Below are 56,844 nucleotides of genomic sequence, written 5' to 3'. Positions count from 1 at the left end.
GAAGGAATATCAATAGACACATCCTCAATGGCCAGTCGTTCAAAAGGAGTATTGACTTGATAACGATAATCTACATGTTTGAGCGAGATGTCCATAACTCTTTCACCAACTCTTCTTCCGATAAATAGTGCCTAGATAGATCGATTCCATGATTCCTTAAAGCTTTCGTCATTTTCACTGAAAAAGGAATATCTAACCCTAACTGAACCAATTGTTCATCCATAGAGAAAATCTCTTCAGGTGTACCCTCCCGGAAGACCTCCCCTTTGTTCATGACGATGATTCGATCCGCCTTAGCCGCCTCTTCTAAATCATGTGTAATCGAGATAACGGTCAATGATTTCTCTTCTTTTAATAATCGGACGGTCTCTAATACCTCTTCGCGTCCTCTTGGATCAAGCATGGAAGTTGCCTCATCAAGTATGATGATCGATGGCCGTAATGCTAGCACACCGGCTATTGCCACACGTTGCTTTTGTCCGCCTGATAGATGGTGGGGCTCTTGATATAGAAACTTATCCATCTTAACTCTCTTTAACGAATCCTCGACCCTTGTGACCATTTCGTCTCTAGGTATGCCGTTATTTTCTAGACCAAAAGCCACATCATCCTGTACTGTCGTTCCAACAAATTGATTGTCAGGGTTTTGAAAGACCATCCCTAATTTTTTACGGATATCCCAAATTGACTCTTCATCCAACTTTATTCCGCAAACTGTAATCTCACCTGTTTGTGGAAATTGCAGCCCATTTAAGAGTTTTGCCATCGTGGATTTACCTGACCCATTATGACCGACAATAGCAAGCCATTCTCCCTCATTTATATCAAATGAGACATTGTTCAAAGCATAACGTTCTTGTGCGTCATATTGAAAAGATACTCCATTAAGAGATACAATCGAGTTTTTCACAGATAATTCCTCCTCTCAGCTATACTATTCTCCGCTCATTATTTCTTTTACATATAAAAAAAAGCCTGCACCTCGTCCCTATGCAGTTTCGCTGTAAACTGCAGTTTAAGGAATTTCTATAAAAGAAATGAGAGGAGGTGCATGAGCTAGACGAGACGTATTTAATTCAATCTGCACAACAATAGCGCGAGATGATAAAAGATACAAGAAATCAAGTCACATAAAAAGTTACAAGAAATCAAGTAGGACTTTTAGATTGTCTCCAATGAATTGGAGTTACGCTCATCGTAACACTCTTTTTGGCTTGGGTCATCTTGATATAAGATTCACTTACAGAAAAAGGGCAAAGAACAAGTTTGTTTGTAAACTGTCCAGCGCCCTTGTTGTCTGTTAAAGCTATATTAAACTAACTCGATAATAACCATTGGTGCACCGTCACCGCGGCGTGGTCCAAGTTTCATAATACGAGTGTATCCACCTTGACGCTCTTGATAACGCGGAGCGATATCAGCGAAAAGTTTTTGTACTGCACTTGTATTATTTTCAGCATCAGCAACTTCGTTACGAACATATGAAGCAGCTTGACGACGAGCGTGTAAATCACCACGTTTACCTAAAGTGATCATTTTTTCAACAGTCACACGAATTTCCTTCGCACGAGTTTCTGTTGTTTCAATGCGCTCATTGATAATTAAATCTGTAGTTAAATCACGTAGCATAGCTTTACGCTGTGCACTTGTGCGTCCTAACTTTCTGTATGCCATGAAGGGTTCCCTCCTTTGTTGAAGTCATTAAACGGATTAACGCATGTGTATTACGATTAACAAATCAGTCGTCTTTACGCAAGCCTAATCCAAGCTCTTCTAGTTTTGCCTTCACTTCTTCAAGTGATTTACGGCCTAAGTTACGAACTTTCATCATATCTTCTTCAGTCTTATTAGCTAATTCCTGAACAGTGTTGATTCCAGCACGTTTTAAGCAATTGTAAGAACGAACAGAAAGATCTAGTTCTTCAATAGTCATTTCAAGAACTTTTTCTTTTTGGTCTTCTTCTTTTTCAATCATGATTTCAGCATTTTGAGCTTCATCAGTTAAACCAACGAAAATATTCAAATGCTCGGTCAAAATTTTGGATCCAAGAGCGATCGCTTCTTTTGGCCCAGTGCTTCCATCTGTCCAAACATCAAGTGTGAGCTTGTCGAAATTAGACATTTGACCAACACGTGTGTTTTCTACTTGAAATTGTACACGAGAAACTGGTGTGAAAATGGAATCAATGGGAATAACACCTATTGGTTGATCTTCTCTTTTGTTTTGAACAGCCGGTGTATATCCACGTCCACGTCTAGCAGTCAAACGCATGCGAAGATGACCATTTGCAGCTAATGTTGCAATATGAAGCTCAGGATTTAAAACCTCAACATCACTATCATGAGTAATATTGCCAGCTAAAACTGGACCCTCACCTTGTACATCAAACTCAAGCGTCTTCTCTTCATCAGAGTAGATTTTTAAAGCTAATTTTTTAATGTTTAAAATGATGGATGTTACATCCTCTACGACGCCTTCAATTGTTGAGAACTCATGAAGTACCCCATCGATTTGAATCGATGTAACCGCGGCACCTGGGAGTGAAGATAATAGGATACGACGTAAGGAGTTACCCAAAGTGGTACCATATCCACGCTCAAGTGGCTCTACGATGAATTTGCCATACTTAGCATCATCGTTGATCTCAATCGTTTCGATTTTTGGTTTTTCTATTTCGATCATCAAATAACCCTCCTTCAAAACGTCGAAACTCTAAATCAGCATATTTGCTAATTAAAAGTCCCCATGTATACGTTCCCGTTTTGTGCACAACAACTGGAATAAATCTTCTGTAAGAGTGCAAAAAATTAGTATCATATCCCATTATAGACGCATGATACAAAATCTATACAGAAAAATTAAACACGACGACGTTTTGGTGGACGGCATCCATTATGAGGAACAGGTGTAACGTCTTTAATTGCAGTTACTTCTAGACCAGCAGCTTGAAGAGCACGGATTGCAGCTTCACGTCCTGCACCAGGTCCTTTAACAGTAACTTCTAAAGTTTTCATACCATGTTCAATGGAAGTCTTAGCTGCTGTTTCAGCCGCCATTTGTGCAGCAAATGGTGTAGATTTACGAGAACCTCTAAATCCAAGCGCACCTGCACTTGACCATGAAATTGCATTACCATGTACATCAGTAATTGTTACAATCGTATTGTTAAATGTTGAACGGATATGAGCGATACCAGCTTCAATATTCTTTTTAACACGACGTTTACGTGTATTCGTTTTACGTGCCATTTAAATTAACCTCCTTTACCGATTACTTCTTCTTGTTCGCTACAGTCTTACGAGGACCTTTGCGTGTACGAGCGTTGTTTTTCGTATTTTGTCCACGAACTGGTAAACCACGACGATGACGTAATCCGCGGTAGCAGCCGATTTCCATTAAACGCTTAATGTTAAGAGAAATTTCACGGCGAAGGTCACCTTCAACTTTTAATTTGTCGATGATGTCACGGATTTTGTTTAATTCGTCTTCTGTTAAATCACGTACACGTGTATCTTCAGAAACACCAGCTTCTGCTAGTACTTTTTGTGCAGTATTTTTACCAATTCCATAAATGTAAGTTAAAGAGATAACTACACGTTTTTCACGTGGAATATCTACACCAGCAATACGTGCCATAGAAAATGCGCACCTCCTTCAAAATTAACCTTGTTTTTGTTTATGTTTAGGGTTTTCACAGATAACCATAACTTTTCCGCGTCTACGGATAACTTTACATTTTTCGCAGATGGGTTTAACAGATGGTCTTACTTTCATTATTATCCTAACCTCCTTAGTAGTACGGAGTGCAAGCATTATTTAAAGCGGTAAGTAATTCTTCCGCGTGTTAAGTCATATGGAGAAAGCTCAACAGTCACTTTGTCACCCGGAAGGATCCGAATGAAATGCATTCGTATTTTACCAGAAACATGCGCTAGCACGGTATGACCGTTTTCTAATTCTACCTTAAACATTGCATTTGGCAATGTTTCAATGACTTTACCTTCAATTTCAATTACATCATCTTTGGCCATCGATCTCGTCTCCCTTCTCTTTTCAGGATTGCGTTTATTCAAACTAGGTAGAGCAAGCAAAGCTATTCGCTCGTATGTCGTCCTGCAACCTTTCAATTCTAACATATTGAGCAGCATTCTGTCCTCAGTAAATATTACAAATTACCTAAAAACGGACCAGAATTGATAACAACTATTGAAATCCATACAAAATTTATAATTTGGTTAGGATTTCAAATCCTGCATCAGTGATCGCAACCGTATGCTCGAAATGCGCACAACGCCTGCCGTCAACAGTTACAACTGTCCAATTGTCAGTCAATGTTCTCACATATCGGCTTCCGGCATTTACCATCGGTTCAATAGCAAGTACCATTCCAGGCATAAGACGTGGACCATTGTTTGGTGGACCAAAATGTGGAATTTGAGGTTCCTCATGTAAGTCTTGCCCTACTCCGTGTCCTACATACTCGCGTACAATAGAAAAGCCATTTGCTTCCACATACGTTTGAATCGCATGGGAGATGTTCGAGAGTCGCTCGCCCGGTTTTGCTTCGTTTATGCCTAGATAAAGAGATTCCTCTGTTACCTTCAGCAAATGCTGGGAATTATCATCAATCTTTCCTACAGCATAGGTCCAAGCTGAATCACCGTGATAACCATCATACTTAGCACCGATATCGATGCTAATAATGTCTCCTTCATTGAGAACATGATTACCAGGAATTCCATGAACAAGTTCTTCGTTCACACTTGTACAAATGCTGCCGCGAAAACCATTATACCCTTTAAACGAAGGAAATGCATCTTGTGAGAGAATAAATTCTTCAGCAATCATGTCTAATTCCTTTGTGGTAATCCCAGGAGCTACGTGTTTTTGTAACTCTTGGTGGGTAAGGGCCACAATCCGCCCGGCCGCGCGCATGATTTCAATTTCCCTAGGGGTTTTGCAAATGATCATTATAAGCCCCCAAGTAATTGCTCGATATCAGCGAATACCTTGTGAATATCCTGCTGACCATCAATCGTGCGAAGATAACCTTTTGTTTCATAAAAAGTTAATAATGGTTCTTGTTGTTTGATATTTACGTCTAATCGATTTTGAACAGTTTCTTCATTATCATCCGCTCTTTGGTATAACTCACCGCCGCAACGATCGCATACGCCATCTTGTTTTGGAGGATTAAAAACTAAATGATACGTAGAACCACATTCTTTACAAATACGACGCCCTGTCAAACGTTCCATTAATAAATCCTTAACCACGTTAATATTAATTACATAGTCAATTTTTTTATTTAAATCAACTAAAAGATTTTCCAACGCTTCTGCTTGAGGTACAGTTCTAGGAAAGCCATCTAAAAGGAATCCCTTTTGACAATCTTCCTTGCTTAATCGTTCACGAACAATTCCGATTGTTACTTCATCAGGAACAAGTTCGCCCTTATCCATGAATGATTTCGCTTGTAAACCTAGTTCTGTTCCTTCTTTCATCGCTGCACGGAACATATCTCCAGTAGAGATATGAGGGATGCCGTAATTTTCGACGATTCTTTCAGCTTGAGTACCTTTTCCGGCACCCGGAAGCCCCATTAATACTAAATTCACACGTGTTCCCCCCTCGTGCTATAAATTGGTTTTAGGGAGCAGTGGCCCCCAAAACCTTTAATTTATAAAGCCTTTATAGTGACGTTTAACTAATTGTGCTTCAAGTTGTTTCATCGTATCTAATGCTACACCGACAACGATTAGCAAACTTGTTCCACCGATTTGAGCCGATTGCGGCAGATTGGCTAAATTAATAAATAACATAGGCAATACAGCAATCACTGCTAGGAAGAGCGCACCAACAAAAGTTAAACGATATAAGACGCGTGTTAAGTATTCTTGCGTGCTCTTTCCTGGGCGGATCCCTGGAATATAGCCGCTTTGCTTTTGCAAGTTTTCCGCTGCTTGTTCAGGGTTAACTTGGATAAATGCATAGAAATAAGTAAACGCGATAATTAACGCAGCATATAACGTCATCCCAATTGGATGAGAATAATCAAATACTTTTGTAATCCAAAGTGTTACATCATTAGTTGGAAAAAATGATGCGACCGTTCTTGGTGTTACAATGAATGAAACCGCAAAGATTACAGGAATTACACCCGCAGCATTAACTTTTAATGGCATGTGAGTGGATTGTCCTCCGACAGGATTACGTCCAGCAACCACACGTTTAGCATATTGAATAGGTATCTTACGATTTGCTTGTTGGATAAAAATAACTCCAACTACGATAGCCACAACAGCAAGTGCTATTAACACTACAGTAACAATACGTAAGAATAATGCCTCTCCTGCATTCTCAAATTGCTGTACATAAATTTGATTAATAGTTGATGGCATTCCAGCAACGATACCGGCAAAGATGATAATGGAAATTCCATTACCAACACCTTTTTCAGTAATCTGCTCCCCTAACCACATTAAAAATGCTGTACCTGCAGTTAAGACAACTGCAATAAGCAGATACGTAGCTATTCCAGGATTTTCAATCAGTTGACCGCTGGCTAAATTATTAAAGCCATAGGACATACCTAATGCTTGGATAAAACCAAGCACAATTGTGAAATATCGAGTGATTTGAGCAATCTTACGACGACCTGATTCACCCTGCTTAGACCATTCCGTAAATTTCGGCACAACGTCCATTTGCAGGAGTTGTATAATGATCGAAGCAGTGATATATGGCATGATACCCATTGCAAAGATGGAGAATTGTTTTAATGCTCCACCGCCAAAAGTATTTAAAATTCCGAAAACACTAAGCTTATCTTGATTAGCAAGTACATCTGCATTTACATTGGGTACTGGGATAAATGTACCTAATCGAAATACGACTAACATTAAAAGGGTGAATATGATCTTCCGTCGTATCTCACCCACGCGCATAAAATTGGAGATTGTCTGGAACATTAGATCACCTCAGTGTTTCCACCAGCAGCTTCGATCGCTTCCTTAGCAGCAGAGGAGAATTTGTGAGCTTTGACAGTCAACTTTTTCTCTACGTTCCCTTTTGCAAGAATTTTGATTCCTGCTTTTTCGTTGCTTACTACACCTGATTCGATAAGAAGTTCTGGAGTAACTTCTGTACCTTCAGCAAAGCGGTTTAAAGCATCAAGATTTACAACTGCATATTCCTTACGGCTGAAGTTTGTAAATCCGCGTTTTGGTAAACGACGATATAAAGGTGTTTGACCACCTTCAAAACCTAGACGCACACCGCCACCCGAACGAGCGTTTTGACCTTTATGACCTTTACCGGCAGTTTTTCCTTGACCAGAACCGATACCGCGTCCTAGACGCTTACGTTCTTTACGAGAACCCTCAGCAGGTTTTAGTTCATGAAGTTTCATATTGGCACCTCCTTATGAAAGAAAACAATCAATTATTGTTCTTTAACTGTTACAAGGTGAGCAACTTTGGTAATCATACCGCGAATAGCAGCGTTATCTTGATGCTCAACTGTTTGATTCAATTTACGTAATCCTAAAGCTTTAACTGTTTCACGTTGGTCGCCAGGACGGCCAATTACGCTGCGAGTGAGGGTAACTAATAGTTTATTCGCCATTTTATTTCCCCCCGTATCCTAACAGTTCTTCTACTGATTTTCCACGTAGTTTAGCTACGTCTTCAGCACGTTTTAATTGTTTTAAACCATCAATTGTTGCACGAACCATGTTAATAGGAGTATTTGTTCCTAATGACTTAGAAAGGATGTCAGCTACTCCGCCTAACTCAAGAACAGCACGAACTGGACCGCCAGCGATAACTCCTGTACCTTCTGAAGCAGGTTTTAGAAGAATTTCACCAGCACCAAAACGTCCGATTACTTGGTGAGGAATGGTAGTTCCAACCATAGCAACTTCTATTAAGTTTTTCTTTGCATCTTCGATGGCTTTACGAATAGCATCAGGTACTTCTTGAGCTTTACCAGTACCGAAACCAACGTGACCGTTTTTATCGCCTACAACAACAAGGGCTGTGAAGCGGAAACGACGTCCACCTTTAACAACTTTCGCAACACGGTTAACCGTGACTACGCGTTCTTCTAGTTCAAGTTTGTTTGGATCAATACGACGCATCTTTTTGTGTCCCTCCTTTGTCTTTTAGAATTGTAAACCGTTTTCACGGGCAGCATCAGCTAATACTTGAATACGTCCATGGTATAGGTATCCGCCACGATCAAAGACAATAGAAGTGATACCTTTTTCTACCGCACGTTTAGCAACTAACTCACCGATCATCTTAGCAGCTTCAACATTATTAGTTGATTCTAAAGTAAAGTCTTTATCTAAAGTAGAAGCACTCGCTAAAGTTACTCCATTAATGTCATCAATTATTTGAGCATAAATATGTTTGTTAGAACGAAACACATTTAGACGTGGACGAGCTGAAGTACCGCTAAGTTTCGCACGAACACGAGCATGTCTTTTCTTGCGAGTAGCGTTTTTATCAAGCTTCGTAATCATTTACGTCACTCCTTTCGTTTACCTATGAGGCATTACTTACCAGTTTTACCTTCTTTACGACGAACAAATTCACCTTCGTAACGAATTCCTTTACCTTTATAAGGCTCAGGAGGACGAACTCCGCGAATATTCGCTGCTAATGCACCAACACGTTCTTTGTCAGTACCTTTGATAACGATTTTTGTATTAGCAGGCACCTCGATTTCAAGGCCCTCTTCAGGTTCGATCTCAACTGGATGAGAGTATCCAACGTTTAATACAAGCTTGGTACCTTGCTTTTGAGCACGATAACCAACCCCGATTAACTCTAAGCCTCTAGTGAAGCCAGTGGATACACCTTCAATCATGTTCGCAAGCACGGCACGAGTAGTTCCGTGTAATGCGCGGTGTTCTTTTACATCAGAAGGACGAGTGATTGTTACAAGATTTTCTTCCACGTTGATAGTAATATCAGGATGGAAAGTACGAGTAAGTTCACCTTTAGGTCCTTTAACTGTAGCAGTACTATTATTTAATGTAACTGTAACTCCTGCTGGAATAACAATTGGTTTTTTTCCTACGCGAGACATTTAGTGCACCTCCATTCATTCAAAAGCTCAATTACCAAACGTAAGCTAATACTTCTCCGCCGACTTGTTTTGCACGAGCTTCTTTATCTGTAATAACACCATTTGATGTTGATACTAATGCGATACCAAGACCGTTAAGAACGCGTGGTACCTCAGTTGATTTTGCGTAAACTCTAAGTCCAGGCTTGCTTATGCGCTTAAGACCAGTAATAACACGTTCATTACTAGCACCGTATTTTAAGAAGATACGGATGATACCTTGTTTGTTGTCTTCGATGAATTCGACGTCACGTACGAAACCTTCGCGCTTTAAAATTTCAGCAATTTCTTTTTTCATATTAGAAGCAGGCACTTCTAACTTTTCGTGACGCACCATATTCGCATTACGAATGCGAGTAAGCATATCAGCAATTGGATCTGTCATGACCATTATTTTTACCTCCTTCCCAGACTTGGGTTTTACCAGCTAGCTTTTTTAACACCAGGAATTTGTCCTTTGTACGCTAATTCGCGGAAACAAATACGACAAAGCTTAAATTTACGATATACAGAGTGTGGACGGCCACAACGTTCGCAGCGTGTATACTCTTGTACTGCATATTTAGGCGTGCGCTTTTGTTTCGCAATCATTGACTTTTTAGCCACGTTTTCGCCTCCATTATTTAACGATTACTTTTGGAATGGCATTCCAAATTGAGTTAAAAGTTCACGAGATTCTTCATCAGTTTTAGCAGTCGTTACGATAACGATATCCATACCACGAACCTTGCTTACTTTATCGTAATCAATTTCAGGGAAGATTAATTGTTCTTTAATCCCTAATGTATAGTTACCGCGACCGTCGAATGCTTTTTTAGAAATACCACGGAAGTCACGTACACGAGGTAAAGAAACAGAAACTAATTTATCCAAGAATTCGTACATGCGCTCACCGCGAAGTGTAACTTTTGCACCGATTGGCATACCTTCACGAAGGCGGAAGCCAGCGATAGATTTTTTTGCACGTGTCACGACTGGTTTTTGACCTGTGATCGTTGAAAGTTCTTCAACTGCATTATCAAGCGCCTTTGCATTTGCAACTGCGTCACCAACGCCCATATTCACGACGATTTTATCAAGTTTAGGAACTTCCATAACTGATTTATAGTTGAACTTGCTCATAAGAGCAGGAGTAACTTCTTTAACAAATTTTTCTTTTAGGCGGTTCACTTATTGTACCTCCCTTCTTAATTTTAAACTATTTATCTAAAATTTCACCGGATTTTGCTACGCGTACTTTTTTGCCATCTACCGTAGTGGAACCTACACGAGTCGGAATATCTGTTTTAGGATCGATAGGCATTACGTTCGATACATGAATTGGAGCCTCAAAGCTGATGATACCGCCTTGTGGATTCACTTGAGAAGGTTTAGAGTGTTTTTTTGCAATGTTCACTCCTTCTACTAGTACACGGCTTTCTTTAGGATAAGCAGCAAGGATTACTCCTGTTTTGCCTTTATCCTTTCCAGAGATGACTCTTACTTTGTCACCTTTTTTCACATGCATCATTAAGCACCTCCTTAAAGGCATTTGAATTTAAATTATAGTACTTCTGGAGCTAGAGAAACGATCTTCATAAAGTTGTTTTCGCGAAGTTCACGGGCAACTGGTCCGAAGATACGAGTTCCACGTGGGCTCTTATCATCTTTGATAATTACACATGCGTTTTCATCAAAACGAATGTATGAACCGTCAGGTCGACGAGCACCGCTCTTTGTACGAACAATAACTGCTTTAACAACGTCACCTTTTTTAACAACGCCACCTGGTGTTGCTTGTTTTACTGTACAGACGATAACATCACCAATACCAGCAAACTTGCGACCTGAACCACCAAGAACTTTAATCGTAAGTACCTCACGAGCACCAGAGTTGTCAGCAACTTTTAAACGTGATTCTTGTTGAATCATGTGTGTAACCTCCCTTCGGAATGAAGCTTAATCCGAACAATTAAATAATAACTGCTTTTTCTACAACTTCAACTAAACGGAAACGCTTAGTAGCTGAAAGCGGACGAGTTTCCATGATACGTACTACATCGCCGATTTTTGCTTCATTTTGCTCATCATGAGCTTTATACTTTTTAGAGTACTTAACGCGTTTACCATATAAAGGATGCTTTTTTTGTGTTTCAACAAGAACCGTTACAGTTTTATCCATCTTGTCAGAAACAACGCGTCCTGTGTAAACTTTACGTTGGTTACGTTCACTCATTGTGTGAACCTCCCTTCAATAATCACTTGTTAACGCTGATTTCTCTTTCACGAACAACTGTTTTCATACGAGCGATCGCTTTGCGTACTTCACGAATGCGAGCTGTGTTTTCAAGTTGTCCTGTCGCCAATTGAAAGCGAAGGTTGAAAAGTTCTTCTTTTAAAGATTTTACTTTTTGTTCAATTTCAGCAGTGGTTAGGTCACGAAGTTCATTAGCTTTCATTTGATTCACCACCAATTTCTTCTCGTTTTACAAACTTACATTTAATAGGAAGTTTGTGCATTGCAAGTCGAAGTGCTTCACGAGCGATTTCTTCAGAAACGCCAGCAATCTCGAACATGATTTTTCCAGGCTTAACAACAGCTACCCAGCCTTCAGGTGCTCCTTTACCGGAACCCATCCGTACTTCAAGCGGTTTAGCAGTGTAAGGCTTGTGAGGAAAGATTTTAATCCAAACTTTACCGCCACGTTTCATGTAACGTGTCATCGCAATACGTGCTGCTTCAATTTGGCGATTCGTAATCCAAGAAGCTTCTAGAGCTTGTAGGCCGAATTCACCGAATGTCACTTCTGTACCACCTTTTGCGTTACCACGCATGTTACCACGGTGTTGACGGCGATATTTTACGCGTTTTGGCAATAACATATTATTTGCCTCCTTCCGCAGGTTTCTTCTTAGTAGGAAGGACTTCTCCCTTATAGATCCATACTTTTACGCCTAGCTTACCATAAGTAGTATCGGCTTCAGCAGTAGCATAGTCGATATCAGCGCGAAGTGTATGAAGTGGAACAGTTCCTTCGCTGTAATGTTCAGCGCGAGCGATATCTGCACCGCCAAGACGACCAGACACTTGTGTTTTGATACCTTTTGAACCAGCGCGCATAGCACGTTGAATTGCTTGCTTTTGAGCACGACGGAAAGATACACGATTTTCTAATTGACGAGCAATATTTTCAGCAACAAGTTTCGCATCAAGATCAGCTCTCTTAATTTCAAGAATATTGATGTGAACGCGTTTGCCAGTTAATTGATTTAATGCTTTACGAAGTGCTTCAACTTCCGTACCGCCTTTACCAATAACCATACCAGGCTTAGCTGTATGCACTGTTACGTTTACACGGTTTGCAGCACGTTCGATTTCTACTTTCGAAACAGAAGCATCTTTTAAACGCTTCGTGATGTATTCACGAATTTTAAGGTCTTCGTGTAAAAGAGTAGCGAAGTCTTTGCCTGCGTACCATTTAGATTCCCAATCACGTATGATTCCAATACGCAAACCGACAGGATTTACTTTTTGACCCACAGCTTATCCCTCCTTCTTTTCTGATAATACGATTGTGATGTGGCTTGTGCGCTTTAAGATCTGGCTTGCACGGCCCATTGCGCGAGGACGGAAACGTTTCAACGTTGGTCCTTCGTCAACAAATGCTTGAGCAACAACTAGGTTGTTAACGTCCATTTCATAGTTATGTTCAGCATTTGCCATAGCGGATTTTAATACTTTTTCCACGATTGGAGAAGCAGCCTTAGGAGTGAGATTTAAAATCGCCACAGCTTCACCAATTTGCTTACCTCGAATTAAATCTACGACTAAACGTGCTTTACGAGGAGCAATACGAACTGTTCTTGCAACAGCTTTAGCTTGCATTTGGATGCCCTCCTCTCTTAACGTCTTGTTTTCTTGTCATCATTACCATGGCCCTTGTAAGCACGAGTTGGAGCGAACTCTCCAAGCTTGTGTCCTACCATGTCTTCAGTAACATATACAGGCACGTGTTTGCGACCATCATATACAGCGATAGTGTGGCCAATAAATTGTGGGAAGATTGTAGAACGGCGTGACCAAGTTTTAATAACTTGTTTGCTTTCAGTCTCGTTCAACTTTTCAACCTTAACCATTAAATGATCATCAACAAATGGTCCTTTTTTTAAGCTGCGACCCATGAAGGAACCTCCCTTCGTGACTGTTCTACGGTTCTTTCTTTGAACCGTAGGAGAATCACGTTATTTTTTACGACGACGTACGATAAACTTATCTGATTTGTTTTTCTTTTTACGAGTTTTGTATCCAAGAGTTGGTTTACCCCATGGAGACATTGGTGATTTACGTCCGATTGGTGAACGTCCTTCACCACCACCGTGTGGGTGATCGTTAGGGTTCATAACAGATCCACGTACAGTTGGGCGCTTGCCTAACCAACGATTACGTCCTGCTTTACCAATGTTAATAAGTTCATGTTGTTCGTTACCTACTTGACCGATTGTTGCACGGCATTCAGCAAGAATCATACGAACTTCACCAGAATTCAAACGTACTAATACGTATTTTCCTTCTTTACCAAGTACTTGAGCGCTTGTTCCAGCAGAACGAACTAACTGGCCGCCTTTACCTGGTTTTAACTCGATGTTGTGTACTACTGTACCAACAGGAATGTTTGTTAGTGGAAGTGCGTTACCCACTTTAATATCAGCCTCAGGGCCAGACATTACTTCCAATCCAACTACTAGGTTTTTAGGAGCTAAGATATAACGCTTTTCTCCATCCACGTAGTTGATTAACGCGATATTTGCAGAACGGTTTGGATCGTATTCGATCGTAGCAACGCGTCCAGGAATGCCATCTTTGTTACGTTTAAAGTCAATTAAACGATATTGACGTTTGTGACCGCCACCTTGATGACGAACAGTTAACTTACCTTGGTTATTACGGCCGCCTTTTCTCTTTACTGGTGCTAAAAGAGATTTTTCTGGAGTGCTAGTTGTGATTTCTGCGAAATCAGAAGTAGTCATTCCGCGACGACCATTGGAGGTAGGTTTGTACTTTTTAATCGCCATTTTATTTCCCTCCTCTTCTTGATAGGTTCTTATGCTTCAAAGAATTCGATTTCTTTGCTATCAGTAGTTAATTTTACAATTGCTTTACGACGTTTATTTGTGTAACCACCGAATTTTCCCATACGCTTAAATTTACCTTTGTAGTTCATGATGTTTACTTTCTCAACATCAACGCTAAAGATTTCTTCAATCGCATCTTTAACTTGAGTTTTGTTAGCTCTAACATCAACTTCAAAAGTATATTTTTTCTCAGCCATTAGGTCAGTAGTACGTTCAGTGATAACGGGGCGCTTAATGATATCGCGTGCATCCATTATGCAAGCACCTCCTCTACTTTTTCAACCGCTGCTTTAGTCATGATCAATTTCTCATGATTAACAACATCTAATACGTTAATTCCATCTGCTGTTACTACTGTGATACCAGGAATGTTACGAGCAGAAAGTGCTACATTTTCATCAAGGTCAGCTGTAACGATTAATGCTTTTTTCTCAACAGAAAGACCGCTTAATACTGTTTTGAAATCTTTCGTTTTCGGAGTATCGATAGCTAGGATATCTAACACTAAAATGTTTTCTTCTAATACTTTAGAGGAAAGCGCAGATTTGATTGCTAAACGACGCACTTTTTTCGGTAATTTATAGCTGTAGCTGCGTGGTGTTGGACCGAATACAGTACCACCTCCGCGCCATTGTGGAGAACGGATTGACCCTTGACGAGCGCGTCCAGTTCCTTTTTGACGCCATGGCTTACGACCACCGCCGCGTACTTCAGAACGAATTTTAGTTTTATGAGTTCCTTGACGTAATGAAGCTCTTTGCATAACAATCGCTTCGAATAATACGTGCTGGTTAGGCTCAATACCAAATACAGAATCATTAAGTTCGATATCACCAACTTGTGATCCAGTTTGGTTTAATAATGCTACTTTAGGCATTCCTTTGTTCCTCCTTTCTTAAAAAGTGACTATGCTTTAATCGCACCTTTAATTTTTAATAAAGCTTTTTTAGCGCCAGGTACATTACCTTTGATTAAAAGTAGGTTACGCTCTGTATCAACCTTAACGATTTCAAGGTTTTGTACAGTGATTTGTTCTCCACCCATACGACCTGGTAATAATTTACCTTTGAATACGCGGTTTGGAGCAACTGGTCCCATTGAACCTGGACGACGATGGTAACGTGAACCGTGGGCCATTGGGCCGCGTGATTGTCCGTGGCGTTTAATTACACCTTGGAAACCTTTACCCTTTGAGATTCCTGTTACATCTACGATATCGCCAGCAGCGAAAATATCAACCTTGACTTCTTGACCAACTTCATAGCTTGCTAAGTCATCTCCGCGGAATTCGCGAACGAAGCGCTTAGGAGCAGTGTTTGCTTTAGCAACATGGCCTTTTTCTGGTTTGTTAGCTAACTTTTCACGTTTGTCTTCAAAACCAACTTGAACTGAAACATATCCGTCGCTGTCAACTGATTTCTTTTGAAGAACTACGTTTGGAGCTACCTCAACTACAGTTACAGGAATTAAGTTACCGTTACTAGCAAATACTTGAGTCATACCAATCTTTCTTCCTAAGATTCCTTTGGTCATTTAAGTCACACCTCCTAGATTATTTATCATTTATTTTGATTAAAGTTTAATTTCGATATCAACACCAGATGGTAAATCTAAACGCATTAACGCATCAACTGTTTGTGGAGTTGGGTTAACTATGTCGATTAGACGCTTATGTGTCCGTTGTTCGAATTGCTCACGTGAATCTTTGTACTTATGAACCGCACGCAGAATCGTGTAAATAGTTTTTTCAGTCGGTAGCGGAATTGGACCAGACACAGCCGCACCAGAACGTTTTGCTGTTTCAACGATTTTTTCTGCAGATTGATCAAGGATTCTGTGATCATACGCTTTTAAACGGATACGAATTTTTTGTTTTGCCATTATTTTCCCTCCTTTATTCGCCTATTTTCTAAATAGACATTCTCAGTGAAAATTTCCCTCACACACTCGCCATGGCAAAGCGGCCGGGTGTGTCAGCAACCTTCCACATCATCGCAGTCAAAGACCAACATTGTCTATTATACATAAAACATAAAACAAACGCAACACTTATTACGATTTTTTTTTATGCTTCTGTTTCGAACACTTTTCCTATTATAGCGGCTGAAATACACTTTATCAACTATTATTATCAATCTCCAGAAATATCCTAATACAAAAGTTGCGGTGCGAATATTATGAATATATTTCTATAGAAGAAACTCGGAATAGTAGTGGTTTTTAATATAGTAAGTTCTGATGTTGACTTCAATTTGCATACTGACTCGAAATAGGTTTTTATCGACCGTTTCACTGGTTTATTGTCTCAGATGCGCTTATAAACCGTTCATATACACCATTCAGAGTGAATAATAGGCAAAATAGGCTTTATAAACCCTTCTTATCGACCGTTTCACTGGATTATTGGCCAGACAGGATTTATAAAACGTTCATATCGACCACATCAGTGGTTTTTAGCTAGAATAGGCTTTATAAACTCTTTTTATTGACCACATCGGTAGTTTTTTTCCAAGAAAGGCTTTATATATACTTATTATCAATACCACACTTTTTTTAATCGAAAAAGTAATTTTCTCAAGAATAGCCCACAATAATCTCTTACATATACAAACACAAAAAAAGCAGATGGATCGTCATCCATCTGCTTTTTTTATGTTTGTATATTGTCCAGCTCAGCAATCAAGTTGCTGCACTTTTCAATTACTCAGTGATTGTAGTGATTGAACCTGAACCTACTGTACGTCCACCTTCACGAATAGAGAACTTAGTTCCTTCTTCGATAGCGATTGGAGCGATAAGTTCAACAGTCATTTCGATGTGGTCGCCAGGCATAACCATTTCAGTACCTTCTGGAAGCATACAAATACCAGTGATATCAGAAGTACGGAAATAGAATTGTGGACGGTAGTTTGAGAAGAATGGAGTGTGACGTCCACCTTCTTCTTTTGATAATACATAAACTTGTGCTTTGAACTTTGTGTGTGGAGTGATTGACTTTGGTTTAGCCAATACTTGACCACGTTCGATATCTTCACGTGCTACACCACGAAGAAGTGCACCGATGTTGTCACCAGCTTCAGCGAAATCAAGAAGCTTACGGAACATTTCTACACCTGTTACAGTAGTAGATTTTGGCTCTTCAGTGAAACCTACGATTTCAACTACGTCCCCAACTTTAACTACTCCACGCTCAACACGTCCAGTAGCAACAGTTCCACGACCAGTGATTGAGAATACATCCTCAACAGGCATCATGAATGGCTTGTCAGTGTCACGAGTTGGTGTTGGAATCCACTCATCAACAGCAGTCATAAGTTCATTGATTTTTTCTTCCCACGCAGCTTCGCCTTCTAATGCTTTAAGAGCAGAACCTTTGATAACTGGAGTGTCATCACCAGGGAAGTCGTATTCTGATAATAGATCACGAATTTCCATTTCTACTAATTCAAGAAGCTCTTCATCGTCAACCATGTCACACTTGTTCATGAATACAACAAGGTATGGTACACCTACTTGACGTGAAAGAAGGATGTGTTCACGAGTTTGTGGCATTGGGCCGTCAGTTGCAGATACAACTAGGATACCGCCGTCCATTTGCGCAGCACCAGTGATCATGTTTTTAACATAGTCAGCGTGTCCTGGGCAGTCTACGTGTGCATAGTGACGAGCATCTGTTTCATATTCTACGTGTGCAGTAGAGATTGTGATACCACGTTCTTTTTCTTCTGGTGCACCATCGATTTGATCGTATGCACGTGCTTCTGCTTTACCTGATTTTGCAAGTACAGAAGTGATTGCAGCTGTTAAAGTTGTTTTACCATGGTCAACGTGTCCGATTGTACCAATGTTAACGTGTGGCTTTGAACGGTCGAATTTAGCTTTACCCATTAGGAAATCCTCCTCTAAATTATAAATATTTTAGTTTAGTTTTTTTTATGTAAGCCGTGAATATGGTTGTCCCTAACTCACGGCTTCCACTGCTTACAATTGTAGTTATACTTTATCAAAAGATGAAAATCAATTAATCACCTTTATTTTTTTTGATGATTTCTTCCGAAATTGACTTTGGTACTTCTTCATAGTGATCAAAGTGCATAGAGAATACTCCACGACCTTGTGTGCTTGAACGAAGTGCTGTTGCATAACCAAACATTTCTGAAAGTGGAACCATTGAACGAACTACTTGTGCGTTACCGCGAGCATCCATACCTTCAACGCGACCGCGACGGGCAGTAAGTTGTCCCATGATATCGCCTAAATATTCTTCCGGAATAATAACTTCAACCCTCATAACAGGCTCTAGAATTACCGGATTACATTTAGAAGCTGCGTTTTTAAGAGCCATGGAAGCAGCAATCTTAAATGCCATTTCTGATGAGTCAACATCATGGTAAGATCCATCAAAAAGTCTTGCTTTAATATCAACTAATGGATACCCAGCAAGTACACCTCGATCAAGTGAATCTTCAAGACCAGCTTGAACTGCAGGGATGTATTCACGAGGAACAACACCACCAACAATACCGTTTACAAATTCGAAACCTTTACCCTCATCATTTGGTGAGAATTCGATCCAAACGTGACCGTATTGTCCGCGACCACCAGATTGACGTGCGAACTTACCTTCAACTGATGCAGATGAACGGAAAGTTTCACGGTATGCAACCTGTGGAGCACCTACGTTAGCTTCAACCTTAAATTCACGACGCATACGATCAACGATGATATCTAGGTGTAACTCACCCATACCAGCGATGATAGTTTGACCAGTTTCCTGATCTGTATGAGCACGGAATGATGGGTCTTCTTCTTGAAGTTTTTGCAGAGCATTGGACATTTTATCCTGGTCTGCTTTTGATTTTGGTTCAACTGAAAGTTGAATTACTGGCTCAGGGAATACCATCGACTCAAGGATAACAAGGTTTTTATCATCACATAGAGTATCACCAGTAGTTGTATCTTTCAAGCCGACAGCTGCAGCAATATCGCCCGCATAAACCTTTGAGATTTCTTTACGGCTGTTTGCGTGCATTTGCAGGATACGTGCAACACGCTCGCGTTTACCTTTTGTAGAGTTTTGGACATACGAACCTGCATCTAAAGTTCCGGAGTAAACGCGGAAGAACGTAAGTTTTCCAACATAAGGATCCGTCATTACTTTAAATGCAAGCGCTGAGAATGGCTCTTCGTCACTTGAATGACGCTCGATTTCTTCATCCGAATCAGGAAGAGTACCTTTAATAGCTGCTACATCCAATGGAGATGGAAGATAATCGATAACTGCATCTAACATAAGCTGAACGCCTTTGTTTTTGAATGCTGAACCACAGATTACAGGATAGAATTCAACATTAACGGTACCTTTACGAATACCAGCTTTAAGCTCTTCCTTAGTGATTTCCTCACCATTTAGATACTTATCCATTAAGTTTTCATCAAGTTCTGCAACTGCTTCTACTAACTTTTCGCGATGTTCTTCAGCTAATGCACGAAATTCTTCAGGAATTTCACGTACCTCAATGTTTTCACCTAAGTCGTCTGCGTAGAATACTGCATTCATTTCCACAAGGTCAATGATTGCTTTAAACTCTTCTTCAGCTCCGATAGGTAATTGTATCGGATGTGCATTTGCACCAAGACGTTCATGTAATGTCTTTACAGAATACAAGAAATCTGCGCCGATTTTGTCCATCTTGTTAACAAAAACTACACGTGGTACACCATAAGTGGTTGCTTGACGCCAAACTGTTTCAGTTTGCGGTTCAACACCTGACTGTGCATCTAGTACAGCTACCGCACCATCGAGTACCCGAAGTGAACGTTCAACTTCGATTGTGAAGTCTACGTGTCCTGGTGTGTCGATAATGTTAACGCGGTGACCATGCCATTGTGCAGTTGTAGCCGCGGAAGTAATTGTAATTCCGCGCTCTTGTTCTTGTTCCATCCAGTCCATCTGAGATGCACCTTCATGAGTTTCACCAATCTTATGAATACGACCAGTGTAATAAAGGACACGCTCAGTGGTAGTCGTCTTACCAGCATCGATGTGAGCCATGATACCGATATTACGAGTGTTCGCTAAGGAGAACTCTCTTGCCATTGGGTCTTTCTCCTTCCTAATTTGAAAGTTTTTATATTGAAGGTTAGATTACCAACGATAGTGAGCAAACGCTTTGTTTGCTTCTGCCATTTTGTGTGTATCTTCACGCTTTTTAACAGCTGCACCAGTGTTATTGGCTGCATCCATGATTTCATTAGCTAAACGCTCTTCCATCGTTTTTTCTCCACGGTTACGTGAATAGTTCACCAACCAACGAAGACCTAAAGTTGCACGGCGGTCAGGACGCACCTCAATTGGAACTTGGTAGTTAGCACCACCAACACGGCGAGCTTTAACTTCAAGTACAGGCATGATGTTTTTAAGTGCTGCTTCAAAAACTTCCATCGGCTCTTTACCAGAGCGTTCACGAATCGTATCGAATGCAGAGTAAAGAATTTCTTGCGACTTACCTCTTTTACCGTCAACCATCATTTTGTTGATTAAACGAGTAACTAATTTAGAGTTATAAAGTGGATCTGGTAACACGTCTCTTTTTGCTACAGGACCTTTACGTGGCATTATATTTCCTCCTTTCAAAGAAGCTTCTATTTATGTTGTTTTATTTCTTAGGTGCTTTTGGTCTCTTAGTACCGTATTTAGAACGTCCTTGCATACGGTTGTTAACACCAGCTGTATCAAGTGCTCCACGTACGATGTGATAACGTACTCCCGGTAAGTCTTTTACACGTCCTCCACGAATAAGAACAACGCTGTGCTCTTGAAGATTGTGTCCAATACCAGGAATGTATGCAGTCACCTCAATACCGTTCGTCAAACGTACACGAGCATATTTACGTAACGCTGAGTTTGGTTTCTTTGGTGTCATTGTACCAACACGAGTACATACACCGCGTTTTTGTGGTGAAGATACATTCGTTTGTGATTTCTTGAAGCTGTTATAACCTTTGTTTAGCGCAGGTGATTTTGACTTTTCCTCTTTAGATTGGCGAGGTTTGCGCACTAATTGGTTAATAGTTGGCATTTGTGTTTCCTCCCTTCATTATTTGTAAGCCCACATGTCCAGGTGGTTCATTTTTTTGCAAAAACAAAGTTTTTGCAGACTCTCTATCTACAAAAACAGCTTTTAGCGGATAATTGCAACAGTTGAAGCACCAACTTCAATCCCGCATGCTTTCCCGAGTTTTAACATCGAGTCAACATATAGGATAGGAACATTTATATCAAGAGCTTCATTAACAACTTTCACTGTCACTTTCGGGTCAGCGTCATTTGCTACGATCAACTCTCGCACATTACCTTCTTTAAGTGCCTTTACTGTTTGTTTTGTTCCTATAACGAACTTTTGTGCCTGTAATACTTTTTCATAAGACATAGTTCATATCCTCCAAAGTATCAGGTGAATAGGAGCACCTTTGATATAGTACCATCTTTACAAATAGATGTCAACACGACTTTAAATAATTTCTTAAAATAAGGAATCTGCTAGTTAGCAGATCCCTTATTATTATTAATCAATAGTAACTGTTTCTTCAGAAGTGGTATCACGGAGTACAGGCTCAGCTTTGCGATAACGCGGCATCCCTGTTCCAGCCGGAATCAGCTTTCCGATAATAACATTTTCTTTTAGACCTAGTAATTCATCACGTTTCCCTTTGATGGCTGCATCGGTAAGAACTCTTGTTGTTTCTTGGAACGATGCTGCAGATAGGAATGAATCAGTTTCAAGCGACGCTTTGGTAATACCAAGTAACACTGGACGACCTGTAGCCGGTAATTTGCCAGCTAACAATGCCTTTTCATTCGCATCAGTAAACTGATGGATATCAAGAAGCGTTCCTGGAAGAACATCTGTTTCACCAGCATCCCCCACACGAACCTTGCGCAGCATTTGACGGACCATTACTTCAACGTGCTTATCACCAATTTCTACCCCTTGCATACGGTAAACCTTTTGTACTTCTTTTAATAGGTACTCTTGAACAGATGTAACATCTTTTACTCGGATTAACTCTTTCGGATCAATCGAACCTTCAGTTAGTTCTTCACCACGAGCGACATGATCATTTACTGCCACTTTTAAGCGTGCTGTATATGGAGCATTGTAGGTGCGTGATTCAACTTCACCTTGAACAACAATTTCATGTTGGCGATCACGGCCTTCATTAATTCCAACAACAACACCTTCAATTTCAGTGATAACTGCTTGACCTTTAGGGTTACGAGCTTCAAAAATCTCTTGGATACGCGGTAAACCTTGAGTAATATCGTCTCCCGCAACACCACCTGTATGGAAAGTACGCATTGTTAACTGTGTACCCGGCTCACCGATGGATTGCGCTGCAATAATACCTACAGATTCACCAACCTCAACCTCTTGACCAGTTGCCAAGTTGCGGCCATAACACTTCTTACATACACCATGACGGGTATTACATGTAAACGCAGACCGGATTTTTACTTGTTCAATACCTGCTTCGACAATAATTTCTGCTAAATCCTCAGTAATCAAGCCATTTTCAGGAACAAGTACTTTCTTGGTTTCTGGATGTCTAATCGCAGTTCGTGCATGACGGCCAATTAGACGTTCATCCAATCCTTCGATAATTTCAGTTCCGTCTTTTAATGCACTGATTATAAAGCCACGGTCTGTTCCACAATCATCTTCACGGACTATAACATCCTGTGCAACGTCAACAAGACGACGTGTTAAGTAACCAGAGTCAGCCGTTTTAAGGGCAGTATCAGCAAGACCTTTACGCGCACCATGAGTAGAGATAAAGTACTCTAATACCGTTAATCCTTCACGGAAACTTGATTTAATCGGTAATTCAATAATTCGTCCAGCCGGGTTGGCCATTAGACCTCGCATACCAGCTAACTGGGTAAAGTTAGATGCGTTACCACGGGCACCGGAATCACTCATCATAAAGATTGGATTCGATTTATTCAGGGATTTCATTAGTTTACCTTGAATGGTGTCTTTTGCGGCACTCCAGATCGCAATAACACGATCGTAACGCTCATCTTCAGTAATTAGACCACGTCTGAACTGCTTCAAAACGTTATCTACTTTACCTTGTGCTTCTTTAAGAATTTCCTGCTTTTCAGGAAGTACGACAATGTCAGCTACACCAACCGTAAGTCCTGCTTTCGTTGAATGCTTAAAGCCCAAGTCCTTCATGCGGTCAAGCATTTTTGACGTTTCGGTAATTTTGAAACGCTTGAATACTTCAGCAATGATATTTCCAAGGATTTTCTTTTTGAACGGATCAATTAATGGCATTTCTTGAATTTTCGCCCTAATGTCTTCGCCTTTTTCAACAAAATATTTTACAGGTGTTTCTACTTCCAAATTCTGTCTAGTTGGTTCATTAATATACGGGAATGATTTTGGCAGAATTTCATTGAAAATAAGTTTACCAACCGTTGTGATTAATAACTTATTATTTTGTTCTTCTGTGAATGTTTCATTTCCTAATGAGCCCGCATGGACAGCTACACGTGTATGCATGTGAACATAGCCGTTTTGATAAGCAATGACTGCTTCGTTCGTGTCTTTAAAAATCATTCCCTCACCGACAGCGTCATCTCTTTCCAAGGTCAAGTAATAGTTACCTAAAACCATGTCCTGAGAAGGTGTAACAACTGGCTTACCATCTTTAGGGTTTAAGATATTTTGTGCTGCAAGCATTAATAAACGTGCTTCTGCTTGTGCCTCTGATGAAAGCGGCACGTGAACAGCCATTTGGTCACCATCAAAATCCGCATTGTATGCTGTACATACAAGTGGATGAAGACGAATCGCACGGCCTTCAACAAGTGTCGGTTCAAATGCTTGAATCCCCAATCTATGCAATGTAGGGGCACGGTTTAATAACACTGGATGCTCTCTAATCACATCTTCAAGAACATCCCACACATCTGGAGATACTCTTTCTATTTTACGTTTGGCTGATTTAATGTTATGTGCTAACCCTTTTTCAACGAGTTCCTTCATAACAAATGGCTTAAATAGTTCTAACGCCATTTCTTTAGGAAGTCCGCACTGATACATTTTTAAGTTCGGTCCTACAACGATAACGGAACGTCCAGAATAATCCACACGTTTTCCAAGTAAGTTTTGACGGAAACGGCCTTGCTTTCCTTTTAACATATGGGAAAGTGACTTCAATGGACGGTTACCTGGTCCTGTAACTGGACGCCCGCGGCGACCGTTATCAATCAAGGCATCAACAGCTTCTTGAAGCATCCGTTTTTCGTTCTGAACAATAATGCTTGGAGCACCTAAATCTAACAAACGTTTTAAGCGGTTATTACGGTTTATTACACGACGATAAAGATCGTTTAAGTCAGATGTCGCAAATCTCCCCCCATCCAATTGAACCATTGGACGAAGTTCAGGAGGTATAACTGGAAGAACGTCAAGAATCATCCATGAAGGCTCATTTCCAGAACCACGGAATGCTTCCAGCACTTCAAGGCGTTTAATCGCACGCGTACGACGCTGACCTTGTGCACTTTTTAATTCCTCTTTTAAGGCGTCTACTTCCTTGTTTAAATCGATATCAAAAAGAAGTTTTTTAATTGCTTCTGCACCCATGGCAGCTTGGAATTTGTTTCCGTACTTTTCACGGTATGCCCGATATTCTTTTTCAGATAATAGCTGCTTTTTATCAAGAGCTGTATCACCGGATTCCGTCACTACATAAGAAGCAAAGTAGATGATTTCCTCCAAAGCCCTTGGTGACATGTCTAAAACAAGTCCCATTCGGCTTGGAATTCCTTTAAAGTACCATATATGTGAAACTGGTGCAGCAAGCTCGATGTGCCCCATTCGTTCACGACGAACTTTAGCACGAGTTACTTCCACACCACAGCGGTCACATACAACGCCTTTATAACGGACACGTTTGTACTTCCCGCAATGACATTCCCAGTCCTTCGTTGGACCGAAAATTCGTTCACAGAATAAACCATCCTTTTCAGGCTTTAATGTACGATAGTTAATCGTTTCTGGTTTTTTGACTTCTCCGAAAGACCATGAACGGATTTTGTCCGGTGAAGCAAGACCAATCTTCATATACTCAAAATTATTAACATCCAGCAAGGGGCCTACCTCCCTTTTGATATCTCCAGGTTTTACCCTTATTGCGTTATAAAGCGGAAGCGCGCGTCTTAGCCCCGACAAGCATAAGACGAAATCCGCAAGAAGGCGTCTTTTGCCTTCTGGAGGATTTTGGCTTATGACCTCGAGGGGTTGCGCGCTGCAGCTAGGAATCAATTTAAGTTGGAGTGCAGATTGCACTCCAACTAGCATATATTATTACTCTTTTGAACCGACTTTTTCAGATTCAAATGCTTGCTCAGGAACGATGTTTAACGTATCGACTTGTTGTAAGTCATCGTCATCTTCCGTATCGCGCATTTCGATTTCTTCTTCATCACCAGAAAGAATTTTTACATCCATTCCAAGACTCTGAAGTTCTTTAATTAATACTTTGAATGATTCAGGAACACCAGGTTCTGGAACATTTTCGCCTTTAACAATCGCTTCATATGTTTTCACACGACCAACAACGTCATCTGATTTAACAGTAAGAATTTCTTGAAGTGTGTATGCTGCTCCGTATGCTTCAAGTGCCCAAACTTCCATCTCACCAAAGCGCTGTCCGCCAAATTGAGCTTTACCGCCCAATGGCTGCTGCGTAACAAGTGAGTAAGGACCAGTTGAACGGGCATGGAGTTTATCATCGACCATGTGTGCGAGCTTAATCATATACATGACACCCACAGAGACACGGTTATCAAATGGTTCCCCAGAACGGCCATCATAAAGGACCGTTTTCGCATCACGAGCCATTCCTGCTTCTTCAATCGTTCCCCAAACATCTTCTTCACGCGCTCCATCAAATACAGGAGAAGCGACATGAATACCTAAGTAGCGAGCTGCCATCCCAAGGTGAAGTTCAAGCACCTGTCCAATGTTCATCCGTGAAGGTACGCCCAGTGGATTTAACATGATATCAACAGGTGTACCATCTGGTAAAAATGGCATATCTTCTTCCGGTAAAATACGAGAGATTACCCCTTTGTTACCATGACGTCCCGCCATTTTATCTCCCTCAGAAATCTTACGCTTCTGAACGATATAAACACGGACCAGTTGATTTACACCTGGTGGCAGTTCATCGCCATCTTCACGATTAAAGACTTTTACATCAAGAACAATTCCGCCGCCGCCATGTGGAACTCGTAGTGACGTATCACGAACTTCACGTGCCTTTTCACCAAAAATTGCGTGTAAAAGACGTTCTTCTGCCGTTAATTCTGTAACTCCTTTTGGCGTAACTTTACCAACTAGGAGATCTCCGTCTTTAACTTCAGCACCGGTACGGATAATCCCACGCTCATCCAAGTTGCGAAGGGCATCTTCACCCACGTTTGGAATATCACGTGTAATTTCTTCAGGTCCAAGCTTTGTATCACGAGATTCTGACTCGTATTCTTCGATATGGATAGATGTGTATACATCATCTTTAACAAGACGTTGACTCATAATAATCGCATCTTCATAGTTATAGCCATCCCATGTCATAAAGGCAACAAGGACGTTGCGTCCAAGGGCTAATTCGCCAAGTTCCATTGATGGACCATCAGCAAGAATTTCGCCTTTTGTTACGCGGTTGCCCACAGCAACAATTGGACGTTGGTTATAACATGTTCCTTGATTGGAACGGATGAATTTTAACATACGGTACTTATCAAGATTACCTTTAACCTCTTGACCATCAACAACATTAATGCGACGTACCCATACTTCACGGGCCTCTACATGCTCAACAATACCTTCGTGCTTACAGATAACCGCAGCACCTGAGTCTTTACCGGATACGTATTCCATACCCGTTCCAACTCTTGGAGCTTCTGGCTGCATAAGCGGTACTGCTTGACGCTGCATGTTCGCACCCATAAGGGCACGGTTGGAGTCATCGTTTTCAAGGAACGGGATACACGCTGTTGCCGCAGACACAACCTGCTTTGGCGATACATCCATATAATCAATTCGTTCACGTTTAACTACCGTGTTTTCACCACGGAAACGAGCAACAACATCTTCATCGACGAATGAACCATCATCACTTAGACGAGAATTCGCTTGGGCTGTAACATAGTTATCTTCTTCATCAGCAGTTAAGTAATCAATCCGGCTTGTAACTTTCCCTGTATCAGGGTCGACACGACGGTAAGGTGTTTCAATAAACCCAAAACGGTTTACTTTTGCATAAGATGATAACGAGTTAATTAGACCAATGTTCGGACCCTCTGGTGTCTCGATCGGACACATACGGCCATAGTGAGAGTAGTGAACGTCACGAACTTCGAATCCGGCACGCTCACGCGTTAAACCACCAGGTCCTAAGGCAGATAGACGACGCTTGTGTGTTAATTCAGCAAGCGGGTTGGTTTGATCCATGAACTGCGATAATTGCGAGCTTCCGAAGAACTCTTTTATCGAAGCAATAACCGGACGAATATTAATTAATTGCTGTGGTGTGATTGTTGCTGTATCTTGGATTGACATTCTTTCGCGTACAACACGTTCCATACGGGATAATCCGATTCGGAACTGATTTTGTAGGAGTTCTCCTACAGAGCGAAGACGTCTGTTTCCTAGATGGTCAATATCATCTGTATCGCCTACTCCATGCAATAAATTGAAGAAGTAGCTAATCGATGCAATGATATCTGCAGGTGTAATATTTTTAATTGGTTCGGCCACATAGGCGTTACCTAAGACATTAATTACTTTTTCATTTTCATCGCCAGGAGCATAAATCTTAATGTCCTGAAGAGTAATTTCCTCAGCGACTACGCCGCCATAAGGATTGAAGCCTTTGAAATTAATATTCTTTTCTAAGGCCGGCAACACTCTATCCAGATTTCTCCTGTCTAGAACTGTTCCCTTTTCAGCGATAATTTCGCCCGTTTCAGGATCCGCAAGGGATTCTGCTAAGCGCTGGTTGAATAAGCGGTTTTTAATATGAAGCTTTTTATTAATTTTATAACGACCTACATTCGCAAGATCATATCGCTTTGGATCGAAGAAACGCGAAATTAATAGACTCTTTGCGTTTTCAACAGTAGGGGGTTCACCCGGACGAAGTCGCTCATAAATTTCTAGAAGCGCTTTGTCAACACCTTCTGTATTGTCCTTCTCTAATGTGTTACGGATGTACTCGTTATCACCGATCAATTCGATGATTTCTTGATCGGAACCGAAGCCAAGTGCACGCAAAAGAACCGTAACGGGCAGTTTCCGAGTACGATCTATTCTCACATATACGACATCTTTGGCGTCTGTTTCATATTCCAGCCAAGCGCCGCGGTTCGGAATGACAGTAGCCGAGTAGCCACGTTTTCCATTTTTATCGAGTTTCCCACTAAAGTAAACGCTCGGAGAACGCACTAATTGTGAAACGATAACACGTTCTGCCCCGTTAATGACAAACGTACCCGTTTCAGTCATAAGTGGAAAATCACCCATAAAAACATCTTGATCTTTTACTTCGCCTGTTTCTTTGTTTACAAGACGTACTTTTACACGTAATGGAGCAGAATATGTAACGTCCCGTTCTTTTGATTCTTCAACAGAATACTTTGGATCGCCAAGGCTGTAATCAATAAATTCTAGTGATAGGTTACCAGTAAAGTCTTCTATTGGTGAAATATCCTGGAACATTTCACGCAAACCCTCATCAAGAAACCATTGATAGGAAGAGGTTTGGATTTCAATAAGATTTGGTAATTCTAAAACTTCACTGATTCGTGCGTAACTTCTTCGTTGGCGGTGTCGTCCATACTGAACTAGTTGACCTGTCAACTGATTCACCCCTCAAATCAAGCGTTATTATTAAATCTATAAGCGTTTATGGATCAGAATTTTACTTCCTTTCCAATAAACAAAAAGAAAAAGGGTTTTTTACTAAAAACCACATTTTCACATTTTAACTATTATTTTGTCATCATTTCCTTAATATCCCTTTTTTATACACAGAAATTAAGTATTTAAAGGAATAATTCGGAAATTATTATGATGGCATTTTATAATGCTATCATAGTGACATTTTCAAGTCAACTTTTTTGTGCCTTTATGACAAAATAACCTTTGGATTTGTCAATAGTTTCGACGTGATTAAATAAATTATTTAATTTTTCAATTGCAGATGGTGCTCCTTGTTTCTTTTGAATGACAACCCAGAGCTCACCCTGTGATGTAAGATGCTCGAAGCTTTGTTCAAAAATATCGTGAACCGTTTTTTTCCCCGCTCTAATCGGAGGATTTGTTAAAATAGCAGCAAACGTCTTTTCTTTTACATTCAACAAACGATCACTTTCATATATCTTAACGTTCTGGATCCGATTAAGTTCTGCATTTTCCTTCGCCAATGCAATTGCCCGTTCATTAACATCAACCATATGTATCATACGATCATGGTAAGTTTTTGCAATCGAAAGACCAATGGGCCCATAGCCACAGCCTACATCCAGGAGTAATCCATCTGCATTCGGCATTTCAAAAGACTCAATTAATAAACGTGAGCCGAAATCTACTTCTCTTTTTGAAAAAACACCGTTATCCGTTTTAAAACGGAATTGGTTATTTTTTAAAGTGTAGTCCCAAAATTTCGGGTCACTTTCAACCTTCTGCATTCGAGAATAGTAGTGTTCAGACAACTGACTCACCTCCGAGGAATATTAATAATTGAAGATAAACGAGGAAAAATAACTCAAAATCAAAATTTAATTAAGCCAAAAAAAGCCCGCTTATACAGCGAGCTTTTTTATTTGATTATTACTTAACTTCAACGTTTGCTCCAACTTCAGCAAGTTTAGCTTTAACTTCTTCAGCTTCTTCTTTAGAAATGCCTTCTTTAACAGCTTTTGGAGTGTTGTCAACAAGATCTTTTGCTTCTTTAAGTCCAAGACCAGTGATTTCACGAACAGCTTTGATAACCTTGATTTTTTGGTCTCCAGCGCTAGCAAGGATAACATCAAATTCAGTTTGCTCTTCAACAGCCGCTACAGCTGCGCCACCCATTGCAACAGGAGCTGCAGCAGTTACGCCGAATTCTTCTTCGATTGCTTTTACTAGATCGTTAAGTTCTAAAACAGTCATAGTTTTAACTGCTTCAATGATTTGTTCTTTAGTCATGATAAATTTCCTCCTTAGTTTTCGTTCAAATTTATTTGATGTGCGTATTCAGGCTAACTTACGCGCCTTGTTCTTCTTTTTGTTCTGCAACTGCTTTTGTAACAAGAGCAAGGTTGCGGATTGGAGCTTGTAGTACGCTGAGTAACATAGATAGTAAACCTTCGCGTGATGGTAGGTCTGCAAGAGCTTTAATTTCTTCGGCTGTTGCAACGTTTCCTTCAATTACACCCGCTTTAAGTTCAAGTGCTTCATGTTTTTTCGCAAAGTCATTCAAGATCTTAGCTGGTGCTACTACATCTTCAGTACTGAACGCAATTGCGTTAGGGCCTGTTAATGCAGCGTTTAATCCAGCAAGTTCAGCAGCTTCAGCCGCACGGCGAACCATTGAGTTTTTGTAAACTTTAAATTCAACGCCTGCTTCGCGAAGTTGTTTACGAAGTTCAGTAACTTCTGCAACTGAAAGACCACGATAATCAACAACAACTGTTGATACACTGTTCTTTAACTTATCAGTAATTTCGTTAACGATTAGTTGCTTTTGTTCGATTACACTGCTCATCTTTACACCTCCTGTAGATTGTCTACATTCATACTAGGCAAATAAAAACCTCCATATCAATCGGTGACATGGAGGCAGCATACAACAGCTGAATAATTCAGCCAATTCTATCGCATTACCTCGGCAGGAAATTAAGCGCGCCTAGCGCACCTGCTGTCTTCAGTACAAATGTTATTATTTTAAACAACAAAATAGATTATATAAAATCTATTCTAGATTGTCAATTGGTAAAATTTATTTAACTGCTACAGATGAAGGATCAACTTTAACGCCAGGTCCCATTGTTGAAGCAACAGTTACGTTCTTCATGTAAGTACCTTTTGCTGCAGATGGTTTCACTTTTACCATAGTTTCAAAGATAGTGTTGAAGTTTTCAACAAGCTTCTCGTTTTCGAAAGATGCTTTACCGATTGGCACGTGAATGTTACCAGACTTGTCAACACGGTATTCAACTTTACCAGCTTTAATTTCATTAATCGCACGAGTCACATCAAATGTAACTGTACCTGTTTTAGGGTTTGGCATTAAACCTTTAGGTCCTAATACACGACCAAGCTTACCAACTTCACCCATCATGTCAGGAGTTGCTACGATTACATCAAATTCAAACCAACCTTGTTGGATTTTGTTGATGTACTCTGCATCACCTACATAATCAGCACCAGCTGCTTCTGCTTCTTTTACTTTTTCACCCTTAGCGAAAACTAGAACGCGTTGCGTTTTACCAGTCCCGTTTGGAAGTACAACTGCACCACGGATTTGTTGGTCAGCTTTCTTAGGGTCAACACCTAAACGGAATGCTACTTCTAGAGTTGCATCGAATTTAGTGAAGTTTGTTTTTTTAGCAAGATCAATTGCTTCTGCAATCGGATATGCCTTTAGGCGATCTACAAGCTTTGAAGCTTCTAAATACTTCTTACCTTTTTTAGCCATTTTTATTTCCTCCTAGATTGTGGTTTTAGCGAATTATTCTCCCACGAATAAAGGTTGCGCAGAAACGCAACCCCACTCATTCAACACGAACAGTTACATGAATTAGTCTTCGATGACGATACCCATGCTGCGTGCAGTACCTTCGACCATGCGCATTGCTGCTTCAACGCTAGCTGCGTTTAGGTCAGGCATTTTTTGTTCCGCAATCTCGCGTACTGTATCACGCTTTACTGTTGCTACTTTATTACGGTTAGGTTCACCAGAACCTGACTGAATTCCAGCTGCTACTTTCAAAAGAACGGCAGCAGGAGGAGTTTTCGTAATAAATGTAAATGAACGGTCTTCAAATACCGTGATTTCAACAGGAATGATCAAACCAGCTTGATCTGCTGTACGAGCGTTAAATTCTTTACAGAATCCCATGATATTTACACCGGCTTGACCTAGTGCAGGTCCAACTGGCGGCGCTGGATTAGCTTTCCCAGCAGGAATTTGTAATTTAACGACTTTAATTACTTTTTTAGCCACGAGACACACCTCCTTAAAGTCCGTGATGTGGTAATAGGAATCCGTTAGGAATCCTCCCACTCAGGCATCTGTCTTTATCTATTGATCATAAAGAACTTAACATAAGTCTTGTCTCACAGTGGAGACATACTGACCTATGAAATATTACCACTTTTTAATAATGATTTCAAGTTTTTTTACAATATAACATTATTTTCTTTAAATATCGCTGCAAAAAGGACGCTCCGCTTTTCTTAATCGAGCTTCTCGATTTGTGTGAAATCCAGTTCTACCGGGGTGTCACGTCCGAACATATTGACAAGAACCTTCAGTTTCGAGCGATCCTTATCCATTTCTTCCACAGACCCAGTAAAGTTAGCAAATGGACCTTCCTTCACGCGAACCGTTTCACCAATTTCATAATTGGCATCGATGCGATTTTCGGAAACCCCCATGCGTTTTAAAATAACGACAACTTCTTCTGGAAGCAATGGCGTGGGCTTCGATCCACCTCCAGATGAACCGACAAAGCCTGTTACACCTGGGGTATTCCGAACCACATACCAAGAATCATCAGTCATCACAATTTCAACTAATACATAACCAGGGAACACTTTGCGCTTTACTACTTTTGTCTTGCCATTTTTGATCTCAGTCTCTTCTTCTTCAGGGACAACCACTCTGAAAATCTTATCTGTCATACCCATCGATTCGACTCGTTTTTCTAAATTCGCTTTTACCTTATTTTCATAACCTGAGTAAGTATGTAAAACATACCAATTTTTTTCCATTTAAGAGGACTTGAACGTCCGTCCCTCCCTATTTCTTATTCAAAAACAAAAGGCGCAAGCGCCCGTTTAGCTGCGTATGGACTGGAGCACTCCAACTGAGATAAAGGAAACACGGAGAGCGTTAGCGATTCGATGTTGACTTATCGTAGGGCGGAGAGCGAAGTCCACTAGCCGCTGGGCGCTGGAGCTGGATTCAGAGAACTATTCCAAGATATCCATAATAATTATTTCATGATTTCCAAACAAACAAAAAACCCGTGAAACGGGCTTTAGATAAAAATTCCTTTATTAATCACCATTATACCATGAAAGTTGATTTATTATTCAAGAATTAAGCGAATCAATTTTGAAATCCCTAAATCTAGAACCGCAAAGAACGCTGCAAAAAAAACAACGGTCGATAGTACAGTAAGCGTCGAGCGAGTTAGTTCCCCACGTTTTGGCCAGCTAACTTTTCTCATCTCACGGAAAATATCACTGAAGAATTTAGTTATGCGCTGCATTTCTGTAACCCCCAAGATCTAAAAATAACTGCAAAAATCTATGATCATTATTTCGTTTCTCTATGAATGGTATGGGTGGTGCAGGTTTTGCAGAATTTTTTCAATTCTAATCTCTCTGTTTGTGTCTGCTTGCTGATCGTCGAGTAATTTCGCGAGCCGCAATCAGCACAGGAAAGGATTACTTTTTTACTCATAGTCGACACCTTTACCCAATTTTCTATTATATCCTTAAAAATGTAACATGAGTCCTAATTATTGTCAATAACCCTCGGGAATGGTTCAATTATATGACAAATTTAATCATCAAAGTGAAAATTCACGAAGTTCTAAATATCTTTCCAGCTTTCTTTTGACACGCTGCAGGGCATTATCAATTGATTTCACATGGCGGTTTAGCTCTTCAGAAATTTCTTGGTATGATTGACCATCTAAGTAGAGAGCCAATACCTTCCTTTCTAAATCACTTAATAATTCAGTCATTTTCACTTCGATATGGTCAAATTCTTCCTGATTTATAATCAGTTCCTCTGGGTCAAGAACCTTTGTCCCTGACAAAACATCCATTAATGTTCGGTCCGATTCTTCATCGTAGATTGGCTTGTCCAATGAAACGTATGAATTTAACGGGATATGCTTCTGCCTTGTGGCGGTTTTGATTGCTGTAATGATTTGACGAGTTATACAAAGCTCTGCAAATGCCTTGAAGGAGGTAAGCTTGTCCTCCCGAAAGTCACGAATTGCCTTATACAGTCCAATCATACCTTCTTGGACAATATCTTCCTTATCTGCACCGATTAAAAAATAGGACCTTGCTTTTGCACGTACAAAATTACGATACTTATGGATTAAGTAATCCAATGCTTCACTATCACCTTGGTGCACTAAATCAACAATTCCTTCGTCTTCCATTATCAGGAACTGCTGGTTGACCTTTGTTCCGAAGTCCGTACTCAAAGTAGATCCCCTCCACCGAACAAGCATAGATAGTAATAGTATACATGACAATTTTTTATAAGTCCACGTTCACTTTTGTCCTCTGCGCCACTTTTCGAAAATTTCTGCCATTTCCGTACTCATCTTTATTTTAGAAACGGGTCTTTTTTCTCGAATGGTTTTCACTTTCTTTTCGATGCCTCTTTCAATCGAAGACATTTCAATGAGCAATTCACGTGCAGACTTCCTTAATGCCCCTTGTCCAAAAATAGCCCATTGCTCTGTAAAGTCGGAAGTCGCTACATGAATTTGTGTTCTTCGATTGCTTAAACTAATGGCCATTTTTTCAATCCGCTCATCTGCCGTCTCATTTTCTTTCGTAAAGATAACTTCTATTTTATGATTTTTATACTTCTTTTCCGTCCCTTGTACATAATAGGCATCGAATACCACAATCACACGGAAGCCTGAATAGGCTTGGTATTCAGCCATTCTTTCCACTAAGCGGTCCCGTGCAGCAGGTAAATCATGATCCTTTAAAGCTCTTAGTTCAGGCCAGGCTCCGATGATGTTGTAACCGTCCACAAGCAGGATATCCATTACTATCCCTCAAGTGTGTGTCGTTTTCGATATACCTCATACATCAGTAAAGCCGCCGCAACAGAAGCATTTAACGAGGTTACTTTACCAACCATTGGCAAATGAATGAGAAAATCACATTTATCGCGGATGAGTCTTCCCATGCCTTTTCCTTCACTGCCAATCACCAAGCCCAGTGGCAGCGTCCCGTCTAATCTTCGGTAATCATCTTTGCCTTTTGCATCTGTTCCGGCAATCCAAATACCTCGTTCCTTAAGTTCATCGATGGTTCGCGCCATATTAGTGACACGGACCACTGGGATATATTCAATCGCACCTGTCGAAGCTTTGGCAACTGTTGCTGTTAGGCCGACAGCCCGACGCTTTGGAATAATGATGCCATGTGCACCGACTGAATCGGCTGTTCTCATGATCGACCCAAGGTTATGAGGATCCTCAATTTCGTCCAGCAATAAAAAGAATGGCGGTTCATTTTTCTTTTCTGCTGCTGCAAACAAATCATCCATTTCCGCATATTGATAGGCAGCAACATAGGCAAGAACTCCTTGATGATTTTCATCCGCGATTTGGTCAATTTTTTTCTTAGGAACAAATTGAACAATCACATTTGCTTCTTTTGCTAATTGCGTAATTTGCTGCATTTGCCCACGCTGCGATCCTTCGGCAATTAATATTTTATTAATATCCCTTTCTGATTTAAGCGCTTCGATGACTGGATTTTTGCCTACAATATATTCTTGTTGTTCCATCCTAGCGTTCCTCCTTTCTTTGCTCCACATATGAAAATGCCCTGCTAATAAGCTCTTCTAAACGTTCTTTTTTACTCGTTAAATACAGATAACCCATCAATGCTTCAAATGCTGTACTGTAGTGATAAGTTTGGACATCTGTATTTTTAGGAACAGTGCCTGATTTTGCATTTCTACCGCGCATGACCACCGCTAATTCTTCTTCATCCAGCAGTTTATGATCCATCATTTGAAAAAGAATTTGGCTTTGTGCTTTTGCCGACACGTAAGTGGTCCCGGTGCGGTGTAACTGATTCGGTCTTACCTTACCGCTGTAGAGAAGGTGGCGCCTTACATAGGTTTCATAAATCGCGTCACCCATATAGGCAAGAGCGAGACTATTCAATTGTTTAACATCCACTGTATTTTCATATTCAAGCATGAATTAGCCTCTTTTCCACCTTGTACCCTGCGGTGTATCTTCTAAAATAATATTCATTTCCTTTAGCTGATCTCTTATTTGGTCAGACAATTGGAAATTACGGTCTTTTCGAGCTTGGATTCGCTTTTCAATCAGCGCATCGATTTCTTCATCGAGCATTTCTTCTTTTTCAAATGTCAGCCCTAAGACATGGAATAACTTTTCAAATTGTTTTGTAAAGGAATCAATGACTTCTACAGCTGTATTTTTTTCTAAAAGATAATAATTAGCCAGTTTTGAAAGGTCGAATAAAACGGAAATAGCTTTAGCTGTATTGAAATCATCATCCATTGCCTCAATAAATTCCTCTTGCCTTTTTGCAATACCTTCAAGCCATACCTGATTCGAACCTGTTAAGTCAGTACTCGCTTCTTTCCGATGCTTTAAGTTTTGATAAGAGGTGGTTATGCGATCAAATGCTGCTCTCGTACTCTCCAGTAATTCCTCGCTGTAATTAATCGGATTGCGGTAATGAACGGATAACATAAAAAACCGTAACACTTGCGGATTATGTTTTTTAATAATGTCATGAACAAGGACGAAATTTCCTAATGATTTAGACATTTTTTCATTATCAATATTGATATAGCCATTGTGCATCCAGTAACGAGAAAATAATTTTCCTGACAGTGCTTCTGACTGGGCAATTTCATTTTCATGATGCGGGAAGGTCAAATCCTGTCCACCGGCATGAATATCAATGGTTTCGCCAAGATACTTTTTCGCCATTGCCGAGCACTCGATATGCCAGCCCGGCCGGCCAAGTCCCCACGGACTCTCCCAGAAGATTTCGCCTTCCTTGGCCGCTTTCCATAGGGCAAAGTCTAAGTCGTCTTGTTTCCTATCGCCGACTTCAATTCTTGCACCTACCTGCAGGTCATCAATGGATTGATGCGATAGCTTACCATATTCATCGAATTTTCTTGTCCGGAAATAAACATCCCCTGCAGATTCATAAGCGTAGCCTTTTTCGACTAATTGATTAATAAAATCAATGATAATGTCCATGTTTTCCATTACCCGTGGATGAACATCTGCCTTTTGGCAGCCTAATGCCGTCACATCTTCAAAATAAGCATTGATAAATCGGTCCGCAATCGCCGGAACACTTTCTCCTAACTGATTGGCTGCCCGAATCAATTTGTCATCGACATCGGTAAAATTGGAAACATATTGAACATCATAGCCGCGATATTCCAAATAGCGCCGAACGGTATCAAAGACGATTGCCGGACGTGCATTACCGATATGAATATAATTATAGACCGTCGGACCGCAAACATACATTTTCACTTTTCCTTCTTCGAGCGGTACGAATGTTTCCTTTTTGCGCGTTAGTGTATTATAAAGTTGAATGGCCATTGACTTTTATCCTTTCTCCTTTTAATTCTTCGAGTTCGTGCATTAATTTATCCAGATCATTTTGCATTTCCCTTAAGCGGTCTGCTACAGGGTCTGGTAAGTCACAGTGGTTCAAATCTCTTGTAATTCTTCTTCCATCCTGGATCACCACTCTCCCTGGAATCCCAACTACCGTTGAGTTAGGGGGTACCTCTATCAAAACAACCGAGCCGCCGCCAATTTTGGAATTTTCTCCAACGGTTATCGAACCAAGCACCTTTGCACCTGTGGCAATCAGGACATTATCCTTAATTGTCGGATGCCGCTTTCCTTTCTCTTTACCCGTTCCACCAAGTGTTACCCCTTGATATATAGTTACATTATCCCCAATTTCACACGTTTCCCCTATAACAACGCCCATACCATGGTCAATAAAAAATCTTCTGCCTATTTTTGCCCCAGGATGAATTTCAATTCCGGTAAAAAACCGGCTTACTTGCGAAATAACCCTGGCTAGAAAATAGAATTTCCGATTAAAGAGTGCATGCGCGAATCGATGTGACCAAATGGCATGCAAGCCTGAATACGTCAAGATGACTTCTAAATAACTTCTTGCTGCAGGATCTTGTTCAAAAACAACCTCAACGTCCTCCCTCAACTTCTTGAACATTTCCATTCTCCCCCTATTGTTTGGTAAACAAAAAAGCGCCTCTGTCTTAACGACAGAGACGCTTATGCGCGGTTCCACTCTGATTAGACCGAAAAGCTCGTTTTGGTAACGGAAAGCTTAATATGGGTCTCACTCTACCTGTTAACGGATAGGTTCCGCCCATTTCTACTAGAAGTTGACTCTTTTCGAAACAGGGCTCAGAGGTGCATTTCAAAAAACGAGAGGCTTAAACCACTTTCAGCCGGTGATGGTTTTCTCTTTAAAGCATCCTTTTTTTACTTATCCTCTTCTACACTTTAGTAACTATATAATTGTTTACTCTACTATATTACATTTCTTCCCCAATGTTAACTAATAATTTTATTAATTCTCGTTTGAACCTTATCTTTACCTAAAAGTTCAATTGCCATTGGCAGGTCTGGTCCATGTGTTTGACCTGTTACCGCCGCACGAATTGGCATAAATAGATTTTTCCCCTTTTGACCGGTCGACTTTTGAACTGCCTTCATGGCTGTCTTTATACCATCAGCGCGGAAATTTTCCAGTTGGTCAAGTTCATGTGAAAATGCCCTTAACACTTCTGGGACTGTTTCTGCTGCTAAAATTTCCTTCGCATCTTCTTCATAGATGGCATCCTCTTGAAAGAACATATCTGATAATTCCACGATTTCAGCACCAAAGCTCATTTTTTCCTGTAAAAGAGCTACAAGTCCTTGGAGCCATTGATACTGTTCATCTGTCATGCTTTCACTTATTCGGCCTGCCTTAATTAAGTGAGGCATAGCCAGATCAACTACACGGTTCATCTCAATTTTTTTCATATATTGGTTATTCATCCATAACAGCTTTTGCTTATCAAATAATGCTGGGGATTTGGAAAGGCGATTCGCATCAAATATTTCAATAAACTCGTTCTTAGAGTAAATTTCTTCTTCACCTGCCGGCGACCAGCCGAGTAAGGTGATAAAGTTAAATAATGCTTCTGGAATATAACCCAATTCTTCATATTGTTCAATAAACTGAATGATGGACTCATCACGCTTACTTAACTTTTTGCGGCTTTCATTGACAATCAAAGTCATATGTCCAAAAATTGGCGGCTCCCAGCCTAATGCTTCATAGACCATCAATTGCTTTGGCGTGTTAGAAATATGATCATCGCCACGGAGTACATGAGAGATTTTCATTAAATAATCATCAATTGTTACAGCAAAGTTATAGGTCGGAGTGCCATCCTTTTTAATGATGACCCAATCACCCATCCCTTCCGATTCAAACGAAACGCTGCCTTTGACCATATCATCAAACGCATAGGTTTTCCCTTCAGGTACGAGGATGCGGATGCTTGGCTGGCGGCCTTCGCTTTCAAATTGACGGCGTTGTTCATCGGTTAAATGACGGCATTTACCAGAATAATGTGGTGTTTCCCCTCTTTCGCTCTGGGCTTCCCGCTCTTCTTCAATCTCAGCTTCTGTACAATAACATTTATAGGCATGGCCATTTGCTAATAATTGGTTGTAGTAGGTTTCATAAAGATCATTACGCTCAGATTGGCGATAGGGACCATATTCGCCGCCAACGTCGACACTCTCGTCCCAATCCATCCCAAGCCATTTTAAATATTTTAACTGGCTTTCTTCTCCGCCTTCAATATTCCGCTTTTTATCGGTATCTTCAATTCGGATAATAAATTTCCCGCCATGATGGCGTGCAAATAAATAATTAAATAATGCAGTACGGGCGTTTCCAATATGTAAATGTCCCGTTGGACTTGGAGCATATCTTACACGAACTTCGTTTGACATAACTATAATGCCTCCATTCTCGAAAAGCAAAAGCCCCTAGGAGCTGGAGCTAGACAGCTTTACCATATGTTTTTATCTGATTCATTGTATCATTGTGCCCTTCACTGTAAAAGGTTAATTGTTAACCTTTTTTAACAATACAACCACCTGGGAGGCAATGCCTTCCCCTCTGCCAGTGAAGCCTAGCTTTTCTGTTGTTGTCGCCTTTACATTGACTTGTTCAGGTGCTGCCTCTAGTAATTCCGCAATCCTACCGCGCATTTGCTCAATATAGGGTGCCATTTTTGGCTGTTGAGCAATAATTGTACAATCGGCATTCACAAGCTCGTACCCTTTATTTTTCACCAATTGCCATACATGCTCCATCAGCTTCGCGGAGTCAGCATCTTTAAAATTTGGATCGGTATCCGGAAAGTGTTTGCCAATATCGCCTTCCCCAATCGCACCAAGGCAGGCATCGGAAACCGTATGTAATAACACATCAGCATCTGAATGACCTAGCAAACCCCTTTCATAAGGGATTGTAATCCCACCAATGATTAGCGGGCGCCCTTCTGTTAATTGATGGACATCAAAGCCCTGACCAATTCGAAACATCATTAAAAACCCCTTTTTTTCTATTGTCTAGCTACACAAGAATAAGCTTCGGAAGCAAAGCATCGCACGAAGGAAAAGCGATAGCTTTTTCGAGGAGCGCCTAGGAAAAAATGAACTACTTTTTTCCCTGGTCAAGGCGCTTCCGCTTTTCTATTATCGCTTCAGCAAAGAACAAGTCTTCTGGTGTGGTTAGTTTTATATTATCGTAATCGCCTTCTACCACCGCAACAGGATAGTGAAGCCGCTCAACCAAACTAGCGTCATCGGTCCCCAGAAAATGATCCTTTTCGGCCCTTTCATACGCTTCCTTAAGCAGCAAAATGCGAAAAGCTTGTGGGGTTTGAACAGCCCACAAGCTTGAACGTTCGACAGTTTCAACTACCACACCATCATTTATCTTTTTCATGGTGTCTTTTGCCGGCACTCCCAAAATAGCTGCACCTGTTTCTTCAGCCATTTCAATTAAACGGTGGATATGTTCTTTTAAGATAAAAGGACGTGCCGCATCATGCACAAGAATAATCCCGTCGGTTTCGACTGATTTAAGTGCATTATAAATACTATCTTGACGTTCATTTCCACCCGGTACTAAGTTATTTACCTTCGTCACATGATACCGATCGAGTAACACTTGAAATTCTGGTTTATCCTGTGGGTGAATCGCTAAAATAATCCCGCTGCAAGCTTCATCCTGTTCAAACACCCTTAATGTATGGATTAGAACAGGAATACCGTTAAGTTCCAATAAAAGCTTATTTTTCCCTGCTCCCATTCTTTTTCCCTGGCCCGCTGCCGGGAGAATGACTTGGTAGGTCATATCATTACCCCACTCTATCTAATATCTAATCTAGCTCCATAAGATTATGCTTCGGAGCGAAGCCTCGCACGAAAGAAAAGCGTTAGCTTTTCTGAGGAGCGCCTAAAGGCTCTATGGTCTACAGCCAATCCAGCGGGAAGGTCAAAGAACGACCTTCCCGCCGGCTCGTCTTATGCTTGTCGCCCCTGAGCAAGGCGCTTCCGCTTTTTAAGCTAAAGTGCTTTTTCTAATAATTTGGGCTTGGCAAATATCATTCGTCCTGCCGATGTCTGGAGAACACTCGTTACGAGAACCTCGATTCTTTTCCCGATATACTCTCTACCTTCCTCGACCACAATCATCGTTCCGTCATCTAAATAAGCAACGCCCTGATGATATTCTTTTCCATCCTTAATGACTTGAACGGTTAATTCCTCACCAGGAAGGACAACAGGCTTGACGGCATTTGCTAAATCATTGATGTTTAACACAGATACATTTTGCAATTCACAGACTTTATTCAGATTAAAATCATTCGTGACCAAGATGCCATTGGTTATTTTAGCTAATTTAACGAGCTTTGAGTCCACTTCACTAATTTCCTCAAAATCGCCCTCATAAATTTCTACCTTTATGGCGAGTTCCTTTTGAATTCGGTTTAATATATCCAAGCCTCTGCGGCCGCGATTTCGTTTTAACACATCGGAAGAATCGGCAATATGCTGTAATTCCTCAAGGACGAACTGTGGAATAACAATCGTTCCTTCTAAAAATCCAGTCTGACAAATATCAGCAACGCGCCCATCAATGATAACGCTCGTATCTAATATTTTCAAAGGATGATTAACTTCCTTATCATTCTCTTCCTCACTGGATTTTTTCTTGTTACCGCGGTTTCCAAAAAGACCTAATAATTCATCTCTCTTCTTGAAGCCCACCTGAAAGCCGAGATAACCAAACAAAATGGTCAGTAATATCGGAGCCACAGCATTTAATATTGGGACTTGCACGGCATTCAGGGCAAAGCCGATTAAAAACGCAACCAACAATCCAAAGAATAGACCTACACTACCAAAAAGGACATCTGTTACAGGAACTTTCACTAAAGAATCTTCAGCCCATTTAATAAAGTTAAAAACATAATCTACTGCCCAAAAGGTAATAAGATAAAAAATAATAGCACCTATAATAGCAGTGATATACGAGTTGTTAATTAAGGGAATGTCATTGATATGAAGTAAATTGAACAATTCCGGTAATAACAAAATACCAAGCGTACCACCTATAATGAGGAAGCAAGCCTGCACAATACGTTTTAACATTCCTTCACCTCCTCTATTCATTATAAACATATTCATGGAAATGAAACCTTAATTTACAGATTATTTTTCGATTACAAAAACGTATTAAATTTAATTTGTTAGTGAAAATTAATAGGTTGAAGATTCTCCCCTAGGGTAGCATTGGATAATTTTTCTGTCAAACAATTGGATTTTTTTAACTTTTAGGAACCTAGATATAATTGCTTTTATAGATGGCGATCGGTGTATAACCGCTCTTTGATCAATTTAAAGCCTTCCTTAATCTTTTTGGCACGAACTTCCCCGATTCCTTCCACATCATCAAGTTCTTCCACTGTTGCGGTTATTATTTTTGAAAGCTCACCAAAACTGCTGATGAGATTTTCAATAATGATGGATGGAAGTCTTGGAATTTTATTAAGAATTCTGTAGCCGCGCGGACTTTTATTCTCATCAAGGTGCACATAGCCAAGGTATCCCATCAATTTTAATAAGACCATATCCTCAATGGTACCGCTCGTAGCCATGGCCTGCATCCGTCCAATCACTTCTCTGGCCTTGATGTCTCTGTCGAAGGCATAATCTTTAATAATGAGCATTGTCTCGTCTTCGAGATCTGTTAATATTTCATTCAATTGTAAACGAATGAGACGACCTTCTGTTCCTAACTCATGTAAATAGGTTAGAAGTTCATTCTTAATCTTTAAGACCATTTCAAAACGATGGAGAACAAGTAAAAAATCGTTATAGGTTACGGATTCCTCGAACTCTAGGATACTCAAATTGCTGATACTTTGTTCCAAAACGGTTTTATACTTCTCAAGCGTCTGAATGGCTTGATTGGCTTTTGTTAAAATTACCGCAATATCTTTTAATGCATAGCGAAAATTCCCTTGATACAGGGTAATGACATTTCTTCTTTGGGAAATGGCAATCACTAGAGCTTTTGTTTGTTTCGCTACTCTTTCTGCTGTGCGGTGCCGCATCCCTGTTTCAGAAGAAGGTATATCGGAATCAGGGGCTAACTGGGCATTGGCAAAAAGAATTTTATTTCCTAATTCATTGAGGATAATGGCCCCGTCCATTTTTGCTAGTTCATATAAAAAGCTGGGCGAAAATGGGCAATTGATTTCAAAGCCGCCGTCAACGATACTTTTTACCTTTTCGTTAAAACCAATGACAATAAGCCCGCCTGTGTTCGCACGGAGCACATTGTCGATTCCCTCGCGAATGGGTGTACCAGGTGCAAGGAACTGTAAAACTTCACTTACGGTATGCTCACCAAGCTTTTTACTCTCCATCTGCTACACTCCTAACGCTGCTTTTAATGCTTCGCTCACTGACTTCACACCAATGAGTTCAACTCCGTTTGGGCCCTTCCAGCCGCTAAGATTATTAGCTGGTAGAATGACTCGCTCAAATCCTAGCTTGGCCGCTTCCTGGACACGCTGCTCAATCCTTGAAACCCTTCTTACTTCACCGGTTAACCCGACTTCTCCAATAATACAATCGGTTGGTCTTGTTGGTTTATCTCTAAAGCTTGACGCAATACTGACAGCAACGGCTAAATCAATTGCTGGTTCATCTAATTTTACGCCTCCTGCAACTTTTAGGTAAGCATCCTGATTCTGAAGAAGCATCCCAACTCGCTTTTCTAATACCGCCATCAAAAGCGGCACACGGTTATGGTCAATTCCTGTGGCCATTCTTCTTGGGTTCCCAAAGCTAGTGGGGGAAATTAACGCTTGAATTTCAACGAGGACCGGCCTTGTCCCTTCCATCGATGCGACCACCGTTGAGCCAGCAGCACCTCGTGAACGCTCTTCTAAAAATATCTCGGAGGGATTTGCCACTTCTTCAAGACCGAATTCTTTCATTTCAAAGATTCCCATTTCATTGGTTGAACCAAAACGGTTTTTAACTGCCCGTAAAATCCGATAGGTATGATGTCTTTCACCTTCAAAATAGAGGACGGTATCCACCATATGCTCTAACAGCCTAGGGCCGGCTATCGATCCTTCTTTGGTTACGTGTCCAACAATAAAGATCGCAATCCCTTTGGTTTTCCCAATTCTCATTAATTCCGAGGTACACTCACGCACCTGTGAGACACTCCCAGGCGCGCTTGTCACATCTGGGTGAAATACCGTTTGGATAGAATCAATAATGACAAAGCTTGGATTTGTACTATCAATGGTCCGGTTAATTTCCTCAAGATTCGTTTCAGAGTAAACGAGGAGATTTTCAGAGGATATTCCTAATCGCTCCGCACGAAGCTTTGTTTGCCGTAATGATTCCTCACCAGATATGTATAAAACCTTATTTCCTTTATTCGCTAATTGCGATGATACCTGTAACAGAAGCGTTGATTTACCGATTCCAGGGTCTCCGCCAATCAGCACTAAGGATCCCTTGACCACACCCCCGCCAAGTACCCGGTTTAATTCATTTAAGTCCGTTTGAATCCTTGGTTCATTCTCCATTTCAATGGAATTGATCGGCATTGGTTTGGTTAACAGTCCTGATCCGCCTTGGGAATGGGCGAATGCCCCTCTTCTTGTTGCACCAGTTACTTCAACTTCTTCGACCATCTTATTCCATTCACCGCAGCCAGGGCATTTCCCCATCCACTTTGGAGATTCATACCCGCACTCCTGACACATAAACTTTGTCTTACGTTTTGCCATTCTACTTCGATCCTCTCGTTGAAACATTACAAATAATTAAAAAAAGAGGTACACGGTTTAGCTTTATTAACGTGTACCTCTCATGGTATAGCAACACTAATTGATTACATTTCTATTTTACCAAACTTGTTTTCTCTTCCATTCGAACAATAAATTCTCCATTATCAACATCGATCACCGCATGCTGACCTGTTAATAATGTTCCTTTTAATAGTTCTTCTGAAAGTCGGTCTTCAATATGCTTTTGAATCGCACGGCGCAATGGTCTTGCCCCATACTCAGGGTCATAACCTTCCTGAGAAATTTTTTCCTTTGCTGCTAAAGTTAATTCTAAAGAAATATTTTGCTCTTTTAAGCGTTTAATTAACTGCTCTGAAAGTAAAGTTACAATCTCTTCAAGATGCTTTCTCTCCAACGCATGGAAAACAATAATTTCATCAATACGGTTCAAGAATTCAGGGCGGAAGGCTTTCTTTAATTCGCCCATTACTTTCCCCTTCATGTCTTTATAATCCTGTTCGCCATCCTGAATATTAAAGCCGACATACTTGTTCCGTTTTAATGCTTCAGCACCAACATTGGATGTCATAATCAAGACGGTATTACGGAAATCTACTGTTCTTCCTTTTGAATCAGTCAAACGGCCATCTTCTAGAACCTGCAAAAGGATATTAAATACATCTGGATGTGCCTTTTCAATTTCATCAAGCAAAACAACGGAATATGGCTTTCTGCGAACCTTCTCTGTTAATTGTCCGCCTTCCTCATAGCCGACATATCCTGGCGGTGAACCAACAAGACGAGAGGTAGAATGCTTCTCCATATACTCGGACATGTCAATCCGAATCATCGCATCCTCGTCACCAAACATGGCTTCAGCAAGGGCACGGGCTAATTCTGTTTTCCCTACACCAGTCGGTCCTAAGAAAACGAAGGAGCCAATTGGCCGTTTTGGATCTTTTAATCCTGCTCTGGCACGACGGACAGCCTTAGATACTGCCTTAACAGCCTCCTCCTGGCCAATGACACGAGAATGGAGAACTTCCTCTAAATTAAGCAGCTTCGTCATCTCTGTTTGAGCTAGCTTGGAAACAGGGACACCGGTCCAGCTTGAAACAACACTTGCAATATCTTCAACTGTTACTTCATTGTTTTCTTTCCCTTGCTTTTCTTTCCAGTTCTTCTTTGTTTCCTCTAGTTGTTCACGCAAACGCTGCTCCGTATCCCGTAAAGAAGCCGCTTTTTCAAATTCTTGACTTTGGACTGCAGAATCCTTTTCCTTTCGTACTTCCTCAAGCTTCACTTCTAATTCTTTTAAATTAGGTGGAGTGGTAAAGGAACGAAGACGTACCTTGGAACCTGCTTCATCGATTAAATCAATCGCTTTATCTGGCAGGAAGCGATCAGAGATATAGCGGTCTGATAGTTTAACAGCTGCCTTAATCGCTTCATCTGTAATGGAGACACGGTGATGGGCTTCATACCGGTCACGTAACCCTTCTAAAATCTGAATTGATTCTTCCGCTGTTGGTTCATCGACACGAATTGGCTGGAATCGTCGTTCTAAAGCGGCATCTTTTTCGATATATTTGCGATATTCATCCAGTGTGGTTGCTCCAATACATTGGAGTTCTCCACGAGCAAGCGATGGTTTTAAGATATTGGAAGCATCAATAGCCCCTTCTGCACCACCCGCACCAATCAATGTATGCAACTCATCAATGAAAAGAATAATATTTCCTGCTTGGCGAATTTCATCCATGACTTTTTTCAAACGATCTTCAAATTCACCGCGGTATTTTGTCCCTGCAACGACTGTCCCCATATCTAGCGTCATAACGCGTTTATCACGCAAAATTTCAGGAACTTCGTTATTGACAATTTGTTGGGCGAGTCCTTCTGCAATGGCTGTTTTACCTACACCAGGCTCTCCAATTAATACCGGATTATTTTTTGTCCGACGGCTTAACACTTCAATCACACGTTGAATTTCCTTACCGCGCCCAATAACAGGATCCAGGCTTCCTTCGCGGGCAATTGATGTTAGATCCCGTGCAAGGCTATCTAGCGTCGGCGTATTAGCACTTGCTGATGCCCCGCCTTGATGCCCGCCAGACTCATTACTTCCTAATAGTTGAAGAACTTGCTGTCTTGCCTTATTTAAACTAACTCCCAAATTATTAAGTACTCGGGCAGCAACCCCTTCTCCTTCTCGGATTAAGCCAAGGAGAATATGCTCGGTCCCTACATAAGAATGCCCTAATTTTCGTGCTTCATCCATCGATAATTCAATGACCTTTTTAGCTCTTGGAGTATAGTGAATGGTTTGAGAAGCATCCTGTCCTTTGCCAATTAAATTTTCTACTTCTTTTTGGATTTTTTCAGAACCTAGCCCAAGTCCATAAAGGGCTTTCGCAGCAATCCCTTCACCTTCCCGAGTTAACCCCAATAAAATGTGCTCTGTTCCAATATTGTTATGACCAAGACGAATCGCTTCCTCTTGTGCTAAAGCTAGAACTTTCTGCGCTCTTTCAGTAAAACGGCCGAACATCATATTCTTTTCCTCCCCACTATTTTTCTTGCTCCATTTTTATTCGTTCCCTAATTAATGCTGCCCGTCTGATGTCTCTTTCATGTGGTCTTAATGAACCCCCAGCATATTGCTGTAAGAATCCTGGCTGGGTCAATATCATTAATTCATTTAAGATTGTCTTAGGCATTTTATCAATATAACCCATATCTATTCCAAGCCGAACATCGGATAAACATCTAGCTGCTTCTTTCGATTCAATAATTCGGCTATTAGATAACACACCTAATGATCTGAATACCCTGTCTTCTAATTGTATGTTCGAAGTTTTTCGTAATGCTTCACGGGCCGACCTTTCTTGTGAAATGAGTTGACTTACAACCCCTTTTAGGTCACGGCCAATGTCCTCTTCTGATTTACCAAGTGTGATTTGATTAGAAATTTGAAATATATTACCTAATGCTTCGCTACCTTCACCATAAATTCCTCTAACAACAAGACCTAATTGGTGAATTGCAGGAATAATTTTATTAATTTGCTGTGTTAACATTAACCCTGGCAAGTGCATCATGACCGAAGCACGTAGACCTGTACCAACGTTAGTAGGACAACTGGTTAAATAGCCGTGTTTTTCATCAAATGCGTATTGAATATTACTTTCAAGCCAATCATCGATTTCATTCGCAGCATCCAACGCTTCAGATAATTGCAAACCTGGATACAAGCATTGAATCCGAATATGATCCTCTTCATTAATCATAATACTAACTTCTTCATTTTCGGTTAATAGAACTGCCCCATATGGTGAATCTTCAGCTAGATGAGGGCTTATTATATGTTTTTCAACTAATACCCTTTTTTGGAGCGGCTGTAATTCTTCAATTTTCAACAATTCCATTTGGCCAAACTTTTGAATAGGAGACTGTTTTAAAATTTCTTCCATATTTTCAATAATCAATTTTGCTTCATCATGTGAAAAAAGGGTTGGAAATTTATAAGCATCAAAGTTACGAGCCAAACGAATCCGGGAGCTAAGGACAATATCTGAATCCGGTCCCTCCGCACTCATCCAGGAGCTGACAGCTTGATTTAGAAATCGTTCAAGCGACATGTTATTCCCCTCCCTCATGGCTGGCTGTTAAATTCTTCTCCAACTTTCGTATTTCATCACGAATCTCTGCCGCCTTTTCAAATTCTTCATTGTGGATTGAATCCTTTAGATTACTTTTCAATTCTTCAATTTGTTTACGAAGATGGATTCCTCCGCCAATTCTCTTCGGTATTTTCCCATTATGTGTCCAGTTCCCGCTATGAAGTCGTCTTAAAACTGGTATAAGTTGTTCTTTAAACGCTTCGTAACAATGGGAACATCCAAAGCGGCCTACCTTTAGAAATTGTGGAAAAGTCATTGAGCAAGAGTCACATTGAAGAATCTCCTCCTGGTGGAAGGGACTTTGGCTTGGCTTTTGAAAGTTTGGATCAATATTTAATAATCCTGCTAATAAATTATTAAAAGCAAAACCAGATTCCCCATTGAAAATGAACATTTCTCCCTTTTCCTGAGCACACTTTTCACAAAGATGCACTTCAGTCTTTTCACCATTAATGATTTTTGTAAAATGAAGAGCTGCAGGTCTTTGATTACATTCTTGGCAAATCATATTTTCACCTCTTACTCAGAAAAAAATTTATTTATATTTTAAAGATGTTAACATCGCTTTTAGCATTCGTGCTCTTAATTCATCACGGTATGGAAGATCAATATAAAGAACGGAACGATCGATTACACTTAACATAATTTTCGCTTCCCGCTGTGAAATAATTTCTTCTTGGACGAGCCTTAAAATGACGTCCTCTGCACTTGTTTGACTAACCCTGCCTTGGATAAGTGAGAGCAATTGATCAATTAAATGGGCCAAGTCATGGGATTGAACCTTCATGATCCTTATATACCCACCACCGCCCCGTTTACTCTCCACAATATATCCTCTTTCAATTGTAAAACGGGTATTGATCACATAATTTATTTGAGATGGTACACATTGAAATTTATCAGCGATTTCACTTCGTTTAATTTCAACAAGATCCTTTTCACTTAATTCCAATACTTGTTTAAGATATTTTTCAATAATATCAGAGATGTTTCTCATCTTCCCACCCCCATTCTCTGACTTTGACTATATTTGACTAAATTATACTGAATTTTTTATGTAGATGCAATGATTCACTACTAATGATTTTCTCCAAATCCCGCCATTGTGAAACGTACATTAGTTAAAATATGTAGGGGTGAAATTGAGAACAAAAAAAAACAACCATTTCTGGTTGCTTTTGACTTGTGTTGGCTATGAACTGCTTTCATTAGGGGTTGGGAGCGGCCCTGCTTTGTTACCGTCCATGGTCTTTTTTTCTGTTGTATGGGCACAATTATTCTTTTTTGTGACCGGCCCAGGCTCTTTTCCTCTTCCATGGGCACAATTATCATTTACTGATCACCCATACATAGATCTTCGAAAACACAAAAAAACAACCATTTCTGGTTGTCTTAGATTTGCCTGGCAACGTCCTACTCTCACAGGGACGCGTGTCCCAACTACCATCGGCGCTGAGAAGCTTAACTTCCGTGTTCGGTATGGGAACGGGTGTGACCTTCTCGCCATTGCTGCCAGACTATTTTTTTAGAGGTATCATTCCCTCAAAACTAGATAATGCAGAAGAAGTTTGTAAAAACAAGTTGCCTTAAAAATTGGTTAAGTCCTCGAACGATTAGTATCAGTCAGCTCCACATGTTACCACGCTTCCACCTCTGACCTATCAACCTGATCATCTTTCAGGGTTCTTACTAGCTTGCGCTATGGGAAATCTCATCTTGAGGGGGGCTTCATGCTTAGATGCTTTCAGCACTTATCCCGTCCGCACATAGCTACCCAGCGATGCCCTTGGCAGAACAACTGGTACACCAGCGGTGCGTCCATCCCGGTCCTCTCGTACTAAGGACAGCTCCTCTCAAATTTCCTGCGCCCACGACGGATAGGGACCGAACTGTCTCACGACGTTCTGAACCCAGCTCGCGTACCGCTTTAATGGGCGAACAGCCCAACCCTTGGGACCGACTACAGCCCCAGGATGCGATGAGCCGACATCGAGGTGCCAAACCTCCCCGTCGATGTGGACTCTTGGGGGAGATAAGCCTGTTATCCCCGGGGTAGCTTTTATCCGTTGAGCGATGGCCCTTCCATGCGGAACCACCGGATCACTAAGCCCGACTTTCGTCCCTGCTCGACTTGTAGGTCTCGCAGTCAAGCTCCCTTGTGCCTTTACACTCTGCGAATGATTTCCAACCATTCTGAGGGAACCTTTGGGCGCCTCCGTTACTCTTTAGGAGGCGACCGCCCCAGTCAAACTGCCCACCTGACACTGTCTCCCACCCCGATCAGGGGTGCGGGTTAGAATTTCAATACAGCCAGGGTAGTATCCCACCGACGCCTCCACCGAAGCTAGCGCTCCGGCTTCTCAGGCTCCTACCTATCCTGTACAAGCTGTACCAAAATTCAATATCAGGCTACAGTAAAGCTCCACGGGGTCTTTCCGTCCTGTCGCGGGTAACCTGCATCTTCACAGGTACTATAATTTCACCGAGTCTCTCGTTGAGACAGTGCCCAGATCGTTACGCCTTTCGTGCGGGTCGGAACTTACCCGACAAGGAATTTCGCTACCTTAGGACCGTTATAGTTACGGCCGCCGTTTACTGGGGCTTCGATTCAGAGCTTCGCTTGCGCTAACCCCTCCTCTTAACCTTCCAGCACCGGGCAGGCGTCAGCCCCTATACTTCGCCTTGCGGCTTCGCAGAGACCTGTGTTTTTGCTAAACAGTCGCCTGGGCCTATTCACTGCGGCTCTTCGAGGCTATTCACCTCAAAAAGCACCCCTTCTCCCGAAGTTACGGGGTCATTTTGCCGAGTTCCTTAACGAGAGTTCTCTCGCTCACCTTAGGATTCTCTCCTCGCCTACCTGTGTCGGTTTGCGGTACGGGCACCTTTTATCTCGCTAGAGGCTTTTCTTGGCAGTGTGGAATCAGGAACTTCGGTACTAAATTTCCCTCGCTATCACAGCTCAGCCTTCGCGAGAAGCGGATTTGCCTACTTCTCAGCCTAACTGCTTAGACGCGCATATCCAACAGCGCGCTTACCCTATCCTCCTGCGTCCCCCCATTGCTCAAACGATAAAGAGGTGGTACAGGAATATCAACCTGTTGTCCATCGCCTACGCCTTTCGGCCTCGGCTTAGGTCCCGACTAACCCTGAGCGGACGAGCCTTCCTCAGGAAACCTTAGGCATTCGGTGGATGAGATTCTCACTCATCTTTCGCTACTCATACCGGCATTCTCACTTCTAAGCGCTCCACCAGTCCTTACGGTCTAGCTTCAACGCCCTTAGAACGCTCTCCTACCACTGACATCTACGATGTCAATCCACAGCTTCGGTGATACGTTTAGCCCCGGTACATTTTCGGCGCAGAGTCATTCGACCAGTGAGCTATTACGCACTCTTTAAATGGTGGCTGCTTCTAAGCCAACATCCTGGTTGTCTAAACAACTCCACATCCTTTTCCACTTAACGTATACTTTGGGACCTTAGCTGGTGGTCTGGGCTGTTTCCCTTTTGACTACGGATCTTATCACTCGCAGTCTGACTCCCACGGATAAGTCTTTGGCATTCGGAGTTTGTCTGAATTCGGTAACCCGATGAGGGCCCCTAGTCCAAACAGTGCTCTACCTCCAAGACTCTTACTACGTGAGGCTAGCCCTAAAGCTATTTCGGAGAGAACCAGCTATCTCCAAGTTCGATTGGAATTTCTCCGCTACCCACACCTCATCCCCGCACTTTTCAACGTGCGTGGGTTCGGGCCTCCATCCAGTGTTACCTGGACTTCACCCTGGACATGGGTAGATCACCTGGTTTCGGGTCTACGACCACATACTCATACGCCCTATTCAGACTCGCTTTCGCTGCGGCTCCGTCTCTTCAACTTAACCTTGCATGGGATCGTAACTCGCCGGTTCATTCTACAAAAGGCACGCTATCACCCATTAACGGGCTCTAACTACTTGTAGGCACACGGTTTCAGGAACTATTTCACTCCCCTTCCGGGGTGCTTTTCACCTTTCCCTCACGGTACTGGTTCACTATCGGTCACTAGGGAGTATTTAGCCTTGGGAGATGGTCCTCCCTGCTTCCGACCGGATTTCTCGTGTCCGGCCGTACTCAGGATCCACTCAGGAGGGAACGAAGTTTCGACTACAGGGTTTTTACCTTCTATGACGGACCTTTCCAGATCGCTTCATCTACCCCGTTCCTTTGTAACTCCATGTTGAGTGTCCTACAACCCCAAGAGGCAAGCCTCTTGGTTTGGGCTATGTCCCGTTTCGCTCGCCGCTACTCAGGGAATCGCGTTTGCTTTCTCTTCCTCCGGGTACTTAGATGTTTCAGTTCCCCGGGTATGCCTTCCATACCCTATGTATTCAGGTAAAGATACTGTTCCATTACGAACAGCGGGTTCCCCCATTCGGAAATCTCCGGATCAAAGCTTACTTACAGCTCCCCGAAGCATATCGGTGTTAGTCCCGTCCTTCATCGGCTCCTAGTGCCAAGGCATTCACCGTGCGCCCTTTCTAACTTAACCTAAAAGGTTATTCTCTTACTTACATAAGAGAGAAAACTAAAATGGCATTGACTCGGTTCTTACATTGACTTCTTCATTACGATTATCTAGTTTTCAAAGAACGATTAAAAAAAGCTTTGAGAGAATTGTACTCTCAAAACTAAACAAACAAAGATCGTGTCACAAACTGTTTTGTCTGGCTCACAGGTCCAGCTTTATCCTTAGAAAGGAGGTGATCCAGCCGCACCTTCCGATACGGCTACCTTGTTACGACTTCACCCCAATCATCTGTCCCACCTTAGGCGGCTGGCTCCTTACGGTTACCCCACCGACTTCGGGTGTTACAAACTCTCGTGGTGTGACGGGCGGTGTGTACAAGGCCCGGGAACGTATTCACCGCGGCATGCTGATCCGCGATTACTAGCGATTCCGGCTTCATGCAGGCGAGTTGCAGCCTGCAATCCGAACTGAGAATGGTTTTATGGGATTGGCTAAACCTCGCGGTCTTGCAGCCCTTTGTACCATCCATTGTAGCACGTGTGTAGCCCAGGTCATAAGGGGCATGATGATTTGACGTCATCCCCACCTTCCTCCGGTTTGTCACCGGCAGTCACCTTAGAGTGCCCAACTAAATGCTGGCAACTAAGATCAAGGGTTGCGCTCGTTGCGGGACTTAACCCAACATCTCACGACACGAGCTGACGACAACCATGCACCACCTGTCACTCTGTCCCCCGAAGGGGAACGTCCTATCTCTAGGAGTGTCAGAGGATGTCAAGACCTGGTAAGGTTCTTCGCGTTGCTTCGAATTAAACCACATGCTCCACCGCTTGTGCGGGCCCCCGTCAATTCCTTTGAGTTTCAGCCTTGCGGCCGTACTCCCCAGGCGGAGTGCTTAATGCGTTAGCTGCAGCACTAAGGGGCGGAAACCCCCTAACACTTAGCACTCATCGTTTACGGCGTGGACTACCAGGGTATCTAATCCTGTTTGCTCCCCACGCTTTCGCGCCTCAGCGTCAGTTACAGACCAGAAAGCCGCCTTCGCCACTGGTGTTCCTCCACATCTCTACGCATTTCACCGCTACACGTGGAATTCCGCTTTCCTCTTCTGCACTCAAGTCCCCCAGTTTCCAATGACCCTCCACGGTTGAGCCGTGGGCTTTCACATCAGACTTAAAGGACCGCCTGCGCGCGCTTTACGCCCAATAATTCCGGACAACGCTTGCCACCTACGTATTACCGCGGCTGCTGGCACGTAGTTAGCCGTGGCTTTCTGGTTAGGTACCGTCAAGGTATCGGCAGTTACTCCGGTACTTGTTCTTCCCTAACAACAGAGCTTTACGACCCGAAGGCCTTCATCGCTCACGCGGCGTTGCTCCATCAGACTTTCGTCCATTGTGGAAGATTCCCTACTGCTGCCTCCCGTAGGAGTCTGGGCCGTGTCTCAGTCCCAGTGTGGCCGATCACCCTCTCAGGTCGGCTACGCATCGTCGCCTTGGTGAGCCGTTACCTCACCAACTAGCTAATGCGCCGCGGGCCCATCTGTAAGTGTCAGCCGAAACCGACTTTCAGCTTTTCCTCATGAGAGGAAAAGGATTACCCGGTATTAGCACCGGTTTCCCGGTGTTATCCCAGTCTTACAGGCAGGTTGCCCACGTGTTACTCACCCGTCCGCCGCTAACCAACAGGAGCAAGCTCCTATTGATTCGCTCGACTTGCATGTATTAGGCACGCCGCCAGCGTTCGTCCTGAGCCAGGATCAAACTCTCCAAGAAAGTTGATTAGCTCATTTTGTTACGTTGGCTTAGCTTCACTTTCATACGAAAGATCCACTAATAATTTTTTTGTTTGTTTACACGTCTTGTTTGTTTAGTTTTCAAAGAACAATTTCATGTCGTTTGTGCGACTTTATTATATTAACAGAGTGTTAATACTGTGTCAATAAAATAATTAAAATTTTTGGTGGAGCCTAGCGGGATCGAACCGCTGACCTCCTGCGTGCAAAGCAGGCGCTCTCCCAGCTGAGCTAAGGCCCCATAAAGTTATAAGTAAAGAATGGTCGGGAAGACAGGATTCGAACCTGCGACCCCTTGGTCCCAAACCAAGTGCTCTACCAAGCTGAGCTACTTCCCGTAAAAGTGCGCCCTGAGAGATTCGAACTCCCGACCTTTTGATTCGTAGTCAAACACTCTATCCAGCTGAGCTAAGGGCGCATATGAATTTAATAAACTTAAATGGTGCCGAGGACCGGAATCGAACCGGTACGGTAGTCACCTACCGCAGGATTTTAAGTCCTGTGCGTCTGCCAGTTCCGCCACCCCGGCTTAAAAAAATTGGAGCGGAAGACGGGATTCGAACCCGCGACCCCCACCTTGGCAAGGTGATGTTCTACCACTGAACTACTTCCGCATATGAAAATTAAATGGTGCGGGTGAAGGGAGTCGAACCCCCACGCCTTGCGGCGCCAGATCCTAAGTCTGGTGCGTCTGCCAATTCCGCCACACCCGCATATTCATTTAAAATGGTGAGCCATGAAGGACTCGAACCTTCGACCCTCTGATTAAAAGTCAGATGCTCTACCAACTGAGCTAATGGCTCATCCTAAGATGAAAGAAAAATGGTGCCGGCGAGAGGACTTGAACCCCCAACCTACTGATTACAAGTCAGTTGCTCTACCAATTGAGCTACCCCGGCATATAGTTTGGAAAAATATAAACTTTGAACACGCTGATTTCTTTGCCGTCATCCTGACCTCAGAAAGCTTATGCAAGCAGCAGCTCGGTCAGTATGCTGAAGTTTATTCAAGGAGATTATTCAATCGTGCTCTACCAATTGAGCTACTCCGGCATTTATAGGTAAATATGGTGGAGGATGACGGGCTCGAACCGCCGACCCTCTGC

Annotated in this window: 63 protein-coding genes, 9 tRNA genes, 3 rRNA genes and 2 other annotated features (2 of these 77 cut by a window edge); all 75 genes read right to left on the bottom strand. The window is 41.6% G+C overall.

Features of this window, described 5'->3' with window-relative positions; all coding sequences use genetic code 11:
* A protein-coding gene (locus CCK98_RS01565; RefSeq protein ID WP_088085005.1) for an energy-coupling factor ABC transporter ATP-binding protein crosses the window boundary here: on the bottom strand, nt 1–95 show its 5' end (the start). 775 nt of this gene lie to the left of the window's left edge; 95 of the gene's 870 nt are visible here — the first part of the coding sequence; the start codon lies at nt 93–95; its stop codon lies off the left edge, out of view.
* Nucleotides 71–910 (bottom strand): energy-coupling factor ABC transporter ATP-binding protein, encoded by an 840-nt coding sequence (locus CCK98_RS01560; protein ID WP_088085004.1) that lies wholly within the window; start codon nt 908–910, stop codon nt 71–73. The genes CCK98_RS01565 and CCK98_RS01560 overlap by 25 nt, the downstream gene beginning before the upstream one ends.
* Before the next feature lie 401 nt (nt 911–1,311).
* Nucleotides 1,312–1,674 (bottom strand): 50S ribosomal protein L17, encoded by a 363-nt coding sequence (rplQ, locus tag CCK98_RS01555; protein ID WP_088085003.1) that lies wholly within the window; start codon nt 1,672–1,674, stop codon nt 1,312–1,314.
* A 64-nt stretch (nt 1,675–1,738) separates the two neighbouring features.
* A complete protein-coding gene (locus CCK98_RS01550; RefSeq protein WP_088085002.1) occupies nt 1,739–2,683 on the bottom strand; it encodes a DNA-directed RNA polymerase subunit alpha in 945 nt (314 codons plus the stop codon).
* A 176-nt stretch (nt 2,684–2,859) separates the two neighbouring features.
* Nucleotides 2,860–3,249 carry a 30S ribosomal protein S11 gene (gene rpsK / locus CCK98_RS01545; protein ID WP_075689916.1) on the bottom strand — a complete coding sequence of 130 codons (390 nt, stop codon included), beginning with the start codon at nt 3,247–3,249 and terminating at the stop codon, nt 2,860–2,862.
* 22 nt (nt 3,250–3,271) lie between these two features.
* A complete protein-coding gene (gene rpsM / locus CCK98_RS01540; protein WP_026565543.1) occupies nt 3,272–3,637 on the bottom strand; it encodes a 30S ribosomal protein S13 in 366 nt (121 codons plus the stop codon).
* Nucleotides 3,638–3,661: 24 nt separating this feature from the next.
* Complete coding sequence (gene rpmJ, locus CCK98_RS01535; RefSeq protein WP_000868344.1) at nt 3,662–3,775, bottom strand: 50S ribosomal protein L36; 114 nt, start codon at nt 3,773–3,775, stop codon at nt 3,662–3,664.
* A gap of 38 nt (nt 3,776–3,813) precedes the next feature.
* Entirely contained in the window at nt 3,814–4,032 is a 219-nt protein-coding gene (gene infA / locus CCK98_RS01530) for a translation initiation factor IF-1 (RefSeq protein ID WP_007085268.1), read from the bottom strand.
* Between the two features lie 193 nt (nt 4,033–4,225).
* The gene (map, locus tag CCK98_RS01525) at nt 4,226–4,972 is read right to left on the bottom strand and encodes a type I methionyl aminopeptidase (RefSeq protein WP_088085001.1); all 747 of its coding nucleotides are present in this window, start codon (nt 4,970–4,972) and stop codon (nt 4,226–4,228) included.
* Nucleotides 4,972–5,619, bottom strand: a complete 648-nt coding sequence (locus CCK98_RS01520; RefSeq protein WP_088085000.1) for an adenylate kinase — start codon at nt 5,617–5,619, stop codon at nt 4,972–4,974. The genes map and CCK98_RS01520 overlap by 1 nt, the downstream gene beginning before the upstream one ends.
* 57 nt (nt 5,620–5,676) lie before the next feature.
* On the bottom strand, nt 5,677–6,972 hold the full coding sequence (secY, locus tag CCK98_RS01515; RefSeq protein WP_088084999.1) for a preprotein translocase subunit SecY: 1,296 nt from the start codon (nt 6,970–6,972) through the stop codon (nt 5,677–5,679).
* A complete protein-coding gene (gene rplO / locus CCK98_RS01510; RefSeq protein WP_088084998.1) occupies nt 6,972–7,412 on the bottom strand; it encodes a 50S ribosomal protein L15 in 441 nt (146 codons plus the stop codon). Before rplO ends, secY begins: the two co-directional genes overlap by 1 nt.
* A 32-nt stretch (nt 7,413–7,444) precedes the next feature.
* Nucleotides 7,445–7,627 (bottom strand): 50S ribosomal protein L30, encoded by a 183-nt coding sequence (rpmD, locus tag CCK98_RS01505; RefSeq protein WP_088084997.1) that lies wholly within the window; start codon nt 7,625–7,627, stop codon nt 7,445–7,447.
* A gap of 1 nt (nt 7,628) precedes the next feature.
* On the bottom strand, nt 7,629–8,141 hold the full coding sequence (gene rpsE, locus CCK98_RS01500) for a 30S ribosomal protein S5 (RefSeq protein ID WP_088084996.1): 513 nt from the start codon (nt 8,139–8,141) through the stop codon (nt 7,629–7,631).
* A 24-nt stretch (nt 8,142–8,165) separates the two neighbouring features.
* Entirely contained in the window at nt 8,166–8,528 is a 363-nt protein-coding gene (gene rplR, locus CCK98_RS01495; protein WP_088084995.1) for a 50S ribosomal protein L18, read from the bottom strand.
* A gap of 32 nt (nt 8,529–8,560) precedes the next feature.
* A complete protein-coding gene (gene rplF / locus CCK98_RS01490; RefSeq protein ID WP_088084994.1) occupies nt 8,561–9,097 on the bottom strand; it encodes a 50S ribosomal protein L6 in 537 nt (178 codons plus the stop codon).
* A 31-nt stretch (nt 9,098–9,128) separates the two neighbouring features.
* Nucleotides 9,129–9,527, bottom strand: a complete 399-nt coding sequence (gene rpsH, locus CCK98_RS01485; RefSeq protein ID WP_088084993.1) for a 30S ribosomal protein S8 — start codon at nt 9,525–9,527, stop codon at nt 9,129–9,131.
* Between the two features lie 29 nt (nt 9,528–9,556).
* Nucleotides 9,557–9,742 carry a type Z 30S ribosomal protein S14 gene (locus CCK98_RS01480; protein ID WP_034676107.1) on the bottom strand — a complete coding sequence of 62 codons (186 nt, stop codon included), beginning with the start codon at nt 9,740–9,742 and terminating at the stop codon, nt 9,557–9,559.
* Between the two features lie 24 nt (nt 9,743–9,766).
* Complete coding sequence (gene rplE, locus CCK98_RS01475) at nt 9,767–10,306, bottom strand: 50S ribosomal protein L5 (protein WP_088084992.1); 540 nt, start codon at nt 10,304–10,306, stop codon at nt 9,767–9,769.
* A gap of 28 nt (nt 10,307–10,334) precedes the next feature.
* Nucleotides 10,335–10,643 (bottom strand): 50S ribosomal protein L24, encoded by a 309-nt coding sequence (gene rplX, locus CCK98_RS01470; RefSeq protein WP_088090246.1) that lies wholly within the window; start codon nt 10,641–10,643, stop codon nt 10,335–10,337.
* Between the two features lie 35 nt (nt 10,644–10,678).
* Nucleotides 10,679–11,047 carry a 50S ribosomal protein L14 gene (rplN, locus tag CCK98_RS01465; protein WP_088084991.1) on the bottom strand — a complete coding sequence of 123 codons (369 nt, stop codon included), beginning with the start codon at nt 11,045–11,047 and terminating at the stop codon, nt 10,679–10,681.
* A gap of 40 nt (nt 11,048–11,087) precedes the next feature.
* The gene (gene rpsQ / locus CCK98_RS01460) at nt 11,088–11,351 is read right to left on the bottom strand and encodes a 30S ribosomal protein S17 (protein WP_088084990.1); all 264 of its coding nucleotides are present in this window, start codon (nt 11,349–11,351) and stop codon (nt 11,088–11,090) included.
* A 22-nt stretch (nt 11,352–11,373) separates the two neighbouring features.
* Entirely contained in the window at nt 11,374–11,574 is a 201-nt protein-coding gene (gene rpmC, locus CCK98_RS01455; RefSeq protein ID WP_007085282.1) for a 50S ribosomal protein L29, read from the bottom strand.
* Nucleotides 11,564–11,998: a 50S ribosomal protein L16 gene (gene rplP / locus CCK98_RS01450; RefSeq protein WP_088084989.1), complete on the bottom strand. Its 435-nt coding sequence runs from the start codon at nt 11,996–11,998 to the stop codon at nt 11,564–11,566. The genes rpmC and rplP overlap by 11 nt, the downstream gene beginning before the upstream one ends.
* A 1-nt stretch (nt 11,999) precedes the next feature.
* Entirely contained in the window at nt 12,000–12,656 is a 657-nt protein-coding gene (gene rpsC / locus CCK98_RS01445; RefSeq protein WP_088084988.1) for a 30S ribosomal protein S3, read from the bottom strand.
* Between the two features lie 3 nt (nt 12,657–12,659).
* Complete coding sequence (rplV, locus tag CCK98_RS01440) at nt 12,660–13,001, bottom strand: 50S ribosomal protein L22 (protein ID WP_088084987.1); 342 nt, start codon at nt 12,999–13,001, stop codon at nt 12,660–12,662.
* A gap of 17 nt (nt 13,002–13,018) precedes the next feature.
* Complete coding sequence (gene rpsS, locus CCK98_RS01435) at nt 13,019–13,297, bottom strand: 30S ribosomal protein S19 (protein ID WP_026565526.1); 279 nt, start codon at nt 13,295–13,297, stop codon at nt 13,019–13,021.
* A 60-nt stretch (nt 13,298–13,357) separates the two neighbouring features.
* Nucleotides 13,358–14,188 (bottom strand): 50S ribosomal protein L2, encoded by an 831-nt coding sequence (rplB, locus tag CCK98_RS01430; protein ID WP_088084986.1) that lies wholly within the window; start codon nt 14,186–14,188, stop codon nt 13,358–13,360.
* A 29-nt stretch (nt 14,189–14,217) separates the two neighbouring features.
* Nucleotides 14,218–14,505 (bottom strand): 50S ribosomal protein L23, encoded by a 288-nt coding sequence (gene rplW / locus CCK98_RS01425; protein ID WP_174523456.1) that lies wholly within the window; start codon nt 14,503–14,505, stop codon nt 14,218–14,220.
* Nucleotides 14,502–15,125, bottom strand: coding sequence for a 50S ribosomal protein L4 (gene rplD / locus CCK98_RS01420; protein ID WP_088084985.1), 624 nt, complete (start codon nt 15,123–15,125; stop codon nt 14,502–14,504). The genes rplW and rplD overlap by 4 nt, the downstream gene beginning before the upstream one ends.
* Before the next feature lie 29 nt (nt 15,126–15,154).
* A complete protein-coding gene (gene rplC / locus CCK98_RS01415) occupies nt 15,155–15,781 on the bottom strand; it encodes a 50S ribosomal protein L3 (protein ID WP_088084984.1) in 627 nt (208 codons plus the stop codon).
* 39 nt (nt 15,782–15,820) lie between these two features.
* Nucleotides 15,821–16,129: a 30S ribosomal protein S10 gene (gene rpsJ / locus CCK98_RS01410; protein ID WP_066094693.1), complete on the bottom strand. Its 309-nt coding sequence runs from the start codon at nt 16,127–16,129 to the stop codon at nt 15,821–15,823.
* 819 nt (nt 16,130–16,948) lie between these two features.
* Entirely contained in the window at nt 16,949–18,136 is a 1,188-nt protein-coding gene (gene tuf, locus CCK98_RS01405; RefSeq protein ID WP_088084983.1) for an elongation factor Tu, read from the bottom strand.
* Between the two features lie 133 nt (nt 18,137–18,269).
* Entirely contained in the window at nt 18,270–20,348 is a 2,079-nt protein-coding gene (fusA, locus tag CCK98_RS01400) for an elongation factor G (RefSeq protein ID WP_088084982.1), read from the bottom strand.
* 48 nt (nt 20,349–20,396) lie between these two features.
* Nucleotides 20,397–20,867, bottom strand: coding sequence for a 30S ribosomal protein S7 (gene rpsG, locus CCK98_RS01395; protein ID WP_088084981.1), 471 nt, complete (start codon nt 20,865–20,867; stop codon nt 20,397–20,399).
* Nucleotides 20,868–20,907: 40 nt separating this feature from the next.
* Nucleotides 20,908–21,330, bottom strand: coding sequence for a 30S ribosomal protein S12 (gene rpsL, locus CCK98_RS01390; RefSeq protein ID WP_088084980.1), 423 nt, complete (start codon nt 21,328–21,330; stop codon nt 20,908–20,910).
* Nucleotides 21,331–21,432: 102 nt separating this feature from the next.
* Complete coding sequence (locus CCK98_RS01385; protein WP_088084979.1) at nt 21,433–21,681, bottom strand: 50S ribosomal protein L7ae-like protein; 249 nt, start codon at nt 21,679–21,681, stop codon at nt 21,433–21,435.
* A gap of 135 nt (nt 21,682–21,816) precedes the next feature.
* Nucleotides 21,817–25,416, bottom strand: coding sequence for a DNA-directed RNA polymerase subunit beta' (gene rpoC / locus CCK98_RS01380; RefSeq protein ID WP_088090245.1), 3,600 nt, complete (start codon nt 25,414–25,416; stop codon nt 21,817–21,819).
* Between the two features lie 216 nt (nt 25,417–25,632).
* On the bottom strand, nt 25,633–29,190 hold the full coding sequence (gene rpoB / locus CCK98_RS01375; RefSeq protein ID WP_088084978.1) for a DNA-directed RNA polymerase subunit beta: 3,558 nt from the start codon (nt 29,188–29,190) through the stop codon (nt 25,633–25,635).
* 251 nt (nt 29,191–29,441) lie between these two features.
* Nucleotides 29,442–30,044, bottom strand: coding sequence for a class I SAM-dependent methyltransferase (locus tag CCK98_RS01370; protein ID WP_088084977.1), 603 nt, complete (start codon nt 30,042–30,044; stop codon nt 29,442–29,444).
* Nucleotides 30,045–30,162: 118 nt separating this feature from the next.
* Entirely contained in the window at nt 30,163–30,522 is a 360-nt protein-coding gene (rplL, locus tag CCK98_RS01365) for a 50S ribosomal protein L7/L12 (RefSeq protein ID WP_088084976.1), read from the bottom strand.
* 58 nt (nt 30,523–30,580) lie between these two features.
* The gene (gene rplJ, locus CCK98_RS01360; RefSeq protein WP_088084975.1) at nt 30,581–31,081 is read right to left on the bottom strand and encodes a 50S ribosomal protein L10; all 501 of its coding nucleotides are present in this window, start codon (nt 31,079–31,081) and stop codon (nt 30,581–30,583) included.
* Between the two features lie 33 nt (nt 31,082–31,114).
* Nucleotides 31,115–31,262, bottom strand: a sequence feature (ribosomal protein L10 leader region).
* Nucleotides 31,263–31,315: 53 nt separating this feature from the next.
* Nucleotides 31,316–32,014 (bottom strand): 50S ribosomal protein L1, encoded by a 699-nt coding sequence (gene rplA / locus CCK98_RS01355; protein ID WP_088084974.1) that lies wholly within the window; start codon nt 32,012–32,014, stop codon nt 31,316–31,318.
* Nucleotides 32,015–32,116: 102 nt separating this feature from the next.
* Nucleotides 32,117–32,542, bottom strand: coding sequence for a 50S ribosomal protein L11 (gene rplK, locus CCK98_RS01350; protein ID WP_007085303.1), 426 nt, complete (start codon nt 32,540–32,542; stop codon nt 32,117–32,119).
* A 233-nt stretch (nt 32,543–32,775) separates the two neighbouring features.
* Nucleotides 32,776–33,312, bottom strand: coding sequence for a transcription termination/antitermination protein NusG (nusG, locus tag CCK98_RS01345; RefSeq protein WP_088084973.1), 537 nt, complete (start codon nt 33,310–33,312; stop codon nt 32,776–32,778).
* 320 nt (nt 33,313–33,632) lie between these two features.
* Entirely contained in the window at nt 33,633–33,815 is a 183-nt protein-coding gene (secE, locus tag CCK98_RS01340) for a preprotein translocase subunit SecE (protein WP_088084972.1), read from the bottom strand.
* Nucleotides 33,816–33,862: 47 nt separating this feature from the next.
* A complete protein-coding gene (gene rpmG, locus CCK98_RS01335) occupies nt 33,863–34,009 on the bottom strand; it encodes a 50S ribosomal protein L33 (RefSeq protein WP_088084971.1) in 147 nt (48 codons plus the stop codon).
* Between the two features lie 109 nt (nt 34,010–34,118).
* Nucleotides 34,119–34,796 (bottom strand): RNA polymerase sporulation sigma factor SigH, encoded by a 678-nt coding sequence (gene sigH / locus CCK98_RS01330; RefSeq protein WP_179195992.1) that lies wholly within the window; start codon nt 34,794–34,796, stop codon nt 34,119–34,121.
* A gap of 42 nt (nt 34,797–34,838) precedes the next feature.
* Nucleotides 34,839–35,348, bottom strand: coding sequence for an NYN domain-containing protein (locus tag CCK98_RS01325; protein WP_088084969.1), 510 nt, complete (start codon nt 35,346–35,348; stop codon nt 34,839–34,841).
* Nucleotides 35,349–35,350: 2 nt separating this feature from the next.
* Nucleotides 35,351–36,097 (bottom strand): 23S rRNA (guanosine(2251)-2'-O)-methyltransferase RlmB, encoded by a 747-nt coding sequence (gene rlmB / locus CCK98_RS01320; RefSeq protein WP_088084968.1) that lies wholly within the window; start codon nt 36,095–36,097, stop codon nt 35,351–35,353.
* Between the two features lies 1 nt (nt 36,098).
* Complete coding sequence (locus CCK98_RS01315) at nt 36,099–36,518, bottom strand: Mini-ribonuclease 3 (RefSeq protein ID WP_088084967.1); 420 nt, start codon at nt 36,516–36,518, stop codon at nt 36,099–36,101.
* Between the two features lie 3 nt (nt 36,519–36,521).
* Nucleotides 36,522–37,919 (bottom strand): cysteine--tRNA ligase, encoded by a 1,398-nt coding sequence (cysS, locus tag CCK98_RS01310; RefSeq protein ID WP_088084966.1) that lies wholly within the window; start codon nt 37,917–37,919, stop codon nt 36,522–36,524.
* Nucleotides 37,900–38,568: a serine O-acetyltransferase gene (cysE, locus tag CCK98_RS01305; RefSeq protein WP_088084965.1), complete on the bottom strand. Its 669-nt coding sequence runs from the start codon at nt 38,566–38,568 to the stop codon at nt 37,900–37,902. Before cysE ends, cysS begins: the two co-directional genes overlap by 20 nt.
* A gap of 51 nt (nt 38,569–38,619) precedes the next feature.
* Nucleotides 38,620–38,869: a binding site (T-box leader), on the bottom strand.
* A 46-nt stretch (nt 38,870–38,915) separates the two neighbouring features.
* Complete coding sequence (gltX, locus tag CCK98_RS01300) at nt 38,916–40,373, bottom strand: glutamate--tRNA ligase (RefSeq protein WP_088084964.1); 1,458 nt, start codon at nt 40,371–40,373, stop codon at nt 38,916–38,918.
* Nucleotides 40,374–40,487: 114 nt separating this feature from the next.
* The gene (gene ispF, locus CCK98_RS01295) at nt 40,488–40,970 is read right to left on the bottom strand and encodes a 2-C-methyl-D-erythritol 2,4-cyclodiphosphate synthase (RefSeq protein ID WP_088084963.1); all 483 of its coding nucleotides are present in this window, start codon (nt 40,968–40,970) and stop codon (nt 40,488–40,490) included.
* A gap of 115 nt (nt 40,971–41,085) precedes the next feature.
* The gene (gene ispD, locus CCK98_RS01290; protein ID WP_088084962.1) at nt 41,086–41,787 is read right to left on the bottom strand and encodes a 2-C-methyl-D-erythritol 4-phosphate cytidylyltransferase; all 702 of its coding nucleotides are present in this window, start codon (nt 41,785–41,787) and stop codon (nt 41,086–41,088) included.
* Nucleotides 41,788–41,999: 212 nt separating this feature from the next.
* Entirely contained in the window at nt 42,000–43,088 is a 1,089-nt protein-coding gene (locus tag CCK98_RS01285) for a PIN/TRAM domain-containing protein (RefSeq protein ID WP_088084961.1), read from the bottom strand.
* A gap of 206 nt (nt 43,089–43,294) precedes the next feature.
* The gene (gene disA, locus CCK98_RS01280) at nt 43,295–44,368 is read right to left on the bottom strand and encodes a DNA integrity scanning diadenylate cyclase DisA (RefSeq protein ID WP_088084960.1); all 1,074 of its coding nucleotides are present in this window, start codon (nt 44,366–44,368) and stop codon (nt 43,295–43,297) included.
* A gap of 3 nt (nt 44,369–44,371) precedes the next feature.
* Nucleotides 44,372–45,754 (bottom strand): DNA repair protein RadA, encoded by a 1,383-nt coding sequence (radA, locus tag CCK98_RS01275; protein ID WP_088084959.1) that lies wholly within the window; start codon nt 45,752–45,754, stop codon nt 44,372–44,374.
* Nucleotides 45,755–45,866: 112 nt separating this feature from the next.
* Nucleotides 45,867–48,308 carry an ATP-dependent protease ATP-binding subunit ClpC gene (gene clpC, locus CCK98_RS01270; RefSeq protein ID WP_088084958.1) on the bottom strand — a complete coding sequence of 814 codons (2,442 nt, stop codon included), beginning with the start codon at nt 48,306–48,308 and terminating at the stop codon, nt 45,867–45,869.
* Between the two features lie 16 nt (nt 48,309–48,324).
* Entirely contained in the window at nt 48,325–49,395 is a 1,071-nt protein-coding gene (locus CCK98_RS01265; protein ID WP_088084957.1) for a protein arginine kinase, read from the bottom strand.
* A 1-nt stretch (nt 49,396) separates the two neighbouring features.
* Nucleotides 49,397–49,945, bottom strand: a complete 549-nt coding sequence (locus CCK98_RS01260; protein WP_088084956.1) for a UvrB/UvrC motif-containing protein — start codon at nt 49,943–49,945, stop codon at nt 49,397–49,399.
* Nucleotides 49,946–49,972: 27 nt separating this feature from the next.
* Entirely contained in the window at nt 49,973–50,434 is a 462-nt protein-coding gene (locus CCK98_RS01255) for a CtsR family transcriptional regulator (protein WP_088084955.1), read from the bottom strand.
* A gap of 403 nt (nt 50,435–50,837) precedes the next feature.
* Nucleotides 50,838–50,954: ribosomal RNA gene (rrf, locus tag CCK98_RS01245) — 5S ribosomal RNA — on the bottom strand.
* 76 nt (nt 50,955–51,030) lie between these two features.
* A 23S ribosomal RNA gene (locus CCK98_RS01240) occupies nt 51,031–53,965 on the bottom strand.
* 204 nt (nt 53,966–54,169) lie between these two features.
* Nucleotides 54,170–55,719 (bottom strand): 16S ribosomal RNA (locus CCK98_RS01235).
* The 16S, 23S and 5S rRNA genes sit together here with 9 tRNA genes alongside, the layout of an rRNA operon.
* A 185-nt stretch (nt 55,720–55,904) precedes the next feature.
* A tRNA-Ala gene (locus CCK98_RS01230) sits at nt 55,905–55,980 on the bottom strand.
* Between the two features lie 20 nt (nt 55,981–56,000).
* Nucleotides 56,001–56,077 (bottom strand) — tRNA-Pro (locus CCK98_RS01225).
* Between the two features lie 6 nt (nt 56,078–56,083).
* Nucleotides 56,084–56,157 (bottom strand) — tRNA-Arg (locus CCK98_RS01220).
* A gap of 22 nt (nt 56,158–56,179) precedes the next feature.
* Nucleotides 56,180–56,268: transfer RNA gene (locus CCK98_RS01215), tRNA-Leu, on the bottom strand.
* Nucleotides 56,269–56,278: 10 nt separating this feature from the next.
* A tRNA-Gly gene (locus CCK98_RS01210) sits at nt 56,279–56,353 on the bottom strand.
* A gap of 14 nt (nt 56,354–56,367) precedes the next feature.
* Nucleotides 56,368–56,452 (bottom strand) — tRNA-Leu (locus CCK98_RS01205).
* Between the two features lie 14 nt (nt 56,453–56,466).
* A tRNA-Lys gene (locus tag CCK98_RS01200) sits at nt 56,467–56,542 on the bottom strand.
* A gap of 20 nt (nt 56,543–56,562) precedes the next feature.
* Nucleotides 56,563–56,638: transfer RNA gene (locus tag CCK98_RS01195), tRNA-Thr, on the bottom strand.
* A 168-nt stretch (nt 56,639–56,806) separates the two neighbouring features.
* Nucleotides 56,807–56,844, bottom strand: a tRNA-Val gene (locus CCK98_RS01190) (it continues 38 nt past the right edge of the window).

Origin of the sequence: Bacillus sp. OV166 (genome assembly GCF_900177675.1) — a bacterium.
Lineage (GTDB): Bacteria > Bacillota > Bacilli > Bacillales > Cytobacillaceae > Neobacillus.
This window is presented reverse-complemented; position numbering and strand designations above follow the sequence as displayed.

Bases quoted from the DNA above. Each gene is read 5' to 3' on its own strand.
- rplQ (WP_088085003.1), bottom strand. From the start codon at position 1,674: ATGGCATACAGAAAGTTAGGACGCACAAGTGCACAGCGTAAAGCTATG.
- rplB (WP_088084986.1), bottom strand. From the start codon at position 14,188: ATGGCGATTAAAAAGTACAAACCTACCTCCAATGGTCGTCGCGGAATG.
- rpmC (WP_007085282.1), bottom strand. From the start codon at position 11,574: ATGAAAGCTAATGAACTTCGTGACCTAACCACTGCTGAAATTGAACAA.
- rplA (WP_088084974.1), bottom strand. From the start codon at position 32,014: ATGGCTAAAAAAGGTAAGAAGTATTTAGAAGCTTCAAAGCTTGTAGAT.
- CCK98_RS01550 (WP_088085002.1), bottom strand. From the start codon at position 2,683: ATGATCGAAATAGAAAAACCAAAAATCGAAACGATTGAGATCAACGAT.
- rplL (WP_088084976.1), bottom strand. From the start codon at position 30,522: ATGACTAAAGAACAAATCATTGAAGCAGTTAAAACTATGACTGTTTTA.
- infA (WP_007085268.1), bottom strand. From the start codon at position 4,032: ATGGCCAAAGATGATGTAATTGAAATTGAAGGTAAAGTCATTGAAACA.
- rlmB (WP_088084968.1), bottom strand. From the start codon at position 36,097: ATGGAACAACAAGAATATATTGTAGGCAAAAATCCAGTCATCGAAGCG.
- rplO (WP_088084998.1), bottom strand. From the start codon at position 7,412: ATGAAACTTCATGAACTAAAACCTGCTGAGGGTTCTCGTAAAGAACGT.
- disA (WP_088084960.1), bottom strand. From the start codon at position 44,368: ATGGAGAGTAAAAAGCTTGGTGAGCATACCGTAAGTGAAGTTTTACAG.
- CCK98_RS01260 (WP_088084956.1), bottom strand. From the start codon at position 49,945: ATGATTTGCCAAGAATGTAATCAAAGACCTGCAGCTCTTCATTTTACA.
- rplN (WP_088084991.1), bottom strand. From the start codon at position 11,047: ATGATTCAACAAGAATCACGTTTAAAAGTTGCTGACAACTCTGGTGCT.
- rpsE (WP_088084996.1), bottom strand. From the start codon at position 8,141: ATGCGTCGTATTGATCCAAACAAACTTGAACTAGAAGAACGCGTAGTC.
- rpsS (WP_026565526.1), bottom strand. From the start codon at position 13,297: ATGGGTCGCAGCTTAAAAAAAGGACCATTTGTTGATGATCATTTAATG.
- rplC (WP_088084984.1), bottom strand. From the start codon at position 15,781: ATGACCAAAGGAATCTTAGGAAGAAAGATTGGTATGACTCAAGTATTT.
- CCK98_RS01315 (WP_088084967.1), bottom strand. From the start codon at position 36,518: ATGCTTGAATATGAAAATACAGTGGATGTTAAACAATTGAATAGTCTC.
- rpsG (WP_088084981.1), bottom strand. From the start codon at position 20,867: ATGCCACGTAAAGGTCCTGTAGCAAAAAGAGACGTGTTACCAGATCCA.
- CCK98_RS01325 (WP_088084969.1), bottom strand. From the start codon at position 35,348: ATGGATATCCTGCTTGTGGACGGTTACAACATCATCGGAGCCTGGCCT.
- map (WP_088085001.1), bottom strand. From the start codon at position 4,972: ATGATCATTTGCAAAACCCCTAGGGAAATTGAAATCATGCGCGCGGCC.
- rpmD (WP_088084997.1), bottom strand. From the start codon at position 7,627: ATGGCGAATAAACTATTAGTTACCCTCACTCGCAGCGTAATTGGCCGT.
- radA (WP_088084959.1), bottom strand. From the start codon at position 45,754: ATGGCAAAACGTAAGACAAAGTTTATGTGTCAGGAGTGCGGGTATGAA.
- rpsJ (WP_066094693.1), bottom strand. From the start codon at position 16,129: ATGGCAAAACAAAAAATTCGTATCCGTTTAAAAGCGTATGATCACAGA.
- rplD (WP_088084985.1), bottom strand. From the start codon at position 15,125: ATGCCTAAAGTAGCATTATTAAACCAAACTGGATCACAAGTTGGTGAT.
- CCK98_RS01385 (WP_088084979.1), bottom strand. From the start codon at position 21,681: ATGTCTTATGAAAAAGTATTACAGGCACAAAAGTTCGTTATAGGAACA.
- CCK98_RS01265 (WP_088084957.1), bottom strand. From the start codon at position 49,395: ATGTCGCTTGAACGATTTCTAAATCAAGCTGTCAGCTCCTGGATGAGT.
- ispF (WP_088084963.1), bottom strand. From the start codon at position 40,970: ATGTTTCGAATTGGTCAGGGCTTTGATGTCCATCAATTAACAGAAGGG.
- tuf (WP_088084983.1), bottom strand. From the start codon at position 18,136: ATGGGTAAAGCTAAATTCGACCGTTCAAAGCCACACGTTAACATTGGT.
- rplR (WP_088084995.1), bottom strand. From the start codon at position 8,528: ATGATTACGAAGCTTGATAAAAACGCTACTCGCAAGAAAAGACATGCT.
- gltX (WP_088084964.1), bottom strand. From the start codon at position 40,373: ATGTCAAACGAAGTTCGTGTAAGATATGCTCCAAGTCCAACGGGACAT.
- rplV (WP_088084987.1), bottom strand. From the start codon at position 13,001: ATGCAAGCTAAAGCTGTTGCAAGAACAGTTCGTATTGCTCCTCGTAAA.
- nusG (WP_088084973.1), bottom strand. From the start codon at position 33,312: ATGGAAAAAAATTGGTATGTTTTACATACTTACTCAGGTTATGAAAAT.
- CCK98_RS01255 (WP_088084955.1), bottom strand. From the start codon at position 50,434: ATGAGAAACATCTCTGATATTATTGAAAAATATCTTAAACAAGTATTG.
- rpsH (WP_088084993.1), bottom strand. From the start codon at position 9,527: ATGGTCATGACAGATCCAATTGCTGATATGCTTACTCGCATTCGTAAT.
- ispD (WP_088084962.1), bottom strand. From the start codon at position 41,787: ATGACCTACCAAGTCATTCTCCCGGCAGCGGGCCAGGGAAAAAGAATG.
- cysE (WP_088084965.1), bottom strand. From the start codon at position 38,568: ATGTTCAAGAAGTTGAGGGAGGACGTTGAGGTTGTTTTTGAACAAGAT.
- rplJ (WP_088084975.1), bottom strand. From the start codon at position 31,081: ATGAGCAGTGTAATCGAACAAAAGCAACTAATCGTTAACGAAATTACT.
- rpsK (WP_075689916.1), bottom strand. From the start codon at position 3,249: ATGGCACGTAAAACGAATACACGTAAACGTCGTGTTAAAAAGAATATT.
- secY (WP_088084999.1), bottom strand. From the start codon at position 6,972: ATGTTCCAGACAATCTCCAATTTTATGCGCGTGGGTGAGATACGACGG.
- sigH (WP_179195992.1), bottom strand. From the start codon at position 34,796: ATGCTTGTTCGGTGGAGGGGATCTACTTTGAGTACGGACTTCGGAACA.
- secE (WP_088084972.1), bottom strand. From the start codon at position 33,815: ATGCAGCGCATAACTAAATTCTTCAGTGATATTTTCCGTGAGATGAGA.
- fusA (WP_088084982.1), bottom strand. From the start codon at position 20,348: ATGGCAAGAGAGTTCTCCTTAGCGAACACTCGTAATATCGGTATCATG.
- cysS (WP_088084966.1), bottom strand. From the start codon at position 37,919: ATGGCCATTCAACTTTATAATACACTAACGCGCAAAAAGGAAACATTC.
- rpsL (WP_088084980.1), bottom strand. From the start codon at position 21,330: ATGCCAACTATTAACCAATTAGTGCGCAAACCTCGCCAATCTAAAGAG.
- rplP (WP_088084989.1), bottom strand. From the start codon at position 11,998: ATGTTATTGCCAAAACGCGTAAAATATCGCCGTCAACACCGTGGTAAC.
- CCK98_RS01285 (WP_088084961.1), bottom strand. From the start codon at position 43,088: ATGTTAAAACGTATTGTGCAGGCTTGCTTCCTCATTATAGGTGGTACG.
- rpmJ (WP_000868344.1), bottom strand. From the start codon at position 3,775: ATGAAAGTAAGACCATCTGTTAAACCCATCTGCGAAAAATGTAAAGTT.
- rplF (WP_088084994.1), bottom strand. From the start codon at position 9,097: ATGTCTCGCGTAGGAAAAAAACCAATTGTTATTCCAGCAGGAGTTACA.
- clpC (WP_088084958.1), bottom strand. From the start codon at position 48,308: ATGATGTTCGGCCGTTTTACTGAAAGAGCGCAGAAAGTTCTAGCTTTA.
- rplX (WP_088090246.1), bottom strand. From the start codon at position 10,643: ATGCATGTGAAAAAAGGTGACAAAGTAAGAGTCATCTCTGGAAAGGAT.
- rpsQ (WP_088084990.1), bottom strand. From the start codon at position 11,351: ATGAGTGAACGTAACCAACGTAAAGTTTACACAGGACGCGTTGTTTCT.
- rpmG (WP_088084971.1), bottom strand. From the start codon at position 34,009: ATGAGTAAAAAAGTAATCCTTTCCTGTGCTGATTGCGGCTCGCGAAAT.
- rpsM (WP_026565543.1), bottom strand. From the start codon at position 3,637: ATGGCACGTATTGCTGGTGTAGATATTCCACGTGAAAAACGTGTAGTT.